At 43.4% G+C, this 57,671-nt stretch carries 51 protein-coding genes (1 of these 51 running past the window's edge); 36 read left to right on the forward strand and 15 right to left on the reverse strand.

Annotated elements, in window-relative coordinates; all coding sequences use genetic code 11:
- Nucleotides 1-1,967 precede the first annotated feature (1,967 nt).
- The 8 genes from ACUNWA_RS09500 to ACUNWA_RS09535 all read left to right on the forward strand — a co-directional run bounded on the left by ACUNWA_RS09500 (nucleotide 1,968) and on the right by ACUNWA_RS09535 (nucleotide 7,940).
- Nucleotides 1,968-2,522: a hypothetical protein gene (locus ACUNWA_RS09500; RefSeq protein ID WP_445591663.1), complete on the forward strand. Its 555-nt coding sequence runs from the start codon at nucleotides 1,968-1,970 to the stop codon at nucleotides 2,520-2,522.
- 3 nt (nucleotides 2,523-2,525) lie between these two features.
- Nucleotides 2,526-2,696 (forward strand): hypothetical protein, encoded by a 171-nt coding sequence (locus ACUNWA_RS09505; RefSeq protein ID WP_445591664.1) that lies wholly within the window; start codon nucleotides 2,526-2,528, stop codon nucleotides 2,694-2,696.
- Nucleotides 2,697-2,923: 227 nt separating this feature from the next.
- Nucleotides 2,924-3,934: a hypothetical protein gene (locus tag ACUNWA_RS09510; RefSeq protein WP_445591665.1), complete on the forward strand. Its 1,011-nt coding sequence runs from the start codon at nucleotides 2,924-2,926 to the stop codon at nucleotides 3,932-3,934.
- 165 nt (nucleotides 3,935-4,099) lie between these two features.
- The gene (locus ACUNWA_RS09515) at nucleotides 4,100-5,074 is read left to right on the forward strand and encodes a toll/interleukin-1 receptor domain-containing protein (RefSeq protein ID WP_445591666.1); all 975 of its coding nucleotides are present in this window, start codon (nucleotides 4,100-4,102) and stop codon (nucleotides 5,072-5,074) included.
- 152 nt (nucleotides 5,075-5,226) lie between these two features.
- Nucleotides 5,227-5,793 (forward strand): YdeI/OmpD-associated family protein, encoded by a 567-nt coding sequence (locus tag ACUNWA_RS09520; protein WP_445591667.1) that lies wholly within the window; start codon nucleotides 5,227-5,229, stop codon nucleotides 5,791-5,793.
- Between the two features lie 47 nt (nucleotides 5,794-5,840).
- On the forward strand, nucleotides 5,841-6,020 hold the full coding sequence (locus ACUNWA_RS09525; protein WP_445591668.1) for a hypothetical protein: 180 nt from the start codon (nucleotides 5,841-5,843) through the stop codon (nucleotides 6,018-6,020).
- 136 nt (nucleotides 6,021-6,156) lie between these two features.
- The gene (locus tag ACUNWA_RS09530; RefSeq protein ID WP_445591669.1) at nucleotides 6,157-7,128 is read left to right on the forward strand and encodes a TRM11 family SAM-dependent methyltransferase; all 972 of its coding nucleotides are present in this window, start codon (nucleotides 6,157-6,159) and stop codon (nucleotides 7,126-7,128) included.
- Nucleotides 7,129-7,304: 176 nt separating this feature from the next.
- Nucleotides 7,305-7,940 (forward strand): NUDIX hydrolase, encoded by a 636-nt coding sequence (locus ACUNWA_RS09535; protein WP_445591670.1) that lies wholly within the window; start codon nucleotides 7,305-7,307, stop codon nucleotides 7,938-7,940.
- On the opposite strand, the gene ACUNWA_RS09540 is transcribed toward ACUNWA_RS09535, so the two are convergent.
- Together ACUNWA_RS09540 and ACUNWA_RS09545 are read right to left on the reverse strand one after the other, a co-directional pair.
- Nucleotides 7,927-9,360, reverse strand: coding sequence for a transporter substrate-binding domain-containing protein (locus ACUNWA_RS09540; RefSeq protein WP_445591671.1), 1,434 nt, complete (start codon nucleotides 9,358-9,360; stop codon nucleotides 7,927-7,929). The genes ACUNWA_RS09535 and ACUNWA_RS09540 overlap by 14 nt on opposite strands.
- Nucleotides 9,361-9,379: 19 nt before the next feature.
- Nucleotides 9,380-11,356: a putative porin gene (locus ACUNWA_RS09545; RefSeq protein WP_445591672.1), complete on the reverse strand. Its 1,977-nt coding sequence runs from the start codon at nucleotides 11,354-11,356 to the stop codon at nucleotides 9,380-9,382.
- A gap of 407 nt (nucleotides 11,357-11,763) precedes the next feature.
- Here ACUNWA_RS09545 and ACUNWA_RS09550 point away from each other — a divergent pair, with 407 nt between their 5' ends.
- The 14 genes from ACUNWA_RS09550 (at nucleotide 11,764) to ACUNWA_RS09615 (ending at nucleotide 25,880) form a co-directional block, all read left to right on the forward strand.
- A complete protein-coding gene (locus ACUNWA_RS09550; protein ID WP_445591673.1) occupies nucleotides 11,764-14,181 on the forward strand; it encodes an ATP-binding protein in 2,418 nt (805 codons plus the stop codon).
- 41 nt (nucleotides 14,182-14,222) lie between these two features.
- On the forward strand, nucleotides 14,223-15,572 hold the full coding sequence (locus tag ACUNWA_RS09555; RefSeq protein WP_445591674.1) for a sigma-54-dependent transcriptional regulator: 1,350 nt from the start codon (nucleotides 14,223-14,225) through the stop codon (nucleotides 15,570-15,572).
- Between the two features lie 199 nt (nucleotides 15,573-15,771).
- On the forward strand, nucleotides 15,772-16,071 hold the full coding sequence (locus ACUNWA_RS09560; protein ID WP_445591675.1) for a hypothetical protein: 300 nt from the start codon (nucleotides 15,772-15,774) through the stop codon (nucleotides 16,069-16,071).
- Nucleotides 16,072-16,283: 212 nt separating this feature from the next.
- Nucleotides 16,284-16,811: an HdeD family acid-resistance protein gene (locus ACUNWA_RS09565; RefSeq protein WP_445591676.1), complete on the forward strand. Its 528-nt coding sequence runs from the start codon at nucleotides 16,284-16,286 to the stop codon at nucleotides 16,809-16,811.
- A 410-nt stretch (nucleotides 16,812-17,221) separates the two neighbouring features.
- Complete coding sequence (locus ACUNWA_RS09570; protein ID WP_445591677.1) at nucleotides 17,222-17,404, forward strand: hypothetical protein; 183 nt, start codon at nucleotides 17,222-17,224, stop codon at nucleotides 17,402-17,404.
- Nucleotides 17,405-17,438: 34 nt separating this feature from the next.
- Complete coding sequence (locus ACUNWA_RS09575; protein WP_445591678.1) at nucleotides 17,439-17,726, forward strand: YtxH domain-containing protein; 288 nt, start codon at nucleotides 17,439-17,441, stop codon at nucleotides 17,724-17,726.
- 26 nt (nucleotides 17,727-17,752) lie between these two features.
- Nucleotides 17,753-18,118, forward strand: a complete 366-nt coding sequence (locus tag ACUNWA_RS09580; protein WP_445591679.1) for a phage holin family protein — start codon at nucleotides 17,753-17,755, stop codon at nucleotides 18,116-18,118.
- Entirely contained in the window at nucleotides 18,115-18,345 is a 231-nt protein-coding gene (locus ACUNWA_RS09585) for a hypothetical protein (protein WP_445591680.1), read from the forward strand. The genes ACUNWA_RS09580 and ACUNWA_RS09585 overlap by 4 nt, the downstream gene beginning before the upstream one ends.
- Nucleotides 18,346-18,413: 68 nt before the next feature.
- Nucleotides 18,414-19,289 (forward strand): universal stress protein, encoded by an 876-nt coding sequence (locus ACUNWA_RS09590; RefSeq protein ID WP_445591681.1) that lies wholly within the window; start codon nucleotides 18,414-18,416, stop codon nucleotides 19,287-19,289.
- A gap of 36 nt (nucleotides 19,290-19,325) precedes the next feature.
- A complete protein-coding gene (locus ACUNWA_RS09595; protein ID WP_445591682.1) occupies nucleotides 19,326-19,817 on the forward strand; it encodes a Dps family protein in 492 nt (163 codons plus the stop codon).
- A 284-nt stretch (nucleotides 19,818-20,101) separates the two neighbouring features.
- Entirely contained in the window at nucleotides 20,102-21,934 is a 1,833-nt protein-coding gene (locus ACUNWA_RS09600; RefSeq protein WP_445591683.1) for a DNA topoisomerase IV subunit B, read from the forward strand.
- Nucleotides 21,935-21,985: 51 nt separating this feature from the next.
- Nucleotides 21,986-24,613: a DNA gyrase/topoisomerase IV subunit A gene (locus ACUNWA_RS09605; protein WP_445591684.1), complete on the forward strand. Its 2,628-nt coding sequence runs from the start codon at nucleotides 21,986-21,988 to the stop codon at nucleotides 24,611-24,613.
- Nucleotides 24,613-25,119 carry a shikimate kinase gene (locus ACUNWA_RS09610; RefSeq protein WP_445591685.1) on the forward strand — a complete coding sequence of 169 codons (507 nt, stop codon included), beginning with the start codon at nucleotides 24,613-24,615 and terminating at the stop codon, nucleotides 25,117-25,119. The genes ACUNWA_RS09605 and ACUNWA_RS09610 overlap by 1 nt, the downstream gene beginning before the upstream one ends.
- On the forward strand, nucleotides 25,116-25,880 hold the full coding sequence (locus ACUNWA_RS09615; RefSeq protein WP_445591686.1) for an MBL fold metallo-hydrolase: 765 nt from the start codon (nucleotides 25,116-25,118) through the stop codon (nucleotides 25,878-25,880). The genes ACUNWA_RS09610 and ACUNWA_RS09615 overlap by 4 nt, the downstream gene beginning before the upstream one ends.
- 265 nt (nucleotides 25,881-26,145) lie before the next feature.
- On the opposite strand, the gene ACUNWA_RS09620 is transcribed toward ACUNWA_RS09615, so the two are convergent.
- From ACUNWA_RS09620 to ACUNWA_RS09640, 5 genes are all read right to left on the reverse strand, one after another.
- Nucleotides 26,146-26,343, reverse strand: coding sequence for a cold-shock protein (locus ACUNWA_RS09620; protein ID WP_299582785.1), 198 nt, complete (start codon nucleotides 26,341-26,343; stop codon nucleotides 26,146-26,148).
- 14 nt (nucleotides 26,344-26,357) lie between these two features.
- A complete protein-coding gene (locus ACUNWA_RS09625) occupies nucleotides 26,358-26,702 on the reverse strand; it encodes an RNA recognition motif domain-containing protein (RefSeq protein ID WP_445591687.1) in 345 nt (114 codons plus the stop codon).
- A gap of 115 nt (nucleotides 26,703-26,817) precedes the next feature.
- Nucleotides 26,818-27,993 carry a diaminopimelate decarboxylase gene (gene lysA / locus ACUNWA_RS09630; protein ID WP_445591688.1) on the reverse strand — a complete coding sequence of 392 codons (1,176 nt, stop codon included), beginning with the start codon at nucleotides 27,991-27,993 and terminating at the stop codon, nucleotides 26,818-26,820.
- 2 nt (nucleotides 27,994-27,995) lie between these two features.
- Nucleotides 27,996-29,312, reverse strand: a complete 1,317-nt coding sequence (locus ACUNWA_RS09635; RefSeq protein ID WP_445591689.1) for an aspartate kinase — start codon at nucleotides 29,310-29,312, stop codon at nucleotides 27,996-27,998.
- Between the two features lie 421 nt (nucleotides 29,313-29,733).
- Nucleotides 29,734-30,450, reverse strand: coding sequence for a GntR family transcriptional regulator (locus ACUNWA_RS09640; protein ID WP_445591690.1), 717 nt, complete (start codon nucleotides 30,448-30,450; stop codon nucleotides 29,734-29,736).
- 185 nt (nucleotides 30,451-30,635) lie between these two features.
- Between ACUNWA_RS09640 and ACUNWA_RS09645 the strand changes: the two genes are divergently transcribed.
- The 11 genes from ACUNWA_RS09645 (at nucleotide 30,636) to ACUNWA_RS09695 (ending at nucleotide 44,912) form a co-directional block, all read left to right on the forward strand.
- Nucleotides 30,636-31,961: a dihydrolipoamide acetyltransferase family protein gene (locus ACUNWA_RS09645; RefSeq protein ID WP_445591691.1), complete on the forward strand. Its 1,326-nt coding sequence runs from the start codon at nucleotides 30,636-30,638 to the stop codon at nucleotides 31,959-31,961.
- A gap of 4 nt (nucleotides 31,962-31,965) precedes the next feature.
- Complete coding sequence (gene lpdA / locus ACUNWA_RS09650) at nucleotides 31,966-33,327, forward strand: dihydrolipoyl dehydrogenase (protein WP_445591692.1); 1,362 nt, start codon at nucleotides 31,966-31,968, stop codon at nucleotides 33,325-33,327.
- A gap of 34 nt (nucleotides 33,328-33,361) precedes the next feature.
- On the forward strand, nucleotides 33,362-33,754 hold the full coding sequence (locus tag ACUNWA_RS09655) for a four helix bundle protein (RefSeq protein WP_445591693.1): 393 nt from the start codon (nucleotides 33,362-33,364) through the stop codon (nucleotides 33,752-33,754).
- 43 nt (nucleotides 33,755-33,797) lie between these two features.
- Nucleotides 33,798-36,269: an alpha-ketoacid dehydrogenase subunit alpha/beta gene (locus ACUNWA_RS09660; protein ID WP_445591694.1), complete on the forward strand. Its 2,472-nt coding sequence runs from the start codon at nucleotides 33,798-33,800 to the stop codon at nucleotides 36,267-36,269.
- Between the two features lie 273 nt (nucleotides 36,270-36,542).
- Complete coding sequence (locus ACUNWA_RS09665; protein ID WP_445591695.1) at nucleotides 36,543-37,073, forward strand: hypothetical protein; 531 nt, start codon at nucleotides 36,543-36,545, stop codon at nucleotides 37,071-37,073.
- Between the two features lie 114 nt (nucleotides 37,074-37,187).
- Nucleotides 37,188-37,943: a hypothetical protein gene (locus tag ACUNWA_RS09670; RefSeq protein WP_445591696.1), complete on the forward strand. Its 756-nt coding sequence runs from the start codon at nucleotides 37,188-37,190 to the stop codon at nucleotides 37,941-37,943.
- Nucleotides 37,944-38,290: 347 nt separating this feature from the next.
- Complete coding sequence (locus ACUNWA_RS09675) at nucleotides 38,291-39,307, forward strand: adenosine deaminase (protein ID WP_445591697.1); 1,017 nt, start codon at nucleotides 38,291-38,293, stop codon at nucleotides 39,305-39,307.
- 113 nt (nucleotides 39,308-39,420) lie between these two features.
- Nucleotides 39,421-40,650, forward strand: coding sequence for a PHP domain-containing protein (locus ACUNWA_RS09680; protein WP_445591698.1), 1,230 nt, complete (start codon nucleotides 39,421-39,423; stop codon nucleotides 40,648-40,650).
- A gap of 101 nt (nucleotides 40,651-40,751) precedes the next feature.
- Nucleotides 40,752-42,719 (forward strand): SDR family NAD(P)-dependent oxidoreductase, encoded by a 1,968-nt coding sequence (locus ACUNWA_RS09685; protein ID WP_445591699.1) that lies wholly within the window; start codon nucleotides 40,752-40,754, stop codon nucleotides 42,717-42,719.
- 107 nt (nucleotides 42,720-42,826) lie between these two features.
- On the forward strand, nucleotides 42,827-44,098 hold the full coding sequence (locus ACUNWA_RS09690) for a zinc-binding dehydrogenase (RefSeq protein ID WP_445591700.1): 1,272 nt from the start codon (nucleotides 42,827-42,829) through the stop codon (nucleotides 44,096-44,098).
- A gap of 148 nt (nucleotides 44,099-44,246) precedes the next feature.
- Nucleotides 44,247-44,912 (forward strand): transaldolase family protein, encoded by a 666-nt coding sequence (locus ACUNWA_RS09695; protein ID WP_445591701.1) that lies wholly within the window; start codon nucleotides 44,247-44,249, stop codon nucleotides 44,910-44,912.
- A 237-nt stretch (nucleotides 44,913-45,149) separates the two neighbouring features.
- On the opposite strand, the gene ACUNWA_RS09700 is transcribed toward ACUNWA_RS09695, so the two are convergent.
- From ACUNWA_RS09700 to aroB, 3 genes are all read right to left on the reverse strand, one after another.
- The gene (locus ACUNWA_RS09700) at nucleotides 45,150-47,006 is read right to left on the reverse strand and encodes an alpha-1,3-galactosidase-related protein (RefSeq protein WP_445591702.1); all 1,857 of its coding nucleotides are present in this window, start codon (nucleotides 47,004-47,006) and stop codon (nucleotides 45,150-45,152) included.
- A gap of 251 nt (nucleotides 47,007-47,257) precedes the next feature.
- Complete coding sequence (locus tag ACUNWA_RS09705) at nucleotides 47,258-48,481, reverse strand: 3-phosphoshikimate 1-carboxyvinyltransferase (RefSeq protein ID WP_445591703.1); 1,224 nt, start codon at nucleotides 48,479-48,481, stop codon at nucleotides 47,258-47,260.
- Nucleotides 48,482-48,499: 18 nt separating this feature from the next.
- Nucleotides 48,500-49,564 (reverse strand): 3-dehydroquinate synthase, encoded by a 1,065-nt coding sequence (gene aroB, locus ACUNWA_RS09710; RefSeq protein WP_445591704.1) that lies wholly within the window; start codon nucleotides 49,562-49,564, stop codon nucleotides 48,500-48,502.
- A 190-nt stretch (nucleotides 49,565-49,754) separates the two neighbouring features.
- On the opposite strand from aroB, the gene ACUNWA_RS09715 reads away from it, so the two are divergent.
- The 3 genes from ACUNWA_RS09715 (at nucleotide 49,755) to ACUNWA_RS09725 (ending at nucleotide 52,777) form a co-directional block, all read left to right on the forward strand.
- Nucleotides 49,755-50,111, forward strand: coding sequence for a hypothetical protein (locus ACUNWA_RS09715; RefSeq protein ID WP_445591705.1), 357 nt, complete (start codon nucleotides 49,755-49,757; stop codon nucleotides 50,109-50,111).
- Nucleotides 50,112-50,161: 50 nt separating this feature from the next.
- Nucleotides 50,162-51,268 (forward strand): DNA-processing protein DprA, encoded by a 1,107-nt coding sequence (dprA, locus tag ACUNWA_RS09720; protein WP_445591706.1) that lies wholly within the window; start codon nucleotides 50,162-50,164, stop codon nucleotides 51,266-51,268.
- A 195-nt stretch (nucleotides 51,269-51,463) separates the two neighbouring features.
- On the forward strand, nucleotides 51,464-52,777 hold the full coding sequence (locus tag ACUNWA_RS09725; RefSeq protein ID WP_445591707.1) for a DEAD/DEAH box helicase: 1,314 nt from the start codon (nucleotides 51,464-51,466) through the stop codon (nucleotides 52,775-52,777).
- 35 nt (nucleotides 52,778-52,812) lie between these two features.
- Here ACUNWA_RS09725 and ACUNWA_RS09730 read toward each other — a convergent pair whose 3' ends face one another.
- The 5 genes from ACUNWA_RS09730 to ACUNWA_RS09750 all read right to left on the reverse strand — a co-directional run.
- Entirely contained in the window at nucleotides 52,813-54,594 is a 1,782-nt protein-coding gene (locus ACUNWA_RS09730) for a histidine kinase N-terminal 7TM domain-containing protein (RefSeq protein WP_445591708.1), read from the reverse strand.
- A 45-nt stretch (nucleotides 54,595-54,639) separates the two neighbouring features.
- On the reverse strand, nucleotides 54,640-55,203 hold the full coding sequence (locus ACUNWA_RS09735) for a manganese efflux pump MntP (protein WP_445591709.1): 564 nt from the start codon (nucleotides 55,201-55,203) through the stop codon (nucleotides 54,640-54,642).
- Nucleotides 55,204-55,236: 33 nt separating this feature from the next.
- Complete coding sequence (locus tag ACUNWA_RS09740) at nucleotides 55,237-56,577, reverse strand: 1-acyl-sn-glycerol-3-phosphate acyltransferase (RefSeq protein ID WP_445591774.1); 1,341 nt, start codon at nucleotides 56,575-56,577, stop codon at nucleotides 55,237-55,239.
- A 1-nt stretch (nucleotide 56,578) separates the two neighbouring features.
- A complete protein-coding gene (locus tag ACUNWA_RS09745; protein WP_445591710.1) occupies nucleotides 56,579-57,526 on the reverse strand; it encodes a bile acid:sodium symporter family protein in 948 nt (315 codons plus the stop codon).
- Between the two features lie 109 nt (nucleotides 57,527-57,635).
- Nucleotides 57,636-57,671, reverse strand: the end of a protein-coding gene (locus tag ACUNWA_RS09750) for an alkaline phosphatase (protein ID WP_445591711.1). 1,113 nt of this gene lie beyond the right edge of the window; the window shows 36 of its 1,149 coding nt (coding positions 1,114-1,149); its start codon lies beyond the right edge, outside the window; it ends in the stop codon at nucleotides 57,636-57,638.

The following is a 57,671-nucleotide window of genomic DNA, read 5'->3' on the forward strand; positions in this document are numbered from 1 at the left end:
TAGCGTAAGGAGCGTTTTATTAAACCTTAGTAGCGCCATTCAATTTTTCACCCAACAAACCTTATTACCTTATTCGAAGAGAATAGGAGTTATTATCAAACAGGAATTAAGCCGCAATCGGATTAAAAATAGATTCTCAGATATTCAGATGCTCAGATTTTCAGATTGTGCGTGCGTTTGTGCGTTCTTGATTTCGTGCCTACTGCCTTCTGCCTGTTTCCCTGATTCTCTTAACCCATCCGTCCCGGTTCCCGGGACACCTTCCTTCGAGAAGAGAAGGAAATCCAACCACTAGCGTAAGGAGCGTTTTATTAAACCTTAGTAGCGCCATTCAATTTTTCACCCAACAAACCTTATTACCTTATTCGAAAAGAGCAGGAGTTATTATCAAACACGAATTAAGCCGCAATCGGATTAAGAATTGATTCTCAGATATTCATGTCGTCAGTTGTTTGGATTATGCGTGCGTTCATGACTTCGTGCCTTCGTTGATCTGTCCTTTTGGCTTAATCCAAAAGAACCAAAAGATCAAGGCCGACGATGCTTTTGAACGAAAACGACGGATCAGTCACTCCCCGAAAACCAACTCCTCCCGTTGGTCGTCAAACAGGGTTTTCTTAGCTAGTCCCGGCGCGGCTTCCTTTCCTTGTTTTCTGTTTCAAAACCCTCGTAGGCCGTCCTTTTCACCTGGCGGTGAAGTGGAGGAAGTCGTCAAGCTTGTTTTTTGTGTAAAGTGTTCTCCTTTCAATCGAAGTCAGCCATTAATCCCTAACGTTGCCTCTGCTTTTCGTGTGCTTTTTCGTGTTAGTAGAGTCAAAAACTGCTCTTTCTCTCAACTTTAATTGGTAAATGTGTTTACCAGAGCGGTGAATGACCTTACCAGACAGGTAAATGTGTCTACCAGAGAGGTAAATGAGGCTACCATACAGGTAAACGTGTCTACCAGAGAGGTAAATGTGTTTACCAGAGAAGTAAATGACCTTACCAGAGGGGTTGACATGCCTGCCAATGAGGTTTTTGACCAAACCAAGCCATTTTGGGCCCTTTTTATAAAAAATAGGGCGAAAATGTTCAAAAAACGGTGTCAGTTGTACCTTTTTTTGCTGGAAATGGTCCAAAAATTGGTGTCAGCTTGAAGCCAAGCTGTCCTTTTGGCTTAATCCAAAAGAACCAAAAGATCAAGGCGGACGATGCTTTTGAACGAAAACGACGGCTCAGTCACTCCCCGAAAACCAACTCCTCCCGTTGGTCGTCAAACAGGGTTTTCTTAGCTAGTCCCGGCGCGAATTCCTTTCCTTGTTTTCTGTTTCAAAACCCTCGTAGGCCGTCCTTTTCACCTGGCGGTGAAGTTGGGGAGTTAGGTTTTGCTAGCTTCGGTCTTCGTTTGTTCGTACGTCCGTGTGTTTATCGGTTTGTGATGTTTGCCTTGCTATTGAGATAAGCAACACAGTTTAATGAACGCAACCCTTTTTACCCTGAAAGTACTCTTTTCGGAGGGCAAAGTACCTCTTCCTGAAACCAAAGGACCCTTTTTTATTACAAATGTACCTCTTTCTGGTGCCGAAGTACCCCTTTCTGTCGTAAGTGGACCTCTTTTTATGACAAAACGCCCTCTTTATTTTTTAACGGACCTGTTCCTGATGTTAAAGGAGGTGTTTTTCTGACATTTTGAGAGTTTCTCGAAGCGGTTGGGGGAGTTTTCCCAAAACAGTGTCAAGGGTAGGGGGGAGTGCGTGTTTTTTGTTTAGAACGAAAATAAAATACGCTTACCGACTCATACATTTTGTAAAGTTTTGTAACTTGATCAGCCAAACCTAATAAAGAAAAAACCAATGACAGTACTAACCAACGGACACCCTCCGCACACAATCCGCGTTTTAACCAGCAAAAACACATCCAACTAAAGCGAATATATCCACAAGACTGTGGATATACAAGTGTTAGGTGCAAGCTTAAAAAAAACGACAATGAGATACTTAGTTTTATTAGTAATAGTATTAATGACCTCGTGTGGAATAGGCGTTAAGAATAATTCAGAAACTGAACATATTTGTTGTGCTAATGTCGAGAAATATATTGGGTTTAGTTATGAATTTGCAGAAAAACAAATCTTAAAGGTTTTACCGAAAGACACAATTTTTGAAGCAGATGTTGTTCTAAATATTTCAAAGGAGAAATTTCCAAATTATTTTCCTTTAGACTCTGTGCTATGTTATTGTTTAGCAATATGCAAACAAGAAAAAATATCTTACGCGAGATTTTATAGAGATTATAAAGGCTACGAAATTGCTCAAGAATATAAAATTGGGAATTTTTCACAGGACAGCATACTTTCTAAATATTATGGAAATATAGATTGGATAACAAAGCATATGATTGCTTCATTTAAAATTGAAGTACTCGATGATAATTGGTTCAATAAAATCAGTTCTGACTTCTTGGCAACTCCAAATCCTCGCAGAATTTTAACCAAAAGTAATTCGGAGAATGCAGAAAGATTAATATTAAAAAAAGACCCATAAACTATGAATTTTGACTTGGCTGATAAATTAATAGAACTACTGAAAGTTAAAAAACTTGACGAGGCAATTGAGTTTTCTGAAAATGAATTAAAGAAAATTCCAATGTTTGTGCCTGCTCACGACTATGAATTAATTTACAGAGTTAACAAACACAAAAAAAAAGCCAGCACCTAACACGCGCTCATATAACATAGGCGGGTAGCGGGTTAGCGAAGGTTTAGTGCTTTTAATGAGCAACGGCAAGGTAGCTTTTTTAGAATAGTTATAGTTAAATGTAATCCTAAAATAGCTACCTTTCCTTTTTATAAAATTTAAAACATAAATCAACAAAGGCGCCTACGTTACATAGCGCCATCCGTTGTGTGCAATAATAAAAAGCGTGACTTACACAATTTTCAGCAATGAAAGAAATTGAGGATTATTACAAATTTCAAGAAGAAGAAAGACTGAAGGAATTAAGTAAAAATGAATCTCTAATAAATGATTTTATTACTTATTCTAAGAAAATGAATATTGAACTTGGAAAAGATGATTTTGACTATATTCAAACAATTGGAATTATTGTAAGACACCCGAATATCGTAGCCAAATTAAATTGCCAACTGACACCTGATAAAGAGGACTTGTTGAAAACGAGTGCGATTGAAAAGGATTTCAAAAAAGAACCTTTTGCGTCAGGTTATTATTTCTCAGACAAATTCGTAATTATGGCTCATCCTCACTTTAGAAGAGGATATCATGAAAGAAACAGCTATTCTCCAAGATTCGTTGATGTTTTTTGGAACTTTCATTCTGGTAAGATTGAAAAGTATATAGCGATTGACCCAGATGTTGTTAGGGTTAATGTTGACAACCTAATGTATATTGAACGTGATACGTGGTATGGAGCAAAATTTCAAAAATTAATTTCTGAAATTGAGGATGGTGTTGTTAAGTTAAGACCTCCACTTGATTTGGATTCATTAGATATTGAATTCTTTTTTGGAGCTACATATGCACTTGATATTCTATGGACTTCAAAAAATAGTGTCAAAACATTTCAATTAGAGGAATTCAAGACTGAAAAACAAACGATTTGTATTAATGGAGTTGATTATTTTCCAGTAAGATATGTTCATGCTGAATACGACATAAAGAAGAAAGTATTTAGACACTTTGATGGGGCAATCCATTATTATAATTGTGAAGAATACCACAATCGACGTGACTCTGATTTTAATTACAATTTTAAGAATGGCAAACACATAAAAACTAAGTCGCAAAAATTATTTAAAATTAATGGAGACCTATGTGTTGAAGATTGGGTTGAACTTACTAGTCAATTTCTATCTGGAAATCCTTTAATATATGAATATTTCGAAGGAAAGCTTCCTGATCGAATAAATGAATTAATTGAAAAAAGAAGAAATTAAAGCACACAACAAGCCATCATAAAGTAGCCCTAGCCTTGGCGGAATTTGGGAGTTTAGCTCCCGCGCGAGCTGAGGCAAAAACAAGAAAGCGAATATACCACACGCACATCGGGCCACTTCATATGGCCGAACCGTTGGCAACAAGCTAAAAAGACATAGAACGAAATGAAAATATTTATATCACACTCGTCCCAAAATGCAGATTATGGAAACTATTTAGTTGACTTACTAATCTCAATTGGTGTTAATAGTGGAGAAATAATTTTTACAAGCAATGACGCATATGGTATTCCAACTGGGAATAATATATTTCAATGGTTAAAGGAGAGAATTGTTGAAAAACCTTATGTAATCTACTTGCTTTCTCCGAGCTATTATAAAAGTGTTGCTTGTCTAAATGAAATGGGTGCGGCTTGGGTCGTCGAAAATGACCACGCTATGATATTTACACCAAATTTTAATTTACAAAGTCCAGAGTTTCTAAATGGAGCTATTGACCCTAGAGAAATTGGATTTTTCATAAATAATGAAAGCAGAATAATTTCGTTTATTGATTCGCTAAGAGAGTTTTTTAATGTGACTCAAAATAATGCTCTAATAAATCAAAAAGTAAAACATTTTTTGACTTCAATTGCAAATTTGAATGACCAACTTAATAATGAAATTCACCCTGTTCCAGTATCTTTAATTGAGCAGAAAGATACAGAGCAACCGAATAAAATTGTAGAAGAAACGCCGAAAAGAATAATAAAAAAGAATTCGTATAATTCACGTTTCTTCAAAGACCTTGAAAAAGGAAAATTAAAGGAAGAGGAAATTATTCTAGCTAAATATATAATTGACAGAAACCGATTTAAATTACTTGCTGGATGGCAACTATCAGAGGAAATTGAAAAAATAAAAGTTTGGGAAGATGTTAATGAATTAAATGACAAGCTTTCTAGCAATTATGAAAGCATTCTAACAAGACTTGAAGTAAAGAATCTTATTGAAGTATCCGCATTAACAAGTCATGGAAATCCAAAGGAATTTGAATTAATAAGTGAATTTTCGAATGAACTAATTGATTCAGAGGAAATGGTTACTGAATTATTTGAAAAAATAGCGACTGATAATAGAAAGGAAGAATTACCATTTTAATAAAAGCCAGTTGCCAACAATGTATAAAAATAATAGCCGAAATAGTAGTAAAATAAAGGGTTGTAGCCCGCTTCAATTTTCTTGTAACTTGACAGGAAAGTGCCGCGCAATCGACTACTATTCTTATACTCACCGTTAACCACCAATAAGCAATGCGTACACTAACAACGAAATATTTTACAGACAGAAAGGATTGGCGGAAATGGCTGGAAGCCCATTTTGAGACGGAAGACGCTGTTTGGTTGGAATACCCCTTAAAGAAGACGGGCCGAAAACGAATTCTGTACAATGACGCGGTGGAAGAAGCCTTGTGCTTTGGGTGGATTGACAGTACGGTTAAATCGCTGAACGAAGAGACCACGATTCAACGGTTTTGTAAGCGACGAAAGAACTCGTCGATTTCGCAACCCAACATGGAGCGCTTAAAATGGCTGTTTGAAAACCGGTTGATTCACGACTCCATTCGACATGAGGTATTAAAAGTAATTCAACAGGAATTCGTGTTTCCCGAAGACATTCTCGCTCAGTTAAAAGCCGAGCCGCTGGTGTGGGAAAATTATCAAAACTTTTCGGAACCCTATAAGCGAATTCGAGTGGCGTATATCAATAGTGCGCGGAAAAGGCCCGAAGAGTTTGAAAAGCGCCTGAACAATTTTATCGCCAAAACAAAAGACAATAAGCGGATTAAAGGCTTTGGCGGAATTGAGAAATACTATTGAAAAATAAATGATTTGCTTTTTTTTGAAACGCGTTAAAATTTAAAACCATGGATTACACTTGGATTGGTATCTTTGTCGTTTATATTGTGCTGACTCATTTAATTGCAAAATACATTGGCGCCAAGCGAAAAATAGGCTATGGAAAATCCGTTTTTTGGTCATTGGTACTCACGCCAATCGTAGGGCTGCCAATAGCCTTGATGAGCAAGCCCATTGATGCACCATAAACGGTACGAAATAAGCTGATGGGCGGCAGGCCTCCTGTTTTAACCCGTCAAGCCTTTCGGTCGCAGACAAGTGTCCGATCGTTTGATGAGCATCGTGCTGCAACTAAAAATTTAGCGCAACAAGTCGACATTACTTATGCCCAATCAGAGTTACATTTATTCGTTTAAATACGACATTCATAACAGTGAATTATGCAAGTTGGAATGTCGGCAGCTTTTCAACCGGGAAGAACAGAATAATTGGCTGTTTTCGAGTGTTGAAGTTGATCCGTCCATCAGCCCATTCATAAAAAGCCGGCTGGAGATTATTTCCTCGTCCGACGACTATTCCGTCTTGTTAAAAAACATCGAGAACGAAAATATTCAATGCGATGGGTTTAAGGCGGAGTACCTGATTCTGAATGGTGATTCAACTCAATATGCCGAGCGGCTTGAAAAGTTGCGGGATGTTGGCTTACGGATTGTAGGGGACCCCGATTACGTGACACCCTCGGTCATTTACGCGATCGCCCATTGTGAAAACACCTGGTACTTCGGGGTATTGGTTAAACACAATTCGGACTGGTTTAAACACAAGAATAAGCCGTGTTCGTTTAGCAGTGCGATCAATATGGACATTGCTAAAACGCTGGTTAGTATTGCTTCGAAGGGCGATCGGAGCAATCGCTTGTTGGATGCTTGCTGTGGCGTTGGTACGGTCATGTTGGAAGCCTGTATTTCCGGTTTCGAGATCGAAGGATGTGACATCAACTGGAAAGCGTGCAGAAACACCCGGGAAAATCTGGCACATTATAATTATAAAGCAAATGTATATCGCTCAGACATTAAGGATCTGGATAATCGGTACGACACGGCAATCGTTGACCTCCCCTACAATTTATACTCCTTCTCGAATGACGAAATCACCCTGAATATACTTGAATCAGCCGCGAAATTAACCGCTCGGGTAGTGATTGTATCTACTTCAGATATTAAAGCTTTAATAAGCGAATTGGGACTGAAAGTTTCAGATTGCTGCTCGGTTGGGAAAAAAGGAAAAAAGTTTGCAAGAAACATATGGGTTTGTGAAAAAAATAGTGCGAACGGAATCAAGAACGAAAAGCGATAAACCGTAATAGCACATAAAGGAGGCAGCGCAATTTGGGCGGCTCGTTAGTTCGGCAACCACCCCCGATTACTTCTTTATCTTCGGTTCAAAAAGCAGTGAATTGCCCCGTGTTAGCTTCCTGTAAAATGGTCTTTGTTTGATGCCGTTTTTGGCGCTAACTTTCTTATCTTGTAGTCATGGATTTCGATTTTGTACAATATATACAGCAGTTGCTTGAGCGCGATTTGCCGGGCGAGCAGGCGCACCGGAAACTACTTCCACCAGGCCGGAAACTACGGGCTGGTTTTAGGGAGGTTCCGGAGGTGAAGTACAGCAGTGTGTTGCTTTTGTTGTTTCCACACGAGGGGCGTATTTACACGTGCCTCACCCGTCGTAATCCGAACATGAAAGATCATCCCGGGCAGATTAGTTTTCCGGGAGGTAAAATTGAGGAGGGCGAAAGTCCGGAGCTCACGGCTATGCGCGAGGCTCAGGAAGAGGTGGGCATTTCGCCGCTGGATGTACGTATACTGGGCCGCTTGTCGGAGTTGTTTGTGCCGGTAAGCGGGTTTACCATTTTCCCGTATGTGGGCTGGCTCGACTACAAGCCCGATTTTGTGCTGAACCATGACGAAGCTGAAAAACTGATTTTACTGCCCATTCAGGATTTTGTGCAGGAAGAGCGGATTGAGCACACCGAGATGGATACCCTGCGTGGGCGACTGACGGTGCCTTGCTATCCGCACGAAGGCGAAATTATTTGGGGAGCCACCGCTATGATTTTAGCTGAGTTTTTGGAGCTGCTTCGCGAGGGAAGCCTTACTCTTCAATAATGTTTTTGTAATCGCGGTAAGTTTCCAGCACGCGGTTCACATAGTTGTAGGGTTCTTCGCCCCGGCAATAGCCCCAACGCACCACCGGGTCCTTGAAAAATTTCGAGGCCGACTTGTTTAGCAGATAGTAGTCTACATTATCGTCCCAAATCTCCGGATCTTTATTGTACTTTTTTGCCAGTCGCTGGGCATCTTTCACGTGGCCTAAGCCAACATTGTATGAGGCCAGCACAAACTTCACCCGTTCGGTCGAGTCGGGCACTGCCGACTTCAGGTTTTTGTCGAGCCACTGTAAAATACGCACGCCCACCCGGATGTTGTGCTTCGGTTCTTCAAATTCGTTCATGCGCACCAAGTCGGCCGATTCGGGCATGATTTGCATCAGTCCGTAAGCGCCGGCCCACGATTCGGCTTCGGGATCGAAACGCGATTCGCGGTAGATGATTGCTGCCAGAAAGCGCCAGTCGAGGCCCGATTGGTCGGCGGTTTCTTTGATCAGGTCGTCGAATGGCGAAATGTTACCTCCGCCAATGGAGTGATAACTGCTGTTGACCATGCCGCTCGAACGGCTGTTTTCAAAATACTTGTTGTAAAGAACGGCGTAGAGGGTCGTCTTTCGGAAGTTCCGAATCCAATTGTTGAGGTATTTCAGCCACTCGTCGGAGCCGTTGCGTACCGCCCAGGCAATGTTTTGCGGAAAGCTGACGGGCGTGTCAATGTCGAGGTTGGGGTAAAAGGTTTGATTGACCTTGGCTACATTCTCATCGCACACGGTATAGTCAATCTCTCCGTTGGCCACCATCGACACCAGTTGCTCCACCCCGTAAATCGAATCCTGAACGATGTTGATTTCTTCACCAATCTCATCCGAAAGGTTTACCAGGCGCCGGTAGTAAGAGGTGTTTTTCTGGACGTAGATGGTTTTGCCGGCCAGGTATAGCTGGTTGCGAATCAGTGAGTCGTTAATGGCTTTTGAGCTCAGGTTGCGCCAGTTCGGTGGTTTGCGCTGCACCAGTACCTGCCGTGTTTGCTCCAGCGGGCGTGTAAAGGCAATGGTCTCGTCGCGCTTTTTGGTGACGGTCAGGTTTTTGGCTACCAGGTCGTAGCGGCCGTTGTTTAGTCCTTCAAAGGTCTCTTCCAGGTTGTTGCTGACCGATATTTCCAGCTCAACGCCCATGTCTTTGGCGAGCTGTTTTAGCAGTTCATACTTGAAGCCCATGGGTTTTCCCCGGTAGATGAAGTAGTTGGTAGAGTTGTAGTCCACCACGGCTTTTAGCTGACCGGATTTCATGATGCGCGTGAGGTCGTTTTTGCGACTTAATGCGTCTTCTCGCTCGGCGCGTTTTTTGCCTGTACAAGAAAAAAGTAGAACGACTAAAAGAAACGAAACAAATTGAATGTATATATGGGTTTTACTCATGCATTGGGATAACTTCTAACTAATCGTAGAACGTCCAGGCTACTCCTAACCTGAAAGTCCGTCGATAAAGTGGATGCTTCGGTGCCGCCCAAAACCCGCCATCTAAAAACCCGGAAGCGGCATTCAGCCATTGAAAAAAGACCCGGGTTCGCTTCAGTTTTAGGTTGACATGTGCATCAACGAAGGGGAAGTTACCAATTTTTTCTTGATTTTGCCAATAGAAACGACCTGTTGCCGGGTCGTAGGCATCGGCGTAGAACTCTGTATTGTAGCGCACATCAGTGCCTATCTGGGTTTGTAAGACCTTGGAAATGATGGTCTTGTAGTTCAGGCTGAGGTATCCGCTGAAGTCGGGTAAATGGAGGTAATTTTCTTGGTTGCCTTTTTGCCATAAAACCTGTCCGCGTAGCAGCCAGTGCTTCGATTCGATGGTTTTATTCAGGTAAGCGGACAGCACCAACAGTTCCGATCCGCCTTGCGAGGGCAGGGCATCGGCATTGTTGTAAATGTAGTTTCCAATCAAGGCATAATTGGCACCCAGGGTTAGTTTATGTTTTTGTGAATTGATCTCCGCTTTGATAATCATTTCATTGATGTTGTCGAACCGGTTAGTCCAGGCGTAATGGTTTGAGCTGAACCGCTGCTCGAAATAGTCGGGGACGATGGTGTTCAGCTCACCTGAAATTCGCAAGCTGGTGGTGTCACTTCCTATTCGAATGGGTTTGTAAATGAATGCATTCAGCTCGGTTTGTCCCGAGCGATAGCCGGTCAGGTAGAATTTTCCTTCGGCGCCCCATTTCCAAAAAACGCCTTCGTCGCGCGATATTCCTCCGCCAACAAAGGTATTACTGTGTTTGTATTTTCGTTGCAAGGTGTCCACCGGCATATTGATCCGGATGAGGTCGTGCCCGATATACGCTCGCTTGGTGAAGGAGAATTTCCGATCGGGTGCTTCATAAAACCTCAGCTGAAAAGTATTGGTAAAACGGTTGTAACCAATGGTGTCGCCTGTTAATGTGGAGTCGATATACGTATATCGGTAAAATTCCCTGTTCGAAACTTCATCCTCATCGTTGTAGGTTTTTTGGTTGCCCGAATATTCTACCTGATAGAAAAAACCAGTTCGGGGAATAAATTCATCCACAATATTTCCTATGGTGTCTTCTACTTCAATGGTTTTCCCCATCCGGTATTCGGTGTTCCAAAAGAAAGTATTGTTGCGGAGTGATGAATTGGCCTGATCCAGGTTGACGATGTAAATGTCGGTTTCCGAAAATTCATTTAAGTCCACATCATCTTCAGCCAGTCCACCGTTTTCCTGATTTTTGATCCGGTTGAACAGTAGGTTGAAATGCGATACCCATTTGTCGGATTCGTAGCTGGAGTATAACCCAACGGTGTGGAATTTATTTTCCTGGTACTCGTATTGCCCGGTTGCCTTCGATTGATCGAAAAAGAAGGTGAAATTAAAGTCTTTGTTTACGTTTTGAGAATGAAAGGCATTGAATCGGGTTTCATTCTGAATGTTTTTGTTTCCACTCTGGGTGTAGTCCAGCAAGGTGTAGGGGGTTGTTGTGTTGAAATAGCGGATATCCGTCGGGAACTTGGCATAAAGGTCGAAGTTCCGGTAGAAATAAAAATCCGAATCTCCCTCGCGCTTAAAAAAGTTATTCGACAGGTAAGCCCCGCCTAAATTCCCCGTAAAGGTATTACCGATACTCTCCTTGTAAATGGGGTTGTACAGGTTGAAAAAATTCAGCACGGTATCCACTTCGAAGGCTTCTCGTAGCGCGCCGTTGTTTTTTAGTTGCCAACTATGGATGAAAGAAGGGATATTTTCGGCGTGGTCGTGCTCGTCAACATCCAGACTGTCATTGGGCTGTTGCTGCTGGCTGTCCATGCTGTAACCCCCAAAGTTCTGGATTTCCCGCTGGGCGAATAAAAGGCTTACTCCGCTCAGTAAAATGAATATGGTTAATTGTATCTTCTGAAACATGTGGGGCAAAGATAATTAAAAGTCAAAGTTTGACTGAGTTTTGTCCTTAAAAAAGTTTAAGGCAGTCATTTGGGCTCGAAAAGATGGCTGTATGCTTAGTCATTTTGTCTTATTGGAAGCAGGCGGCGGTGGAGCTTATTGTTTGTTTTCGCATTGAACCAGCAGGGACGCATTAAGCTATTTAAAATTGATTAATCAGTCAGCTTGTATGGGTTAAGTAAATATTGTTGAAGAGTAATAATCACTTGGATGTTATGGTTGGCTTATGAAAAATTGATAACTTCAAAACTTTGGTTCGAGCATTTTGTCTCTATGTTCAATGACGGCCTAACGTACATCGGGTTAAGGCTAGCGACCGAGAGATCTGGAGCCGAAACCATAAGTCGATCTATAAGCACGCCACATTCATGAAAAAGAAACTGGGGAAACAAATCGAAGAAATTGCCGGAATTATTAGTCACCTTGATCATCGTGATATCGATGTTGAATCATTGATGGAGCTGGACGAATTGCTTGAATTACTGAGTAATAAAGTGAAGTCGTCCAAGCTTGGTTATCCGCTGACTAGCCCGTCTTTAACCTTGGAGTCGGTTCGGCACGAAGCAATCTTTATCTTCGATCGCAACTACAAAGTCTCTAAATATACGGGTATTTTCGATCACCTTTTTTATCCTGCCAAAAGTGGTTCGTTACATTTGTCCGATCTGTTAAAAATTGAACAGCAGGAGGTTTTTGAGCAAAAGGTTAATCGTTTGCTAACGAATAAGGAGAATCAGGAATTTGAAACCATTATTCATTCTACCCAGGGGATTCCCTTGGCGGCAAGCATCAGTCTGGAACTGCTTTCGGAGAAAGGAGGCGACGAGCTCATTATGGCTGGCGTCAATTTTTCGAACACGACCATGACTGACATTAAGAATTACCAGCAGATTGTGATTGAAAATTTGCCGGATATTGATGTTTTTCTGTTTGATTCGGACTATCGCTATGTGCTGGCCGGTGGCCGCGAAAAAGAACGCTTTGGCTTGTCGAACAGCTATTTTGCCGGGAAAACCCTTTTTGAAGCCTTCGATGAAAAAATTCATAAGCGTCTGTTTCCTTTTTACCGGAAAGCGCTAAGCGGTGAAATGGCTGATGGCGAAATCCGGATTGAAGATCAGATTTACTACATCTGGGTTACACCGGTAATGAATTTCAATAGCGAGGTGGTTGGTGGAACGGCCATCGTTCAGAATGTTACAAAAGATAAGGAAGTGGAGATGCGCCTGAAAAAAGCCAAGGATGATGCGCAAAATGCCGATCAGGCCAAATCCGTTTTCCTGGCCAATATGAGTCACGAAATTCGGACTCCGCTGAATGCCATCATCGGATTTGCCGAGCAGCTGGAGAACACGGAGCTCTCAAAGAAACAGGAGAATTTTATTCATTTTATCAGCGATTCTTCCGAGCATTTACTTTCGCTGGTCAACGAAATTCTGATCTTGTTTAAACTAGGCATGGGCAAAATCTATATCGACAAAACCCCCTTTAACCTGACCGAGGTGTTGAATGTGATTTACAATTCATTCATCATTAAAGCCAATGAGAAGAAGTTGCGTTTGTCGGTGCAAGTTGATCCGAAAATTCCGGAGACGTTGATTGGCGACCCCTTTCGCTTGCGGCAGATTGTTATAAATTTGATGTCGAATGCCTTGAAGTATACGGATGAGGGGATGGTTGAGCTGCGTTGCGTCATCGTTGAATCAGAAAACGAGGCTGTTCGCTTGCGGTTCGACGTGGAAGATTCGGGCATGGGAATCTCGCCGGAATTGCAGCCAGTTATTTTTGAGGAATTTACACAGTCGTCTGCTAATTTGGATAAAAAGCGCAAAGGGGCAGGCTTGGGACTAACCATTTGCAAGAAATTGATAGAGCTGATGGATGGTCAGATTCAGGTGACAAGTGAATTGGGAGTTGGAAGTCTGTTTTCCGTGACTTTGCCCTTTCAGAAAGCAACGGCGCAGGAAAAGGCGGAACGCGAAAGCCATTATTCGCTGCGTGATAACTTGTTGGATGGAAAAAAGATTCTGTTTGCCGATGATGATGAATACAACCTCTTGTTGGCCAAAGCAGTTTTGTCTAACTGGAATGCTGATTTTAAGCTGGCGCGGAATGGAGAAGAAGCACTGAACTTACTTCGGATTGCTGAGTATGATATGATATTACTCGATATTCACATGCCGCGAATGAATGGAGTGGAGGTGGTGAGCGAAATCAAGAAAAGTGACCAAAACCCAAACTACCGGACCAAAGTGTTGGCGGTGACAGCCAATGTGCTGAAAAGCGACATTAAACTGTACATGAGTCATGGGTTTGATGGCTATGTGCTCAAACCTTTCAAGGAGCGCGAATTGTATAATAAGATTTGCAATGTGCTGCAGTTGACCCAAAGCTCCGCCCAGCCAGACCAATCTGCCGTGCTGGAACGATCTTCGGGTAGTTCAGTGGATGAGTTTAGTCTCGAAAATCTTTGGATAACATCCAATGGCGATGATGCGTTTTTTAATAAAATGATTGATACATTTGTAAGTAATACAAGGAGCTTTATCGCCGGATTTGAGGATGATCTGAACCATGAAGATTGGAACAGTTTGGGTGAAAAAGCTCACCGAGCCATTCCTTCATTTAAGTTTTTTGGATTGAATATGCTGGTTGAACAATTGGAAAAACTAGAAGATCTGGCTTTGCGCGATAAGGTTTACACTGAGCTTCCCGGAAAAACCAGCCATGTGATGAGCAGGATGCACGAAGTTTTGGAGCAAGCCCAACGTGCTTACCGGAAATAGAAACAAAAATGAACAGTCAGGAATTATATAACTGTAGCCCTATGAGTAAAATATTAATCATTGATGATGATACCTTTATTTGCGAAATACTGAAAAAGCAGTTAACAAGTCACGGGTACAAAGTGGATACGGCCTTTTCAGGAAAGAGCGGAATGGAAGCTGTCCGAAGCACTCCGTTTGACTTGGTCCTTTGTGATTTCCGGCTGCCGGATACCGATGGATTGGAATTGCTACAACGAATAAAGGCCATAAGTCAATCCACCATCGTGATTATTATTACGGCTTACGCCGATGTCCGTCAGGCGGTGAAGTTGATGAAAATGGGAGCCGAGGACTACATTACCAAGCCATTACAGCACGAGGAGATCCTGGCTCTTATCAAGCAAAAGCTATCCAGGGAAATTACTGAAAAACCACGAGTGAAGGATCATATTTATACGGATGGTGACTTTGTGATGGGTAAAAGTGAAAACATGCGCTCGGTGATTAATTTATCGCGACGTGTGGCGCCTACCAACATGTCGGTTCTTATTCAGGGGGAGACCGGAACCGGCAAAGAGTACGTTGCCCGGTTTATTCATCAGCATAGCAAGCGAAACAATAAGCCTTTTGTGGCGCTCGACTGTGGGGCTATTCCAAAGGATTTGGCCAACAGCGAGCTTTTTGGTCACATCAAAGGGTCGTTTACCGGGGCTGTTCGCGACAAAGAAGGTGTTTTTCATCAAGCCAATGGTGGTACCCTTTTTCTGGATGAGATCGGGAATTTGAGTTACGATATTCAGGTGCGCTTGCTACGTGTTTTGCAGGAGCGCACGGTTTCTCGGGTGGGGGAAAATAAGACACAGAAAGTTGATGTCCGAATTATTACAGCTACCAACGATGATTTGCTGGATGAAGTGGGACAGAATAATTTCAGAGAAGATTTGTATCACCGGGTCAATGAATTTAAAATCAATCTGCCATCGCTTCGTGAACGTAAAGAGGACATTTTGTTGTTTGCCAATCATTTTTTGCAGACGTCTAATGAAGAGTTAGGCTTGCAGATCGAAGGGATTCATAGCGAGGTTGAAGTGGTGTTGCAAAAATATCCCTGGCATGGAAATCTTCGCGAGCTTAAAAATGTAATTAAGCGGGCTACGCTGCTGGCGTCTGGCACTGAAATTACCAAGGACTGTCTTCCGCGGGATATCGTTTATCCCACCGAATCGGAGGTGAATAGTGAATCGGTTGAAATCGGAGAGTCTAAATTGAAAGATGCCTCGTCCGAATTTGAGAAACAACTCATCTTACGAACGATTGAGGAAGCTGGCTTTAATAAGTCGAAAGCGGCCCGTCTGCTGAAAATTGATCGGAAAACACTTTACAATAAAATCAAACAATACGGTATTTAGCATTGAAGGAGGCCATGACTTTTTTGGAATAGATATTGGACATTCGGGGCATTGAGGAGGATACAAAATGTGGCCGTCAAATGTTTTAAAGAAAATAGCGATTGTTGATGATACCCCTGATTGCTTTGGGCTGGAGGGGGGTAGCCTGAAAAAGGGAACGTTAAAAAAGCAGGTTCAATTTTTTTCAAAAGCTTCGGGTTTGCTTGGTTATCTAGAGCAACTCAAGCAGGATGGAAAGCTTGATGAGTTTCCGGATTATGTGTTGATAGATATGCATTTATCAGATATGGATGCACTTACCTTTCTGACCCGGTTTGAGCAACTTGTTGTAAACATCGAAACACCCGAAGTTTTTATTTTATCCAGTTCCGGAAGTAAGAAGAGTCGCGATTTGGCTATGCAGTATTCGTTTGTGAGTGCCTATCTTAAAAAACCAGTTCCACCCGATTTTATTGAGGTACTAATTGCTGGTAGGAGTGTAGACGATTCCCCTCATTAGTTTGTGGATGTTTTTGCACACTGGCAACTCAGAACAATTCATCCGGATGCAAATCCAAAAATTTCTGGAAATCGCACATTAAATTGGTTTGTTGAGGATGTGTTCGTGGAATATGTTTTGTAATTTGCAATAAGACAGGGGACTAGCGAGGTAGGTGTTGGCGTGGCTCATTCCTGTTAATTGGCGAGAATAATCTTTAAATACTTATCAAAATGAAAATACAAGTTGCAGACAAACGTTCATTTAGCTATGTGAGAGCTGTGGTCATGATGCTCCTGGGATTAGCACTTTTGTTTTATCCTGGCTTCACCTTGCTGTCTATAACCCGGTTTGTAGCTGTTTTGCTGCTTGTTAAAGGAGCTATGTCTGGTCTTGTTTTGTTCTTATCTAAAAATCGACAGGGGAGTTCTTCATTTGTGTTCGAACTGCTTTTCGATGTCGGTGTAGGACTCCTCATCCTATACAATCCGGGAGGGACCATTTCTTTTTTCGTTATTGTTATGGCGATATGGGCTTTGCTTGGTGGATTGCTTATGGCTTTTTCATTTACAAGTTTGCGCAAAGCGGGCATAAACAATTGGGGCTTATTTCTGAGTAGTGTTATTGCGCTTTCTTTCGGACTGGTGCTCATCTTTGAGCCCTTGCGTAGCGGACTTGCCTTGGCTACTGTTATCGGAGTGTTTGCCTTGGTTTACGGGTTTGTCAGCCTCTTGTCAGTTCTTTCACCAAAAAGCGCATAGTTTTACTTTGGTCTTTTCTCTGTCTTTTGGCTTGATCCACACTGATTAGTTTATTTCGTTTTGCTGTTTTTTACATGATGCCAGAAAGTCTGGTTCTTTCTGTGTAGAGGGAGCAATGGGTTTATAGAACTTCTCCGTGAGCTGGGTTTTGATTAAGCAAATGAGCTTTCTTGAACGGTCGTAAATGACTTAGCTTCTACCTGGCCTAATCTCTTGCTTCCCATGTCGCTTAAGGCTTGATAAGGTTTCTCCACAAGTTGTGGAACATATTCTACTGCTGCTAAAGTTTATTTCTCGTTGGTGCTCTTGTAACGTGCAGGTATTCAGTGTTTGTTGTCTTATGGGTGTTGTTGGTTTGTTTTGGAATGGTTTTTTCAATTATTGAGGTAAATGTTGAAAAAACGAAGACCATGAAAAATCTAAAGAAGCGAATTGAGAATATGAATCTTTATCTGAATTCAAAGTCTTATTCAGCTACAGAGAAAATGACGATTCGGGGAGCAGAGAGCTCCATGAGCTCTGGGCGAATGACAAGTACACTCAATAAGTCGAAGAATACACGGACGTCTGATAAAAGGAAGACGTCTATCTAAATATCTTAATTATTAACCATAAAAAATAGAAATCATGAGTAAAGGAACACGTAATGCCCTGTTGGGATTTGTTGCCGGTGCTGCCGCTGGTGCTTTAGCCGGAGTTTTATTAGCCCCTGAAAAAGGTGAAAAAACAAGAAAAAAAATACAGAAAAATGTGAAGAGGGTTTCTGAAGATATGACGGAAACCATCGGTGAAAAAGTTGACCATTTGAAAGAACAAGTTGGTGAAATGATTGACCAGGTCAAAGAAAAAACAAACCAAGTAGAAGAGAAAGTCAAAAAAGAAGCCAAAGCGCAGGCCAACGCCAGCGAAAAGTAAGCTAATAACTTAATTTTCTAAATCCTATGAGCAAAAACCTATCAGACAATGTCAGTGAACTCAGTGACGTTACAAAGAAGTACGTTCAGACACGTATCGAATTAGTCAAGTTATCGGTGTTAAGCCGAGTGACCCAAGTTACAAGTTATTTAATTGGCACCTTGGTGCTGATTACCGGAGGAGCAATGATTTTATTTTTTGTGTTCGCGGCATTTGTTGCTTGGTACGGACAAGTTTATCATGATTATCTGACAGGTTTACTGCTTGTAATCGGAGTACTTGCAGTGCTCACTATTTTGTTTGTTTTGCTGAAAAAACAGATTGTCACGTCCATCGTTCTGAGGAAATATTCATCCCTGTTGTTTGAAGATGAAAAGGAGGATGAATTATGAAGGGTATCAGAAATATGCGTGAATTGAAGCTCAAACGACAAAATTTGCGTTACAAGTCGCGCTATCTCGAAGAAAAGCTAAAGGACCATTCAGAAGAAACCGTGCAGGCGTTTACGAGCTATGTGAAAAACATAGCGTTTGAAACAGGGATGAAAATTGCGCTGCAATTGTTTTTTCGGAATCGCAAAGATAAGAAGTCAACGGAGTCGGAATCAGCCACTGAATAACCGAATACGGGAAAACTCAAAACAAAAGTGATAACCTACAACCAATACAATTCTTAAAAATTAGAGTCATGAAAACAAATTTATTACTACTAGACACCCAGAAGAATATGGAGAACCTCATCTTTTCGGGGTTTAACTTAAGTAATCAACAACATCGAAAGCTAAAAATTATCTATGTGTTGGACTTTAATTGGATGGGAAGTGGTGCTTTTGTTGAGCCTACGGGCTCCAATATTGATGCAAGCCTTCGGGTTGCTGAAAAAACATTGAGAAAAGACTTTGAGCAAGCCAAGTCGGAAATGCAACGAATTGTGGCTAAATACCTGGAGCTGCATCCGCAAAATATACCCTATGAATTGGATGTGGTTGAAGATAGTCGATTGACAGTTGTTAACAATACCATTAAGGAAGATCAGGATGTTTTGTTGTTGTTGAGCAACTACAACAGTTATTCGGGCTTGGACACCGGCGCTATTAATTACCCCAATATTATTGATAAAGTAGCTTGTCCGGTTTTGATTTTACCCGACGACACCCCGTCAGTAAGCATCAATAGTTACCTGTATGCAACCGCTTTTCATTCCGAAGATTTTAAAGCCATGCGATATTTAAAGACACTTAAAGCGGATTCGAGCACTTGTACTCTGACTGTTTTTCGTAATATGGAATCAACGGATTTTGAATCGATATTGATGTGGACCGGATTTAAAACCATGACCAAAGAGAGTATTGATGGTTTTAAGCTGCATTTTGCGCATGCACATGAAAAAAATGTTCGCGAAGGATTGAAGAAGTACCTGGAAGAGGAGAACCCGGATGTGCTTGTCATTATGAAAGAGACAAAAGGATTTCTAGCGGACTTGTTCTCGTCTTCGGAAACGCATTATGTGCTCACCCACTTTAACAGACCTGTGTTGGTTTTTCGAGAAGAAAACCTGAAATAATAAATAAAGAACAAAAAATAGAGAAAGAATAATAGAATGGAAACCAAAGAAAAAACATTTGTAAGATTAGGATTTAATCAAAAAGATACGTCTGAATTAATTGAGCAGATTAATTTACTAATGTCCAGTTATCATGTGCACTATCAAAAACTTCGCAATTTTCACTGGAATGTAACAGGGAAGGACTTTTTTGACCTACACGAAAAGTTTGAAGAATTGTATGACTTCTCGAAGGTGAATATTGATGATTTGGCCGAGCGGGTGAGGGTGTTTGGAGCCCGACCAACGGCTACCTTGCACGAATACCTGAAGGTGTCTAAAATTTCGGAACCCGAAGGAATACCAGGTCCGGATGAGATGGTTGCCGAAATTTTGAGTGACTTCGAAATTTTGTTGTCGCAAATGATTAATGTGCTTGAAACCGCCAATGATTTAGGCGATGTGTCAACTATCGACTTGGTTAACTCAATGGTTAAGCAAACGGAGAAATACTATTGGATGTTCACTTCCTGGACGGAAGAGAAATAGGTTTGGTAGACCACTATATACAGAAAGCTGTTGATTTTTCAACAGCTTTTTTGTTGCCTCTAAGCCGCTGTTGTCGGCATTTTTTATTCGTTAAGTCCTAATTAAGAGTGAAAGTAAATAACGATGAATTAATTACTTTTCAGGAAAGGATGGAGGTTTATGACTATTTTTACAAACTTAGCCTCCCAAGGAAGTTTTCAACGATTGGTTGTTAATTATTGACAAAATAGTGAAACTTCGAGGGTGTTTTGTTTTCTTTATATTTGTGACAAATAGTAATTAATATGACTCCTAATTACGATGAAGGTTCGATAAGAACACTTGATTGGCAGGAACATATCCGGAAGCGTCCCGGAATGTATATCGGAAAACTTGGAGATGGAACTGCCTCTGATGATGGAATTTACGTGCTTCTGAAAGAAGTTATGGATAACTCTGTTGATGAGTTTATGATGGGCTTCGGAAAGAAGATTGAAGTTCATGTTTCGAACGAGTTGGTAAGTGTACGCGACTTTGGGCGTGGAATTCCTTTGGGAAAGCTTCTCGATGTTGCTTCGAAAATGAATACCGGTGCCAAGTACGACTCGGAAGTCTTTAAAAAGTCCGTTGGGCTGAATGGAGTTGGAATAAAAGCGGTAAATGCCTTGTCTAACAGCTTTGTCATCAAAGCTTTTCGGGAAGGGCAGGTAAAAGAGATTGCGTTCTCCAGAGGTCAGGTTGTTGAGGAAAAAGACTTGGGGACAACCGATGAACCCAATGGTACCATGGTTTCTTTTGTGCCAGATGCAGATATCTTCCGAAGCTATCGCTTCCACAATGACTATGTGGAAAATATGATGAAGAATTATTCCTTCCTCAATGCCGGCTTGACGATTTGGTGCAATGGAGATCGGTTTCAATCCAAAAACGGACTGAAAGATCTTCTGGAAGAAAACCTTGATGCCGAACCGCTTTATCCGGTTATTCATCTTAAAGGGGAGGATATTGAGGCGGCTCTTACGCACGGTAACCAATATGGAGAGGACTACTATGCGTTTGTGAATGGACAGCATACGACCCAAGGAGGAACTCATTTGGTCGCTTTTCGCGAGGCCATTGTTAAAACGGTTCGCGATTTTTATAAAAAGGATTTTGATCCCTCAGATATTCGGGCTTCCATTATCGCTGCAATTAGCATCAAAGTAGAAGAGCCTGTTTTTGAATCACAAACCAAAACAAAATTGGGATCGCGGGACATTGGTCCCGAGGGCCCCAGTGTGCGTAATCATGTGGTGAGCTTTCTTCAGAAGGAATTGGATAATTACCTACACAAAAACCAGGAGGTAGCAGAGGTATTGCTTCGGAGAATCCAGGAGTCGGAGCGTGAGCGTAAAGCCATTTCCGGTGTTAAGAAATTAGCGAAACAGCGCGCCAAGAAATCGAGTCTGCATAACAAGAAACTACGCGATTGCCGCATTCATTACAACAGCAATAAAGAACGTAAAGGCGACTCATCTATTTTTATAACCGAGGGAGATTCGGCCAGTGGTTCCATTACCAAGTCGCGCGATGTGAATACCCAAGCTGTATTCAGTTTGCGAGGAAAGCCTTTGAATACCTATGGGATGACCAAAAAGGTGGTGTACGAAAATGAAGAGTTTAACTTGTTGCAAGCTGCTCTCAACATTGAAGAGGGCATGGAAGATTTGCGTTACAACAAGGTTATTATCGCTACCGATGCCGATGTGGACGGCATGCACATTCGTTTGCTACTGATCACGTTCTTCTTGCAATTCTTTCCGGAGTTGGTTAAAAAAGGACACCTGTATATTTTTCAAACCCCTTTGTTTCGTGTTCGGAATAAGCAGAAAACCTTTTATTGCTATTCCGATGAAGAACGTCTGGCTGCAGTAAAAGCAGTTGGCGCCAAACCTGAGATTACCCGATTCAAAGGGTTGGGGGAAATATCACCTGATGAATTCAAAAAATTTATTGGCCCGGATATTCGTTTAGAGCCGGTTCAAATGAAAAAACACGAATCCGTTTCACAAATGCTCGAATTCTACATGGGCAAAAACACCCCGAACCGTCAGGAATTTATCATCGAAAATCTTTATGTGGAGAAAGATGAAGTCTGACTTGTCAGCGTGATTCATTGAACCTGAAGTTTTACCTATAATAAAATCGTTGTGGCAGAAGAGGAAAAAAATATAGATAGTCAACAGACTGAACAAGGTGATGGCATTACCTATTTATCAGGAATGTACCAGGATTGGTTTCTCGATTATGCATCCTATGTTATTTTAGAGCGCGCAGTACCTTATGTCAATGACGGACTAAAGCCCGTTCAGCGACGGATTTTGCACGCCATGCGTGAAATGGATGATGGACGGTACAATAAAGTGGCTAACATCATTGGGCAAACCATGCAGTATCACCCGCACGGCGATGCTTCAATCGGCGATGCCTTGGTTCAGCTGGGGCAGAAAGATTTGTTGGTCGATAGTCAAGGGAACTGGGGAAACATTTTGACTGGTGATGGTGCTGCTGCTCCGCGTTATATTGAGGCGCGCTTGTCGAAGTTTGCCCTTGATGTGGTTTTCAACCCGAAAACAACCAACTGGAAATTGTCATACGATGGCCGAAAGAGAGAACCCGTAACGTTACCTGTTAAGTTCCCTTTGCTCTTGGCTCAGGGTGTTGAGGGAATCGCAGTGGGACTGGCTTCGAAAATCCTCCCCCACAACTTTAACGAACTAATTGAAGCCTCTATAGCCTATTTGAGAGGGGAGGGATTTGAGATTCTTCCTGATTTTCCAACCGGAGGCTCGGCTGATTTTTCGCGCTACAACGATGGACTTCGGGGTGGTGCCGTAAAAGTACGGGCGAAAATTGAGAAGGTGGATAATAAAACCCTGGCTATTACCGAGCTGCCTTTTGGGAAGACTACTTCAAGCTTGATTGAATCGATCATCAAGGCTAACGATAAAAATAAAATCAAGGTAAAACGCATTGATGATAACACCTCGGACCGAGTGGAGATTTTGGTTCATCTTGGAGCGGGGGTTTCTTCGGATAAAACGATTGATGCCCTTTATGCTTTTACCGATTGTGAGATTTCTATTTCGCCCAATGCTTGCATCATTCTGGATGATAAGCCTCTGTTTATTGGAGTGAGTGATATTCTGAAACGCAATACCAATCAAACGCTAAATCTGCTCAAGCTCGAGCTGGAGATCCGTAAATCAGAATTGGAAGAGGCCTGGCATTTTGCTTCGTTGGAGAAGATCTTTATTGAAGAGCGCATTTATAAGGATAAAGAGTTTGAGCAGTCCGAAAATATGGATCAGGCTGTTGCTCATATCGACAAACGATTGGAACCCTGGAAACCTCAATTGATGCGGGAGATTACTCGTGATGATATCTTGAGGTTGATGGAAATCCGCATGGCTCGGATTCTGAAATTCAATACTGATAAGGCGAACAATCATATTCAGTCGATTGAGGATGAGATTGAAGAGATCAAGCGCAAAATCGAAAATATTGTATCTTTTACCATTGAATATTTCCTACGCATAAAGGAGAAGTATGGTAAAGCACGCGAGCGTAAAACGGAAATTCGAAGTTTTGAGAGTATTGAAGCCAGCAAGGTAGTGGTTGCCAACGAAAAACTTTATTTCGATCGCGAAGAGGGTTTTGTGGGGACTAGTCTCCGCAAGGCCGAATATATCTGCGATTGTTCGGATATGGACGATATTATTGTTTTCCGAAAAGATGGGACTTATTTCGTTAGCAAAGTCTCAGAGAAAGCCTTTATTGGAAAAAATGTCCATCACATTGCGGTATTTAAGAAGAATGATAAACGGACAATTTACAATGTGGTCTATCGTGATGGACGTCAGGGATCGTTTTATATGAAGCGTTTTGCGGTGACCGGAATGACCCGCGATAAGGAATATGATGTGACCAAAGGAACAGCGGGCTCACGAATCTGGTATTTCAGTGCCAATCCTAATGGTGAAGCCGAAGTACTGAAAGTTACCCTAAAGCATAAAGCACGCCTGAAGAAGCTCAACTTTGAAGTTGACTTTGGCGAGTTGGCAATCAAAGGGCGTGGAGCTATGGGGAATATCCTGACTAAAAATGATGTTCATAAAATCAGTTTGAAAGAGAAAGGGGTTTCTACCCTTGGAGGACGAAAAATTTGGTTTGACCCGGATGTTCTGAGGATTAATTCCGATTCACGCGGGAAATTCCTCGGAGAGTTCCAGGGAGAGGATAAAATTCTTGTTCTCTATAAAAACGGAGATTACCAACTGTATAACTTCGATCTGTCGAACCATTTTGATCCGGACATCTTAGTAATTGAGAAATTTGATAATAGCAAGGTTCTGTCGGTTGTGTATTACGATGCCGAGCAGGAGTATTACTACGTCAAGCGGTTTGAAATTGATGAAATCATGGGACGGCGCATCAGCTTCATCGGCGATCATCCCGATAGTAAGTTGGTCAGTTTGACCTGGGTGCACTACCCTCGTTTAGAGATTGAGTTTGGCGGGAAAAATTCAACCCGTGAAAATGAAATTATTGAAGTCGCTGAGTTTATAGGCGTTAAATCGCATAAAGCGCGAGGGAAGCGCCTTACGAACTACGAAGTTGAAAACATTACGGAGATTGAGCCGGTTGTTAAGGATGAAGATGACAAGCCGGAGTCGGAGGAAGAGCCGGACGAAACATCGGAGGACATTCCTTTTGAAGTGAAACACTCAAAAGAAGAGGATGAAGAGGACGATAAGAATCAAATGTCACTATTTTAATGAAGGTATTTTTGATTGGATATATGGGGTGTGGAAAATCGACTATGGGAAGAAATCTTTCGGATCAACTGAAGATTCCTTTTGTCGATTTGGATAAATATATAGAACAGAAGTATTTTAAGGCAATTCCGCAGATTTTTTCGGAGGAAGGCGAAGCTGAATTCCGAAAGAAAGAGCAAATAGCTTTGAAGGAAGTGGCCGAGTTTGAAGAGGTCATTGTGGCTACCGGAGGTGGTGCTCCCTGTTTTTTTAATAATATGGAAGTGATGAACCAAGCCGGCTTGTGTGTGTTTTTGGATGTAGCAACGGAGGAGCTTGCTGACCGATTGATTCACTCCAAAACGGAACGCCCCTTAATTAAAGGCAAGTCGCGTGACGAACTGGTGACCTTTATTGAAGAGTCCCTGTCTGGTCGTCGTCCGTTTTATGAAAAGGCAAAATGTATATTACGAGGAGATCAGATTTTGCCTGAACAAGTTATTGCTCAAATAAAAAATAGATTGTGAGTCGAATAGAGATTTGCGCTTTGGCGTCGGGAAGCAATGGGAATTGCTATTATGTGGGAAATGAGACTGAGGCGTTGTTGGTTGATGCCGGGTTGTCGGCCAGGCAGCTTCAACTGCGCTTGGCTGAAAAACAAATCAATCCATCAAAGTTGAAAGCCATTTTAATTACCCATGAACACAGCGATCACTGTCGTGGTGCACGTGTATTGGGTAAGCGTTTGGGGCTTCCGGTGTACCTTACCAAGAAAACATTTTTAGCTATGCGCAAGGCCGTTCAGCCCGATACGCCCCGATGGTTTGAAGCTAATCAGGAGTTTCAGCTAGGTGAGTTTACCGTTTTTCCTTTTGCCAAGCAGCACGATGCTGTTGATGCTTGTTCTTTTCGTATTTCTTATGCTGGAAAGCACGTTGGGGTGATGACGGACATTGGTGAAGCCTGCGAACGTGTGCAAGCTGAGTTTTCCCGTTGCCATGCGGTCTTTCTGGAAAGTAATTATGATGAAGGCATGCTGATGAATGGACCATACCCGTATTTTCTGAAACAGCGAGTGGCATCAACGCAGGGGCATTTGTCCAACGAGCAGGCTTGTATGTTGCTGAAAGAGCATGCCGGAGAACAATTGCATACCATTTTACTTAGTCATCTTTCGGGGGAGAATAATACGCCTGAGAAAGCCGCTGAGACTTTTGACGCTTATCGTCAGAATTATCGTATTGAATTAACCTCAAGGCATGCGTCTACCGACCTTATAGTCATCTAGCACTCTCGGTGCTAATAAAGGATTGCGATTGCCTCTTATTTTAAAGGGGCTAATTCTTGTTATATCTTATTCTGTGGTGAGTTCCGTTATCACGGATCAATAATTGAACATGTTTGGATAAGCGGATAATCAATTACCGCCATAAACCTGGCAAGTAGGCACAAAAAAAAGCCTGACCGAAGCCAGGCTTTTAATAATACAAGTAGTGATAAATATCGTTAATTGAAGGAGCTGACTTCGGAAAGTACCCGCTCCAATCTCAGAATTAGTCTACTTTAGTTACGTTCGTTGCAATTGGACCTTTGTTTCCTTGGCCAATTTCAAATTCAACGGTCTCGTCAGTGTCAAGACCAGCGTAGGCGTCAGCTAAACCAGAACGGTGAACAAAGATGTCTTTGTTGTCCTCGGTTAGGATAAATCCAAAACCTTTGGTTGCGTCATACCATTTTACAGTACCTTTCATAATCAACCTCCTAATTAGTAGTTTGATCCGAAATTGTTGTCTCTACGGCCATAACCGCTGCCACCGCCACGGTTGTTGCCACCACGGAAGCCACCGCCACCACGGTTGTTGTCTCTCTTTTTCTCGATAGACTCATTAACAACCATAGAACGTCCTTCGACTTCTGCGCCGTTTAATTCTTCAATAGCTTTTTTTGCTTCTTCAGCATCAGCCATTTCAACGAATCCAAAACCTTTACTTCTTCCAGTAAATTTGTCAGTGATCAACTTAACAGATGTCAATTCACCATACTCCTCAAAGATTTCACGCATGTCATCTTCAGTGATAGCGTAATTGAGGTTTCCTACAAAAATGTTCATAATCAGTATTAAAATAAAAATGTGAGTGGCAAATGTAGACTAATTTTGCTTTAAAAAAAATTAAATGGGGAAAATAAATCAAATATTCGCTTATTTCTTTTTGTTGATAATCAATCTAGAAGAGAGATTCGTGCTTCAGAAGTTGATCCGAATGGAACGCTTTGACCATGTCGCGCAAGTTATAGCCTGAAGCCATTGCTTCTCCATAGGCCCCTGCAGAATGGATGGCAAGCAAATCGCCCCGTTTCGATTCTGGTAGTTGAATGCCTTTTGCGAAGACATCTGTGCTTTCACAAATTGGTCCAACAACATCATAGGTTTGAAGAGCTAATTGGGAGCTTAGATTACTGATTTTGTGTTCTGCCTGATACAGCATCGGGCGGATTAGCTCAGTCATTCCTGCATCAGTAATCAGAAATTTGGTTTTAAGTCCTTCTTTTACGTAAAGCACTTTGGTAATCAGGTGTCCACACTGCCCAACAACCGAACGTCCCAACTCGACATGCAGTTCTTGTCCTGACTTTAAGTTCAGATGATCATTGAACGCCTTGAAATAGGCAGTAAAATCTGAAAAGGGATTTTGCTCCGGCTGTTCGTAGTCGATGCCCAATCCGCCACCAACATTGATATGCTGAAGGTTTAAACCTTGCTTTTCGAACCAGGCAGCAATGGTGTTGACTTTTTCGCTCAGCTCCTTGAATACATTAATATCTGTAATTTGAGATCCTATGTGGAAATGAATTCCCGTCAGTTTGATGTTTGGTAAATGTTTTAACAAACGGCTGAGCTTGTCAAAATCCCAGTGGTTAATTCCGAATTTGTTCTCATCCAGACCAGTGGTAATGTATTTGTGCGTCTTCGGATCGACATTCGGGTTGATCCGAATCGCAACTGGAGCCACTCGTTGCATTTTGGACGCCAGCTCATTGATGACCTCCAGCTCGGGAAGTGATTCACAGTTGAAGCTAAAAATATTATTTGTTAGAGCGGTGTTTATTTCCTTGTCGGTTTTTCCCACTCCGGCAAAAGCTATTTTAGAACCGGGCAAACGCAGCTGAACAGCTTTGCTGATTTCGTTTCCACTTACGCAGTCAGCTCCAAAGCCAAAGTCGAAGATCGTCCGCAGGATGTCATCGTTGGCATTGGCTTTTACAGCATAATGCACGTGAATCCCATAGCGCTCGCTTTCTTCCTTAATTTTCGATAGCGTTTGACGCAGCAGGTCTAAATCGTAATAATAAAAAGGCGTCTCAAGCTTTTGGAGCTGACTGGTAATTTGTGGTTTAATCATATTTAGTTTTCCAGCAGGTTGTCGCTAATGGCCTGCAATGTTTTTTGTTTGTATGTTGTTGGAACGAGTACCGAAATATTGTGACGACTTCCACCGTAAGAAATCATACGGATTGGAATTCCTTCCAGCGCATCAAATACTTTGGCGGCAAATCCGCGTTCCTCGCCAATAATATCCCCAACAATACAGATAATGGTTTGGTTCTCATCAACCTGAACTTCGCCGTATTCCTTTAGCTCCTTGATGATGTCTTTCAGTTTGCTGGTGTTGTCAACAGTAAGTGAAACAGCAACCTCAGACGTTGATATCATGTCGATTGGAGTCTTGAAAAACTCAAAGATTTCGAAGACACTTTTCAAAAAGCCATAAGCCATAAGCATACGGTCAGAGCGAATCTTGATTGCTGTAATGCCATCTTTAGCTGCTACGGCTTTAATTCCGCTGCCGCTTGTTTCAGATGTAATTAGTGTGCCGCTGTCCGTTGGGTTCATGGTGTTTTTCAAACGAACCGGAATATTGTGCAGCTTAGCAGGCAATACGGTTTGAGGATGTAAGATCTTGGCCCCAAAATAGGCTAACTCAGCAGTTTCGTTAAACGACAACTGCTCAATCTTTGTCGTGTTGTCCACATAACGGGGGTCGTTGTTGTGAAACCCGTCGATGTCGGTCCAGATTTGGATCTCATCGGCATAAAGGGCCGCGCCAATCAAGGAAGCGGTATAGTCAGAGCCGCCTCGCTGTAGGTTGTCGATCTCGTCTTTGTCGTTTCGGCAGATAAAACCCTGGGTAATGTAGTAGTCGGCTTCACCAACTTCTTCCAGTATTTTTTCAATGTTCGTGGTAATCGCGTTCAGGTCGGCTGACTTGTCAGCATCAATGCGCATGAAGTCAAGGGCCGGCAAGAGTTTGGTGTTGTAGCCATTCTCGAGCATCAGTTGGGTAAACAGAGCTGTGGAAATTAGCTCTCCTTGAGCCAGAATCGTTTGTTCGTTCGTCAGATCAAAAGCTCCGCTTGCTTGTTGGCGAATAGTGTCGAAGCTTTTTTTGATGATTTCCAGGCCTTCTTTTTTTCGTGCTTCTTCCTTAAATAGATTGGAAACGACTTCTTTATATTGTTTTTCGAGCTTGCCAATTTGAGCTCGTGCGACGTCTTTATTTTTCTTGTGTAGATAATCGGCAATTTCAACTAAAGCGTTGGTTGTACCTGACATCGCAGATAGAACAACCAGTTTTTTTTCACCATCAGTAATTAGATTCATTACGGCGTTCATGTTTTCAACGCTTCCAACTGATGTTCCTCCAAATTTTAAAACCTTCATAGTCTGATTTTTATTCATTAAAAGTTTTGTGTTTTGAAACACAAAGATTAAAATTTTTTTACTCTTTTTTTATACTTTGGATGAAAGTAGTGAATATACATGCACGAAAAAGGAATAAATATTGAAATTCGGATTTTATGCAATAAGGTGATCGAAGGCATGGTGGGATTCGTTTGTTGATTATGAGGGGGTTGGTGGGTATCTGTGTTTGTTTTTATTTCACATATAATTAATTTACGACCAAAATTGGCCAATTGTTTAGGTGTTGTAAAATAGTTAAGATTTTATAAAATTGTCATTAACTTTGTAATCAAAGACTTTTTGGTGGATATCCAGTCTCTTCTCAAGAGATTTATGTGCAGCTAGGGGTGGATGCACGGATGTCCACCTTTTCTTTTTATAAAGCTTTCCCGTTTCGAAATTAGAAATTTCCGAAAATCGCGTGTTTCTCTGAGTTGAAGTAGATGGTTGAATAAATGTGAAAACCCTCGCGGTTGGTCGACAATTTTCGTTCTACATAAAGTACCGGCTCCCCTTTTTTAATATTCAGTAGCTGGCTTATCATATCGTCTGCTTTTATGGCTTTTAGCTTTTGCTCTCCTCCCTTAATTTCAATCTGGTAGTGGCCTCTCAGAATGTCGAAGAGTGATTTGTTTTCAAAAGTACGGCTGGTAAAGCGCGGTAGGTTGATGTTTGGAATGTGATTGATGTCATAAAACACGGCTTGCTCGTTCACGAAGCGGAGTCGCTCCATGTAAATGCAGCCAAAATCTTTTTCCGCCTCCGAAAGCTCATAGTTGAAAGAAGTGGGCCAGGCTTTGATGGTTGGTTTTTGCAATATTTGCGTTTGTAGGTACTGTTTGCCAATAACAGATGACGTTCCTGAAATCGATAGAATACCAATATCCTGAGGGGGCTTTTGTACAATACTTCCTTTTCCTTGCTTCTTGTAAATAAAACCATCCTGAACCAGCGCTTCCAGGGCATGTCGTACCGTTGGCCGGGTCGTGTTGTGGACAGCACACAGCTCATTCTCCGATGGTAATAGACTGCCTTCCTCGTAAACACCCGAGAGGATGTGTTTGCGAAGGATCTCGTATAGTTTTCTGTACTGTGGAATTCGGGTTTCTTGCACCATAGCTTGTTAAATGAAGATCAAAATTAAGAAAAATATCCAAATTTTAATTTCTGACTTGTAAATACAAGTTGTATAGTGTAAGTTTACAAGCCGGATTTTGTTATTGCTGCGTAATGAGTTGATTATGGCCTTCTTTGCGGCAGCTTTAAATTAAACTTATGTATTAACAAGTGAAATAAACGTATATGGCTATTCCAGTAATTATGCCTCGCCAGGGGCAATCTGTTGAGACTTGCATCATCGGAGAGTGGTACAAGCAGGTCGGAGATCAGGTAAAAACAGGAGATCTTTTGTTTTCCTATGAAACCGACAAGGCTTCGTTTGAAGAAGAAGCCAAAGAAGAGGGCGAATTATTGGCCATCTTTTATGAGGAGGGTGATGAGGTTCCCGTTTTGACCAATGTGGCCGTTTTGGGAAAAAGTGGCGAAAGTGTAGACGAGTTTCGTCCGGGAGGTGAAGAGACTGCTGAAGCTTCCGAAGAAAAGGAGGCTGCTCCCACCGTTGAAACGGCTCACGTAAAAGAAGAAAAAGCAATTGTTTTAAGTGAGCAACCTGAAGGTAAAGTGAAGATTTCGCCGCGTGCCAAAGTGATGGCCGAGAAACTAGGCGTTTCTTACGAGCAGCTTAAAGGTTCAGGTCCTTATGGGCGAATTATCGCACAGGATATTGAGGTAGCTGCAGAAACCTTACCGAAACTAACACCATTGGCTCAGGAAAAAGCGAAAGCCGAAGGATTAACGCCAGCTGCAGAAACAACAGGGCTAGGCGGTCGTGCAGCAGCTGAGAATCTGATTTCGTACAATCCGGTTTATGGTGATGACTTTGAAGTGAAGAAGCTGACCAATATGCGCAAGCTGATTGCTAAAGCCATGCATCAGTCGTTGCAGAATTCAGCCCAGCTTACGCACCACATGAGTGCCGATGCCCGTCAGATCCTGGCGCTGCGCAAAGCCTTCAAAAAGAAACTGGAAGAAGGAGAAGTTTCCCAAAATATCACCATCAACGATTTGGTTTGCTTCGCGGTGGTCAAAGCCTTGAAGAAATACCCACAGGTGAATACGCATTTCATTGGCGACAGCATGCGCTGGTTTAAAAAAGTGCATCTGGGGCTGGCCGTTGACACGGAGCGTGGTTTGATGGTTCCGGCGATTAAAAATGCAGACGACCTGTCCATCGAAGGACTTTCTTCGCAATTAACAACCGTTGCTGGGCAATGCCGTAAAGGCAATGTCGAGCCTGACTTGTTGAAGCCCGAAGCAGCTAGTTTTACCGTCTCTAACCTGGGGAATTATGGTGTTGAACTATTTACACCTGTTATTAACCTGCCGCAAACCGCTATTTTGGGTGTCTGCACCATTGTGCCCCGTCCAAAAGATTTAGGTGATGGCGTGTATGGTTTTGTACCTATGATGGGGCTTTCGTTGACCTACGATCACCAGGCATTGGATGGAGGCGAAGCCACACTTTTCCTGAAAGAAATTAAAGAGCAAATTGAAAACCTCACGATCTGAGAACATGAGTAATAAATTCGATATAGCGATTTTAGGCGGTGGTCCCGCCGGATACGTTGCAGCCGAGCGCGCCGGAGCAAAAGGTATGCGCGTTGTAATTTTTGACAAAAGAGCGTTGGGGGGGGTGTGTCTTAATGAAGGGTGCATCCCGACCAAAACGCTTTTGAATTCGGCTAAAGTTCTGGAGTATGCCCACGAAGCGGGGAAATATGGAATCACGATTGATTCAAACATCTCCATTGATTTTGGCAAAATCATGAAGCGCAAAGATAAAGTCGTGCGCAAACTGGTTTCCGGCGTTGGACTCAAGATGAAACACGCCAAAGCCGAAGTGGTGATGGCCAAAGCGGTCATCAAGGAAAAGCGAGGCGATGTAATCACGATTTCGGCTGATGGTAAAGACTACCAGGCAACACGCCTTTTGATCTGTTCCGGATCGGAAGCGGCTGTTCCTCCCATTCCAGGATTGGATAAAGATGTGATAACCACCAACCGCGAAATTTTGAAATTGAAAACCTTACCCAAAAGTTTGGTGATCATTGGTGGTGGGGTGATCGGAACAGAGTTTGCCGATTTTTTCAATGCCATGGGAAGCCAGGTGACCGTCATTGAAATGTTGCCGGAAATTCTGACGGGTGTTGATGAAGATATTGCTGCTTTTGTGCGCAAGGAATTTGCCAAGCGCGGTATCGATTATCATCTGAGTGCGAAAGTGACCGAGCTGAAAGGAAAGGAAGTTATCTTTGAGAAAGATGGACAGGAACAATCGATCACGGGTGATGAGGTGCTGTTGTCGGTTGGTCGCAAAGCTAATGTAGCTGGAATTGGATTGGAGAACATCGGCGTGGAGTTGACTCGTGGAGGAATTAAAATTGACCAACACTGTCGGACCAATATCCCTAATGTGTATGCTGCAGGCGATGTCACGGGCTTCTCGTTGTTGGCACATACGGCCAGTCGCGAAGGGGAAGTAGCCATTAACCACATGCTGGGGCGCAAAGATGTGATGCGTTACAACGCCATTCCTGGGGTTGTTTATACACACCCCGAGATTGCCGGTGTTGGCTTAACCGAATCGGCCGCCAAAGCCAAAGGAATAGAGGTGGACGTTCGCCAGTTGCCCATGGCTTATGCCGGACGTTTCGTTGCCGAGAATGAAGGGAAAGATGGTTTCTGTAAAGTGATTGTTGGCAAAAAGTACAAAGAAATTCTGGGAATTCATCTGGTGGGAGGAGCCTGCTCCGAAATGATATGGGGAGCCTGCGCCTTGATTGAAGCTCAATTGCGCGTTCAGGAGGTGGAAGAAATAGTATTCCCACACCCAACCGTCAGCGAAATCATTAAGGAAACGATTTTTCAATTTTAAATAGTTTAAAGTTTAGTGTTTCGAGTTTAAAGTTATGGCGACGATTGAACGATTTGAGGATATAAAAGCCTGGCAGCGCGCCCGTGAATTGTGTAAGCAGATTCATGCTTTCACATTGCAGGCTGAGTTCTCGAAGGACTTTCGTTTAGTGAGCCAGATTAAAGCCTCCTCTGGTTCAGTTAAGGACAACATTGCTGAAGGGTTTGAATGGGAAGGGAATCGGGAGTTTATATCATTCTTGTCCATCTCAAAAGGATCTTCAGCGGAGGTTAAATCTCAACTTTATCGAGCATTAGACAACAAATACATAAATCAATCTGAGTTTGATGTTGCTTATCAGGAAGCGGAAGAAATTGGCCGAATGATTTCGGGACTCATGAGTTATCTGAGCAATTCTGAAATCAAAGGCAGAAAGTTCCGTAAGTGAGCAACTCGAAACTCAAAACTCGTAACTTAAAAACTAATAAGATATGCCTAAAGTACAATTTATTAATCCACAAGATGTCCGGAAAGCGGGTGAAGTAAGCTTCCAGCCGATTCCTGTCAACCAATACAGCAAAAGTATTGAAGAGGAGAAAGCCAATTTCTCCAAAGAAGATTTTCTACGCATTTATCACGACATGGTAGTTATTCGTGAGTTTGAAACCATGCTCAACGAAATTAAAATCAAAAGTGAATACAACGGAGTTGCCTACAACCATCCGGGACCTGCTCACTTGTCCATCGGGCAGGAGGCAGCTGCTGTGGGGATGGCATACACCTTAGGTGTTGAGGATTTTATCTTCGGATCACACCGCTCGCATGGTGAGATTCTGGCTAAAGGCTTATCCGCTATTCATAAGTTGAGCGACAAACAATTGATCGACGTGATGGAAAATCATTTCGATGGAAAAACATTCGCTCCAGTGCAAGCGAACTTCAAAGGAACAACCAAGGAATTGGCGATCCGCTTCCTGATTTATGGAACATTGGCGGAGATTTTTGCCCGTGAAACCGGTTTTAACCGTGGGTTGGGAGGATCGATGCACGCCTTCTTCACGCCATTTGGTGTTTATCCGAACAACGCGATTGTGGGTGGTTCGGGCGACATTGCTGTAGGAGCTGCGCTTTTCAAAAAAGTGAATCGCAAAGAGGGTATTGTTGTTGCCAATATTGGTGATGCCTCGATGGCTTGTGGCCCCGTTTGGGAAGGCTTGACCTTTGCCACCATGGATCAGTTTAACGAGTTGTGGGAAGGCGATATGAAAGGTGGCCTGCCGCTGATCATCAACATCATGAATAACCAATACGGCATGGGTGGACAAACCTGTGGCGAAACAATGGGCTACAATATTGCTGCCCGCATTGGTGCCGGCCTGAATGCCGACCAGTTGCATGCCGAGCGTGTGGATGGTTATAATCCGCTGGCCGTAATTGATGCTTACACGCGTAAACGCGAAATCCTGAAAGAAAAGCGCGGACCGGTTTTATTGGATGTGTTGACTTACCGTTTCAGCGGGCACTCGCCATCTGACGCGTCTTCGTATCGGTCAAAAGAAGAGATTGAAGCCTGGCAAGCGGTGGATTCCATCATTTGGTTTGGCCAGGAATTAGTTAACGCGGGTGTTGTTACCGAGGATGAATTGAATAGCACGAAAACCAACACCACCGATTTGATTACCTGGGGCTTGAGATTGGCCATTGATGATGCTGTTTCGCCACTGATGGACCTGGGTAAAGAGCCGGAGCTGATTGGTGAAATGATGTTTTCCGATTCGCCGGCCGATAGTATGGAGCCAGGACGTGAGCCCGAAGTGAACCATCCGATGGAAGAAAACCCACGGGTGAAGCAACTGAAAAATAAAGAGCGTTTTGCCTTCGATAAAGATGGTAAGCCGTTCTCTAAGATTAAGCAATATGGTTTGCGCGATGGCTTGTTCGAAGCCATTGTTGACCGTTTCTATAAAGACCCAACACTGATTGCCTATGGTGAAGAAAACCGTGACTGGGGTGGTGCCTTTGCTGTTTACCGCGGACTGACCGAGGCTTTGCCTTATCACCGGTTGTTTAACTCGCCCATCTCTGAAGCCTCCATTGTGGGTACAGCTATTGGCTATGCCATGTGTGGTGGCCGGGTGATTCCTGAAATCATGTATTGCGATTTCCTGGGTCGTTCAGGTGATGAAGTGTTTAATCAACTGCCCAAGTGGCAGGCTATGAGTGGTAACGTGATTAAGATGCCGGTGGTGTTGCGTGTTTCTGTTGGTTCAAAATATGGTGCCCAGCACTCGCAAGACTGGACCGCACTACCAGCTCATATTCCGGGTTTGAAAGTGGTTTTCCCAGCTACGCCATACGATGCCAAAGGCTTGATGAATACCGCCCTGCAAGGGACTGATCCGGTGATCTTTTTCGAGAGTCAGCGGATTTACGACATTGGAGAGCAGTTTCATGAAGGTGGCGTGCCCGAAGGATATTACGAAATTCCATTTGGAGAGCCAGATGTGAAGCGCGAAGGAAAAGATGTGACCATCCTGAGTATTGGTGCTACGCTTTATCGGGCGTTGGAAGCTGCCGGTGAGCTGCAGGAGAAATATGATATGAGTGCTGAAGTGATTGATGCCCGTTCGTTGGTGCCATTCAATTACGAACCGGTACTGGCGTCGCTGAAAAAGACCGGACGACTGGTGATTACAGGCGATGCAACGGCTCGCGGTTCGTTTATGAAAGAAATGGCTTCGACCATTACCGAGCTGGCTTTCGACGAGTTAGATGCTCCGCCAGTAGTGGTGGGCTCGCGCAATTGGATTACACCGGCCTACGAGCTGGAAGATGCTTTCTTCCCTCAAGTGGACTGGATCATCGATGCCATCCATGAAAAAATTGTGCCGCTAAAAGGACACGTGGTGAAAAGTAACTTTACAACATCGGAACAAATCCGAAGAAATAAATTAGGCATTTAATCTACTAGATAGTCTCAGATAATTATCTTCCCATGATAATTCTAGAAGTCTCATGCGCTCAATGGCATGAGACTTTTTTTTGGGGGCTACTGATTGGTGAAATTGTTTTGCCCCCCAGATACCTGCCCGTCACCTAATTTTTCTCACCTCTTTTTGTAATCAAAGCTACTCGGGTTATCAATGATTTTTCTAAATTCATTGTCGAAATAGACACTTAAAAATCGATGGGCTATCATCTGATGTCTAACGTTTATGATCTAAACTCTAAAAACGATGAATGAATTAGTAGTAGGCACGCGAGTTTCGCACCCCGTATATGGCGAAGGAATTATCGCCCGTTCTCATTTAACGATTTATGAAATCTTTTTTGAACGCGGGGGGAAATCGGAAATGAGTAAGTATAATGAGGATTTGGAAGTGCTTGAAGCCCCGGAGACGGAGCCCCGCACTGGCCTGTCGCTCGATGAAATAGAGGAGGTGATCTCCTTTGTGATGGACAAGTATCAAGGCATTACCCACACGGTAAAGATGGCTGAAAAGTGGCAGGACGGATCCCTTGAGCTGAAGCCGGGAAACCCGGACTTGCAGTCGAAAGAAATTCCAATTGATGCCTTTTTCCATAAGATTGTGATGCTGCGCGATCGCCTGCGGGTGTTGGAGCAAAATATCAACAGCCACGCCAAGCTTGATGATGCCGACAAAGTACACTTGCAGCAGTATATTACCCGCGCTTATGGCAGCCTGACCAGCTTCAATGTTTTGTTTGCCGACAAGCAGGACTACTTCAAAGGACAGGGAAAATGAGACCTCGCTTGCAGGCTGCTGATGGTGTCGTAGGCGAAAGGCTTCGTTTATAGTATTGTGCAATGGGTGCGGTTTTATTAACTTGAGGTTTCATTGACTTCAATAAATAAACTTATGGCTAATTTTCAACCGACTACCGAACAGTTGGATACTTTGCTGGCTATTCCGATCAATCAACTCAGGCGTCCGGCAATGCCCGTGTCGATTTACCTGCAGGAAGCGAACGATTTGTATGTGTGGAGTCAGGATGATCGGGCTAAGCTGCTGGAAGTAGGCTTAACGCTAATGATCTTCGATGAGCTAATGGTTGGATTTCATTTGTTGAAGTATTATCAGGGCAGATGGAAGAAGGAGCAGAAGCAAGTGGAGCCGCAGCTTGAAGTACTTCAGGAGAAACAGCAGCAGGCGCGGCAATTGCAGCAGGATGTGGCCAGTAGTTTTCGCTTCGCTTTCAGACAGGAGCCTGAATTGTTGAAAACGCTGAGGTTGTTGTTGAAAACGCTGAGGTTGTTGTTGAAAAGAGCGCCCTATGCCGCTTTGTATCAATCGTTGAACGATTTGGCCGTCTTGGGTGAGTCGCATCCTGATTTGCTTTTGTCCACGGGCTTTAACCTGGATGCGCTGGGGCAGCTCCGCCAGTTGGCGGCTGAACTTCCGGAGTGGCATGCTTCGGCTGTCAAAAAAACAAGTAACTCAAAAGAACTTCGTGATCGGGCTTATCACTACCTGAAAGCCAGGGTAGACGAGTTGCGTGCTTGTGGTAAATATGTGTTTCGTCAGGTCCCTTCGCGGCAAGTGGGCTATGTGAGCCAGTTTATGAAACGTAAGTCTCAGGCTCAAAAACAAGCAGGAACTCAGAAGAAAGAATAAGTCAACGTTGGAGATAAGCCGGTCGAATCAGCTCGTTGCAATAGCCCTGCTTGTTTTTTAGGTAGGAAGAATGGTTCTGCATAGTAATATCAGTATTCTGCATTAAGTAAAATACATTCTGCAATTTAATTTTTGCATTCTGCACGACGATTTTCGCATTCTGCATCGTTTTTTTACTTGCAAGGGGCTTGACTTTCTTTACCTGCGGACTAAATATGGAGGCAGCAGAAGGCTGGGGAGGATCAGTCGCTTAAGCTCCCAGGAGTGCGTTTTGCGAAAACCTTTTTGTTTTTTGCCAGTTATTATCAAAAGAATCGGAACTTTGTACGAAATATAAAATCGGGCACATGACAACATTAAATACATTTATAGAAGGCTTACCTAAAACAGAACTTCACTTGCACATTGAAGGGACACTCGAACCCGAATTGCTTTTCAAATTGGCTGAGCGGAATCACATGGCATTGAAGTACGCATCGGTGGAGGAATTGAAGCAGGCTTACAATTTTTCGAACCTGCAGGAATTTCTGGATTTGTATTACGAAGGAGCCAACGTATTGCATGAAGAACAGGATTTTTACGACCTCACCTGGGCTTACCTGTTGAAATGCAAAGCGCAGAACGTAGTGCACACCGAAATCTTTTTTGATCCGCAAACGCACACCGATCGGGGGATCCTATTCGCTACCGTTATCAATGGCATCAACCGGGCTTTGCAGAATGCACGGGGGGAGCTAGGCATTAGTAGCCAGTTGATTATGTGTTTTCTGCGCCATCTCGACGAAGCTTCGGCTTTCGAGACGCTGGAAGAAGCGCTCGACTACAAAGATCTGATTGTGGGCGTGGGACTCGACTCTTCGGAGAAAGGGAATCCGCCAGCCAAGTTTGAACGGGTATTTGCCAAAGCCCGCGAGGAAGGTTTCCTGACCGTTGCTCATGCCGGCGAAGAAGGACCGGCAGCTAACGTGAAAGATGCCTTGGATTTGTTGAAGGTGACCCGTGTTGATCATGGGATTTCATCGATCAATGATCCTGCTCTGGTAGCCGAACTCGCTCAAAAGCAAATCCCGTTAACGGTATGTCCGCTTTCGAACCTCGCCTTAAAGGCTGTGGATAAATTGCAGAACCATCCGCTGAGAAAACTGATGGATCAGGGTGTTTTGGTGACCATCAATTCTGATGATCCGGCTTATTTTGGGGGTTATATGAACGAAAACTACTTGGCTTCGGCCGAAGCGTTGGGCTTGACTAAGGCCGATTTGTGCCAGCTGGCCAAAAATGGCATTGTTGCCAGTTTGCTTTCTGAACCGGAAAAAGAAATGCATATCGCTGCTGTTGAGCAGTATTGCAGCGAAAGAGCTTAAGCATCAGCTTATTTATTAGTTCCCAGCTGGCCATACAGGATACCCAAGGATAGCTTTTCGTTGCTGTTTGTCTTTATTTGTAGAGCAATTCAAAAAATGTAAATAAGCGACTTATGAGCGAATCAATTTTTAAACAATATCCTGAAGAGCGAAAGCTGTTAGCCGAAACAGTAGATGTGGATCAAAACATCCTTCAGGTAAACGGACATTTTCATACGCCTTATTCTTTCAGTGCTTTTTCTGAAATTATTCAGGTTTTTGAAATGGCTGAGAAAGAAGGTGTGAAGGTTTTGGGAATCAATGATTTTTATACCACGGATGGCTACGATGAATTCAATCAGCGGGCGAAGCAATTCAATATTTTCCCTTTATTCAATATTGAATTTATGGCTTTGCAGAAAGATTTGCAATCGCAAGGTGTTCGCGTGAATGATCCGAATAATCCGGGGCGGACTTATTTCAGCGGTAAAGGCTTGAAGTTTCCGGTTCGGCTAAATGCTGAAATGGTGGAGCGCTTGCTGCGCGTGCAGAATGAAAGCAACCGCCAAACCAGCGAGATGATTGATAAGCTGAATGATTGGCTGAAGGAATTGGGCGAAGATCTTGTTTTCTCGTTCGATACGATGAAAGAAAAATACGCTAAAAACCTACTACGTGAGCGGCACATTGCCAAAGCGTTGCGCGAGGCTGCTGCTAAAAAATATACTTCCGAAGACGATCAGAAAGCATTTTTTGAAAAAGTATTTGAAGGAAAGACACCCAAGTCGTCCATGTCAGACTTTGCCGGGCTGGAAAATGAAATTCGCGGTAACTTACTGAAGTTAGGTGGGAAAGCATTCGTTCCCGAAGATGATAAAGCATTTTTGAGTCTGGAGCAGGTAATCGAATTAATTATTCAGGCAGGAGGAATCCCTTGTTACCCGGTTTTGCTGGACAATCAAAAAGGGGAATTTACCGATTTTGAAGGCGATTACGATAAACTGTATAAAAGCCTGGTGGATAAAAAAGTGTATTCGCTGGAGCTGATTCCGGGACGAAACAAGCCGGAGATTCTGGAGGAGTTTGTCAACTTCTTCAACGAGAAAGGCTTTGTCATTACTTTCGGAACCGAGCATAACACACCGGCTCTGGATCCCATTACGGTTTATGGTGGCGATAGCAATCCGCTAAGCGATAACCTGAAGAAGATTGGTTACGAAGGAGCTTGTATTATTGCTGCGCATCAATACTTGCTGGCTAAGGGCAAAGAAGGGTTCCTGGATGCCTATGGAAATGCCAGACTTGGGCAGCGGGATGAGTTTATTGCTATTGGGCATGCCGCCATCAATCACTTTGTACACTAAAATAAAATAGTGCAGTTTTCAGTAGCAGCTGTTAGCACGTTTAGTCGCTAACAGCATACATCGGCTGAAAACTGGAATTTGAAACTTGGAATTTGAACGAAATGGAACAAGGAATAAAAGATCTTATCGAAGTATCGCAGTTTTATGGACAGCAAAAGGATTATGTGCTGGCCGGCGGTGGCAATACTTCCTATAAAAACGAAAAATACCTGTGGGTGAAAGCCAGCGGGTTTGCTTTGGCTACAATTGAAGAAGCTGGTTTTGCTAAACTCGACCGCGAACAGTTAGCCGAAATAGATACCAAAACCTACTCGGACGATCCGCTGAAACGGGAAGCCGAAATTGTAACCGACCTGATGAGAAGTCGGGTGGAACCTGAAAAAGGGCAGCGCCCCTCGGTGGAAACGTCTTTTCACAACCTGATTGACTTTTCGCTGGTGGTGCACACCCACTCAACCAAAGTCAATGGGCTGATGTGTAGTCAGCAGGCTGCAGAGAAAACCGCCGAGTTGTTTGGCGACAGCGTGCTTTACATCCCTTACGAAGATCCGGGCTATATTTTGTTTAAGGTGGTTGAAAAAGCCGTTTTAAATTACCGGAGTGAAAAAGGGCAGGAGCCTGCTATCATCTTTTTGCAAAACCATGGCGTATTTGTAGGAGGAAACACGGTTGAGGAAATTCATCAGGCATACCAATATATTGAAGAAAAACTGGATGCCGTTTATGGATCGGAACCCTTAAACGAAGCTCTGGAAATTTCAGCAGAGGCCGACAAAATCGTTCCTGCTATTCGGATGATGGTTTCCGGCGAAGGGCTGAAAACGGTTCGCCTGGTGAACAGTTCGCTGCTCAATAAATATCTGAAGAAAGAAAATCAGCAAGCCATTGCTGCGCCTTTTACGCCTGATGGAATTGTCTATGCCAACGCGGATTATTTGTATGTTGATTTTGACGGCGATGTGGCGGTTTTTCTGAATACAGCAAAAGAAGAAATTATAAAATATACAGCCGAAAAAGGTAAAGCACCAAAAGTGCTGTTTGCTTCCGGACTTGGCGTGTTGGTTATGGCCGATCATGCGGAAGGAGCTGAGGTTTTAGTTGATGTGGTGACTGATCATTGCCGGATAGCGCAGTTGGTGGAGTCGTTTGGCGGACAGCATCCCATGACTCACGAGCAGGTCGCTTTTATCGAAAGTTGGGAAGTGGAGCAGTATCGTTCTAAAATATCTTTGGGCGGAACAGCCGGGCGTGCCGATCGTAAGGTTATTATTGTAACGGGTGGAGCGCAGGGCTTTGGTGCTGGTATTGTGGAGCACCTGATGGCGCATGGCGCCAATGTGGTGATTGCCGATTTGAATGCCGAAAAAGGGCAGGCCTTTGCCAATGAATTGAATGCTGTTCAACGGAAAAATAAAGCCCTCTTTGTGTCGGCTGATGTCTCCAAGGCCGAATCGGTTGAAAACCTGGTTCGCCAAACGGTGATCAACTTTGGTGGTTTGGATACCTTTGTCAGCAATGCAGGTATTTTACGCGCTGGAGGCCTCGATGAAATGACGCCGGAAACTTTTGAGTTAATGACCAAAGTGAATTATTCGGCCTACTTTATTTGCTCCAAATATGCTTCGGCGGTGATGAAGCTGCAAAATCAATTCAAAGCCGATCATTTTGCCGACATCATCCAAATCAATTCCAAATCGGGATTGAAAGGAAGCAACAAAAACTTCGCTTATGCCGGAGGGAAATTCGGAGGCATTGGTCTCACCCAGTCGTTTGCACTTGAGCTGATGCCCTTTAATATTAAGGTGAACTCCATTTGTCCCGGGAACTTTTTCGATGGGCCGCTGTGGGCCGATCCTGAGAATGGCTTGTTTGTGCAGTACTTGCGAGCCGGTAAAGTGCCCGGCGCGAAAACGCTGGAGGATGTGAAACATTTTTACGAGGCGCAAGTTCCTGCCGGGCGTGGTTGTACGCCACTTGATGTGATGCGCGCCATTTTTTATGTGATGGAGCAGGAATATGAAACCGGGCAGGCCGTGCCAGTAACAGGTGGGCAGAATATGTTGAACTAAGATGTCCCTTTTTATTGCATCAGCCTGAACGTGTTTCAGGAATGTTCAACTTGCAGATTTCGAAACAACTTCGAAATGACAGGATTATAAAAACGAAAGAGTAAAATATGAAAACAAAAGCAGTTCGATTATACGGTAAAAAAAATTTGCGATTGGAAGAGTTTGAACTTCCCGCAATCAAAGAGGATGAGATTTTAGCTAAAGTAGTTTCTGACAGCATTTGTATGTCATCATACAAAGCGGCAACACAAGGAACCGACCACAAGCGGATTCCCAACGATGTGGCTGAAAAGCCAATTATGATTGGACACGAATTTGCGGGCGAACTGGTGGAAGTGGGAGCCAAATGGCAGCATAAATTCAAAGCCGGACAGAAATACTCCATTCAACCAGCTATTTACTACAACGATGGTCCGGTTGGCGTGTTGAGTGCGCCGGGCTACTCGTATCAATACATTGGGGGCGATGCCACTTATGTTATCATTCCTAAAGATGTGTTGGAGCAGGATTGTTTGCTGGCCTACGAAGGTCCGGGTTATTATCCGGCATCGCTGGCTGAGCCGCTAAGCTGTGTCATTGGTGCTATGCATGCCAACTACCATACAACTCCTGGATCGTATAAGCACGATATGGAAATTGTGGATGGCGGAAAAATGGCTATCCTGGCAGGTGTGGGCCCCATGGGCTTGGCAGCAATCAACTATGTGATTATGCGCGAAGACCGGAAGCCGTCGTTGATGGTGGTGACGGATATTGATCAGGCACGACTGGACCGGGCAGCTTCTATCTATACGCCATCATGGGCAAAATCAAAAGGTATTGAACTGATTTATTTGAATACAAGCGGCGAGGATCCGGTTGCCAAGTTACGCGGACTGACTGAAGATGAAGGATACAACGATGTGTTTGTATTTGCGCCTGTTCCTCCGGTCATTGAACAAGGCGATGCTATCTTGGCTAACGATGGTTGTTTGAATTTCTTTGCCGGCCCAAGCAATGGGGACTTTAGTGCGAAGATGAATTTTTACAATGTGCATTATGCGTCCACTCATATTGTTGGAACTTCAGGAGGAAATAATGATGATATGGTTGAATCACTGGAAATGTTTGGCAAAGGATTGGATCCTGCCGGCTTGGTTACGCATGTGGGCGGACTAAACGCGGTGATTGATACCACGCTGGATCTTCCAAACATTCCCGGAGGAAAGAAGTTGATTTATACTCATAAAGATATCGAGCTAACAGCGATCAGCGAATTTAAAGAAAAAGGAAAATCTGATCCGCTGTTCGCCAAATTGCACGAGATATGTGAACGAAATAACGAACTTTGGTCCGTTGAAGCAGAAGCCTACTTGCTGGAAAATGCAAAAGACATTTAATGTCGAATAGGGGGCGGTAACTGGTTATCGCAGGAAATAAACGGACAGGTATTTGAAGAATTATTAATAAACGAACTAACGCAGGAATCTATTGAGAGATGTAACTCTTTCAGTGGATCTTGCGTTTTTTTTGGTAAAAAGAGAACTTATGATTTATATGGCAGACACAGCCGATCTTTCGGCTTTAAAGGCGTTGTATGATTTTTTTCCGTTGGAGGGGGTAACAACGAATCCAACAATCTTGAAACAGTCGGGAATGAAATTGTCGCAGGTTGTTGACGATATTGCAAAGATTGTTGGCGATGGAACCTTGCATGTTCAGATGATGAGTACCAACTCGGATGACATTGTCCGGGAAGCTAAAAAATACAAATCGTATTTTGGCTTGGGTGATAATTATCATGCTAAAATTCCGGTGTTCCCCGAGGGGTTTAAAGCGATGCGTATTTTGAAAGACAGTGGGATTCGGGTAACGGCTACAGCCATCTTTACTCAACAGCAAGCATTGGTTGCTGCCAAAGCGGGAGCTGACTTTGTGGCTCCTTACGTGAGCCGTTTGGATAATATCTCGTCACACGGCATAGAGGTGGTGCGCGATATTGTCAGAAACATGGTTGAATACAAGTTGGACACCAAGGTGCTGGCCGCAAGTTTTAAAACGGTTGACCAGATTCATCGGGTAAGTATGAATGGTTCTCATTCTGCTACCATTGGTCCTGACCTGTTGATGCAATTGATTACGCACCCGATGACGGATATTAGTGTCAATCAGTTTTTGAAAGATGGAGCCGAGTTTTACGACATTGCGTTTTAGTCAAAGGCTGAATTCGGAAACAAGAACAACGGAATGCTTTCGCAAGCAATAATCGATTTAGAAGGGACTTTTTAGTCCCTTTTTTTAGCTGCTGAAATTAGTTTTTGAGGACGATGAATAAAGCTGATTGTTTGATCGCCTCCGCTGGTACCAATTTTTAATCGGTGCCAGCGGAGGCGAATTAAAGCTGTCTTTTCATAAAAAAGGGACAAGTAACAAATTCGCGCCAGTGGCTGTCTAATCATTGTTGATAGTCACTGAATTGGGGGCCGACAGCTCTGTTCGGATAGCTTTGCTCCAATCTACTTTCTTTTCAAAATGATTGTTACTGATGAGAATGTTGTTCACTTTCTCAAAAAAGAACGGGTGTGTATTCCAGTGGAACGGCTCAAACTCGGTATTGTATTCAATGGTGTTGTTTCGGAAGATAAGGCCATCGGTAGATTTGGCATATAAAATTGGCTGGTCGAACATATCGAAGGTGTTGTTTTCGATGACGATCCCTGAGTGGAAAAATTGTTGTTGGTCTTTCAGGTTCGGGATTTCAGGATAAATGGAGATGACCGCATTGGTAAACTGGTAGTTGGCGGTAAGCGCATTGACAAAGCGATTATTCCTGATCAGCACATTTTTACAAGCGCCGGTTTCGAACCAGCCATTGCAGTCGCCACAAAGCAAAATAGCGGTTCCGTGTGTATGGTCGAACAGGTTGTTTTCGCAAACCACTTTTCGGGGGGTGCTGAATAGTGAGCCCCGGGCGCGGTTGTTCCGGATGATGTTATCTGAAAAGATCACTTCGGGTGTGCAGCTCAGGTTTTCAATGCCGTAACTGCCTGCTTCTGAAATCTGTTCCGGAAGGGCATGGGCAAAGACAATTTGAAATTCTTTGGCTCCAAATTCCGTGGGCTTGTCAACAGCCTGAATCGTTTGGATGGTATTGGTGTGTTGATCGACCAGTTCCATTTTGCCGGATTCCACAAATTGGACGCTGTCGCCCGGCTCTCCCCATTTAAATCCCCACGATTGAGAATGCATGTAGCGCCCTTGTAAGGTGTGGTCGTCAATGCGCTTGGTTACTTTCAAATAAGTTCCGTGTACGTTGATGGCATCATCGGCCATTCCTTCGTATAAACCGTTTTTTGAAATGATAATCCCTTTGCAGCCTGAGAAATGCGTGGCATCAGCCTGAGTGGTGAAAACGCGTTCGTCATCATCGCCTCTCAGGCGTACGCTGAAACCATCCAGCGTAATGTTTTCGCTCATTTGGGCGATCAACCCCATGCCTTCGGCATAGTGAACGGTTACCTTGTTGAAGCTTGTATTGGAACATTCGCTCACAAAAATACCAGGCGTAGGACGATGGTAGGAGCGAAGCACATAACGTTCGTCGGGGGAGGTGTGGTTGAGCTGTTTCCAGCCTTTAATGCTTAGGGTGTTGGGCGACTGCTCGGTAACCGATGCCGGATTGAACCCAACATCGGCTCGTTGGTAGGCAAGCCGTTTATCGGCCCGAAAAGGCATGCAAACGTAGGGCGTAAACTCGTAACTTTCACCTTCCACCACCAGTTTGTTGTTTTCAATGCGGTAGTTTCCCTTCGGATAAATTTCAGCGATAACTTCATCGGCCTCCTTATTGACGGCAGTAACTTTTAATTGGCGCAGTGCCGGAACTTCAAAGTCAATATGCACATTTTTCAGCATGACATTGGTGTTGTTCAATAAGGCGAAAGGGATCATCCTCCCATGGAAAATGAAATCAGAACCTTGCCCGTCCAAAACAATGTTTTTCAGGTCTTCAAACGCAAATCCAACTTTCTTCGGATTGTCTTGGTCGTGATTGGAGATATAGTACTCGCGTGTAAACGCGCCATCCTCGTAAAAATCGTACCGCCCTTTAGGAAAAGTAACGGTTAGTAGCGAAGTGTCTTTTCGGGCTTGCAGATGTTCAATTAATTTTACAGCAGCAGCTGATGCGTTTTCCTTGGAGTCGGGTTGGGCTCCAAACGTGTCGAAAGAGATTGTCTTTGTGGGTTGTGAGCAACCGTAGCATAAAAAGAGTAAAGTTGTTAGTAGTAGGATAGTCGTTTGTTTCATAGCAGTTAATCGGATTTTTTATAAATGTAGATTGAATTTCGTAAAAATCTCCTGCTAAAATAAGCAAACTATTGTGATGGTTCTACATCGGGGAATGATGAAATATGTTCTCAGTCTTACAGCCCGGGTTTATTTTTAGTAGGTTGTTTCACTAGCGTAGGAGCGGAATTGGCAGCGTTGGTATTATCAAGGCACATCCAGCTTAAAATAAAACGCCGGCTACAATGGATAGTAGTCGGCGTTTTATTTTTTTATTGAACTTCAAACCCCACCTGCTTCAAATGTTCGTAATATTCAGGGTACGATTTGGAGATAACCATCGGGTCATCAATGGCGATGGTTTGGAGCATGGCTGCCGGGGCAAAAGCTAGTGCCATGCGGTGATCGTGGTAAGTGGCGATGCACGGAACAGCTTCTTTTTCCAGCGGAAACGTGCCATCCCACTTGAGTTCGCCATGCTTGGGTTCGGTAATTTGTGCGCCAAACTTAGCCAGCTCATTTTGCAGAGCGGCAATGCGGTCGGTTTCCTTAATTTTCAAGGTCTTCAAACCGGTAAAGTGAAAAGGGACTTTTTTGAGAACACATAACATGGCCATGGTTTGTGCTACATCGGGGTTCTCAATAAAATTAAGCTGCAAGTACTTGGGTTGAATGTTGGCCGATTTGGTTAGAATGACGCCATCGGCAGTGGCTTTGCTGTCAACCCCAAACTCTTTAAACCAAGCGGCGATTTGACAATCGCCTTGCAAGCTCATTAAGCGCAGGTTTTTGAGTTCAATTTCAGCTTCATCAGCCAACGCGGCCAGTTGGTACCAATACGAAGCACCGGTCCAGTCAGCTTCAACGGTGAATTCACGGGCATGGTAAGGTTGTTCGTCAACGCGTATCTCCTGACCTTTCCAAACGGAACGCACCCCGAATTGCTTCATTAACTTCAGTGTTAACTCAATGTAGGGACGTGAGGTAATCTTATTTTTCAGCTTGAGTGTCAAGCCTCCCTCAATACAGGGCGCAATCATTAGTAGGGCCGAGATATACTGACTGCTAATGCTGCCATCCAACTCCAGTACTTTCCCTTTCAGGTGCGAACCCCATATTTTAAGGGGTGGGTAGCCTTCGTTTTCCAGGTATTCAATTTTAGCGCCCAGCTCATTCAGGGCATCAACCAAAATATGAATGGGACGTTGTTTCATCCGGTCGGAACCGGTTATCGTCCACTCGCCAACAATCTGTGAAAGGAAAGCCGTTAGAAAACGCATGGCTGTTCCGGCATGGCCCACGTCAAACCGATTGGTATTTGACATCAGTACTTGTTGCATCACTTCAATATCGTCGCTCATTGAGAGGTTTTTCAGTGAATACGGGCTGTAACTCAGGGCATGAATAATCAGTGCGCGGTTGGCAATGCTTTTTGACGATGGAAGGTTGATGCTTCCTTTGATATTTTTGTCAGACTTTGAAAGACGGTAATTCATGATTATGGTATTCGGAATTTAGAGTTGTCGGTATGCGTCAAGGGCTTCAATGATCAGTTCTTTGGAGCAATCCTGATTGATCTCAACCTGCCCGATGGCTGAAATCAGGGTGAAATTAATGCGGCTGCCTTCATTCTTCTTGTCATGGGTCATCAGCTCGTAAAGTTCATCGTAGGCCGATGGCTCGATCTCAAATTTACCATAGGTTTGAATTAACCACTGGTTAATTTCGTTCAGCTTAGCCTGGTCAAAGCCACATGCTTTGGCCGACAGGAACAATTCGACAATCATGCCATACACCACGGCAAATCCGTGTTGGATTGGTCGCCCGGCATGCAGCGCATAGCTCTCAAAGGCATGGCCAACAGTATGTCCAAAGTTAAGTGCTTTGCGAATGTTTTTCTCCGTCAGGTCATTCTGAACATGCCAGTCCTTAACAGCTACTGAGTGTGCGATAATGTCAGCCAGCAGCTCGTAATTGACGTTTTCGAGGTCATAGGCCAGCAGTTCTTCCCAGTGTGCCGGGTTTTTAATCAGCCCGTGTTTCAGCATCTCGGCATAGCCCGACAAAAAGTTGGCGTGATCGATCGTCTTCAGGAAATTAGTGTTGATAATCACTGTGTCGGGTTCATTGAATACCCCTATTTCATTTTTCAACCCATTGAAGTTGATGCCGGTTTTACCGCCCAACGACGCGTCAACCTGAGCCAGCAGAGTGGTAGGGATATTCACAAAGGCCATTCCTCGCTTGAAGGTTGAGGCTACAAAACCACCCAGATCTGTCAACAGACCACCTCCAATGTTTATGAGTAATGAATTGCGATCGGCACCGTTTTTTGAGAGGAACTCCCACACTTGTTCCACCGAGCGAATAGACTTATTGGGTTCGCCTCCCGATATGCTTTTGCACAGGATGCCATAGTCTTGAATAAGCGGACCGATAAGTGGCAAGCAAAGTCGCTCGGGGGTTTCCTCAGTCAGTAAAAAAACTTTACCGGCCGGGAACCGTTGGACGATTTTTTCGAGTTCGCTCCCAACCTGTTGGGAAAAGATAATATTTGAGTGTATTTTTGATGGTGCCATTTGTCTGTACGTTTGGAAACGGCAAAGTTAAACTATTTTTTCAGCCCTTTAAAATTGGTAGTAAAAAGGTAGAATATTTACGATTCATTAAAAAAACATGGAAATTTCAAATCAAAAGCGATCGCGAAAAATTAAACAAGTTTTCTATATGGGAGGCCTTCTCCTATTGATGCCAATTTTCTTTTTTTTTATGAAAGATATGGATTTAGCTGCGCTGATTAGTGGCGGGGTCTTGGTAGTTTTTGTTTTCGGTTTTCAGTTTATTGGCTTGAATTATGTCCATTATCTTTCGAAAGGTGATTTACTCCAAATTCGCTATTATCCAATTGTTTCATTTTTTGGTAAAGAATACAGCTCCATTGAATTTCACAAGAATAGGCTGTTCAAAGCAGAAATAAAACGCTCTTTTCTATTTCAGGATTTACATCTTGAAATCAGAACCAAAGATGGTATTGCCGAATTTCCTGAGGTGAGTTTAATCGCGATGAGTCCGGTTGATATTCTGGCAATTGAGCAGGATTTAGACGAAATAGGTCATTCCAAATAGCACTTGCGAGTTTGGGGACGATTGCGTAAATTGATCAGAAATCCCCGTTCATGAGTGATTCCGAACAATTAAAGTATCAGATAGCATTATCCTTGATTCCGGGGATAGGTTGTGCCAATGCCAAGCGTCTAATAACTTCACTGGGGGACATTCGTGAGATTTTCACGGCCAGTAAAAAGCAACTTCTGAAGGTTCCGAACATCGGGGAAATTACGGCACTTAAAATCATGGGGAGTGGCATATTGGCAAGGGCTGAGGCTGAAATTTCCTTTATTGAAAAAAATCAGATTCAGTGTGCATTTTATTGGGATGATCACTATCCTGTTAGGCTGAAGCGCTGTGTTGACGCTCCTTTGGTATTGTATTGGAAGGGACCTGTTGATTTCAATGCAGAGAAAATAGTGGCCATAGTCGGAACGCGCAATGCTACGGCTTATGGGCGCGGCTTTTGTGACGATCTGATCAAGGAGATGGGGCTGCGTGGAAATTATACGGTGGTGAGTGGCTTGGCTTATGGCATTGATGTGGCTGCCCATAAAGCATGTTTGAAGTATGGTGTTCCCACGCTTGGTGTTTTGGCTCACGGACTGGAGCGTATCTATCCCTCCTTACATCGATCGGTCGCCGATCGTATGCTAACAAGTGGAGGTTTGGTAACTGATTTTGTGAGTGAGGTGAAAATTGACCGGACCAATTTCCTACGTCGAAACCGCATTATTGCTGGATTGGCCGACGCTGCGATCATTGTTGAATCAGCAAAAAAGGGAGGATCGCTGGTAACTGCCGATATTGCAGATTCCTACAACCGCGATGTGTTTGCCCTGCCCGGACGCCGTAACGATCCTTATTCCCAAGGGTGCAATCAGCTCATTAAGTCGAATAAGGCGCTTATGATTGAAAACATCGATGACCTGGAATATGCGATGGTCTGGCTGGAGCAAGCAAAACGGCCAAGCAAAATACAAAAGCAATTGTTTGTTGAGTTGAATGAGGAGGAACAAAAGCTGGTAGATGTTTTGGATGGGCAGGAGGTGTATATCGATCAGCTGTGTTCGAACGTGAACATGCCCATGGGGAAAGTGTCATCTATTTTGCTCGCCCTCGAATTTAAAGGCTTGGTTATTAGTCTGCCAGGTAAAATGTATAAACTAAGCTGAATAAGAGGAGTTAGCCGGAAGCGGATTGTTTCGTCGGCATATTTACCGGTTCGCCCTGTTCTACTCATTTTGATAATTTTTCACCCAACTTTTTTTCGAACAATTCTTATCGTCCTGTCTTCGGTGCTGATTCGCTGCATGTTTGTCGAAACGGATGTTAGAATTTTGAAATTTTTAAGCGTATCTTTGCGCCCTATGACAAGTTTCAGCGAATTAAAGGTTAATAAATCGATATTGAAGGTGTTGGGTGAGTTAGGTTTTGAAAAACCGACACCCATCCAGGAGAAAGCAATCCCAGTTATCCGTTCAGGAGCAGATGTGGTTGGAGTAGCACAAACGGGAACAGGAAAAACAGCCGCCTACCTGTTGCCTATTTTTATGAAATTGGTGAAAGCTGAAGGTGACGATCCAAGGGTGTTAATACTAGTGCCTACCCGTGAGTTGGCCATTCAGGTGGGGGAAGATATCGAGGAGCTGACACGCTACAGCAATATTCGACATGCTGCTGTTTATGGTGGTATCGGTTGGACCAAGCACGCGGCTTTAATTGAGCCTGGAATTGATATTTTAGTCGCTACTCCCGGACGTCTGCGCGACTTGTACCATGCTGGTGCGGTTTCGTTGAAAAAGATCAAAACCTTGGTGATTGATGAAGCCGACCGCATGCTCGACATGGGCTTCATGCCGCAAATTCGGCAGCTGCTGGAAATCATTCCGGTAAAGCGTCAAAACCTTTTGTTCTCTGCAACTTTTGATGAAAAAGTAGAGCTGATGACGGAAGAGTTTCTGGATTTCCCGGAACGTGTTGAAGTGTCACCATCGGCGACTCCGGCTCAGTTGATTAAGCAATCTTATTACAAGGTGCCGAACTTTAAAACCAAACTGAATTTGGTGCGGCATTGGCTAACGGATGAAGAAGCTTTTAGTCGGGTGCTCATCTTTGTTCGGACTAAGGAGCATGCCGAGAATGTATTTAAAGTAATCAAACGTAAAACCGAAGGCGAGAAGCGGATTTTGCATTCGAATAAAGGCCAGAATGCACGCATGAATGCCATTCAGGCGTTTAAGGATGGTGAACTGCGGATCTTGATTTCGACTGATGTTTCAGCTCGTGGGCTGGATGTTTCGCTCATTACGCATGTGATTAACTTTGATCTCCCTCAGCGCTATGAGGATTACGTACACCGCATTGGACGAACGGCGCGAGCCAATAATCACGGCGAAGCGATTTCACTGATCGATCCGGCAGAAGAGTTTCACTTGAAGCAGATTGAAGAAGTGATCCGGATGCCGATTGAAGAAATGCCGTTGCCAGAGGATTTGGTGATAGAACCTACCGGCAAATCAGAATTTCAGGAGCAGATGCGCGAAGTTGACCGGCAGAAAAAGATGGATGATCCCGATTATCAGGGAGCATTTCATGAGAAAAAGAAAAGACCAATCAGAAATATAAAGCCGGCAGAACGGGCGAAGCTGAAGCGTAAGAGTAAAGGGAAGCGTCGTCGCTAGGTTCTTCTGTGTAAAAGAAGCGTGAATGAGCATTGCTATTCCTGCAGAAGGGTGAAATAAAAAACACAGCCCTCACCCGGAATGGCATTGCTGACGACACCCACTTCACCACCCAATTTTTCGATAATACGTTTTACAATTGAAAGTCCCAGTCCAGTGCCCTCGATGTGGGCTTGGTTGAAGCGTTCGTATTTTTTGAATAGCTTTTTCTGCTTGTTGGGGGGCAGTCCATTGCCATTATCTTTAATCCAGTAACGAATTTTCTTTTCGCTATAAAACTGGGTAGATCCCAGCTCAATAACTGGAGGCTTACCGCCATACTTAATCGCATTACTCAGAAAATTGACCCAGACTTCCTCGATCCAGGGACCATAGCCATAGGCCGATGGCCAATCGTTGGGTTTGATGATTTGTGCTCCAGAGGTTTTAATCATATCTGCTAAGCGTCTTTCGCTTTCTTCGAAAATGCTTAGCATATCTATTTGTTCCGATTTTACATCCTGCTGCCTGACACTGGCCAGGGTTAGTAGTTCCTTTATGACATGAAAAGACTTGTTGGCCGAAAGCTGGATCAGCTCGATCACTTCTTTCAGGTTGGCGTAATTCTGATGTTCAACTTCATAATGAAGTAAGTCGGTTGATGTGACAATTGCTCCAATAACGTTATTTAGGTCGTGGGCAACGGTATGGTCAAATGCATCCAGATCGGCAATCAACTTTTCTTTTTCTTCAATTTCCTTCTTGAGCTGCTGGTTGGTTTGGTTAATTTTTTGCTCGTAGATCGTTTTCTCAGTAATATCGCGCAAAGTAATTAGTCGGCCTGAGAAATTGTTTTTTTTGTCGTATAAGGGTGTGAGCCGAAGATCAAAGAAGATCGTTTCACCATTAATTTCCACATCCAGTTCAATTGGGGCAATGAGCTCTTTGGGGCTTAACTGCTCTATCAGTGATTTTATCTTGGGAAACGCAGTGATCAGTGATTTTCCTAGGATGTCTGTGCTTTTTTGTTGTGTCAGCCTCAGAAACGAGGGATTTACATCAACGATTCGTGTGTGTTGGTCAACAACAGCAATCCCATCAGGAAGCATATCCAAAAACTTGTTGCGGGCAATAGGAACGAGGTCATAAGTTCCATAGCGAATATTGATATAGGTGAGCACAAGACCTGAAAAGACAAAAAAGATTGGAGTCCAGTCGAATCCGGGAACAGGACTGACATTGAAAATGTACATCAGGTTTCCAACAACCGGGAAAACGCAGGCCGATATTAGTAAAGTAATTTGTGTCTGAAAATTTTCAGAGAACTCAAAGGTCAATGGAATTATGTTGATAATGCTTAAGATCAGCAGGGTGTAGCAAAATACAAAAACCAGCCAGAAAAAGATGCCATATTCATAGCTCGTTGTATTGAATTTTGGATTAATGCTGTAGGATGTCCAATGCAGGAAGTGGTACTCGTTGGTCAATACCAATAGTAGAAAAAGGGAGGCCAGCGCCAGTAGCCCGATTTTTAGTTTTTGTGTTAGTTTTGAGGAAAAGTGAAGGCTAAAGAAATAGAAGAATACGGGTGTGAAAACAATGCCAAAGTATGAGAGTTTAGACCAGAATATTTTCAAATCAAGGGTGGTTGATGCATATTCGAGACCATAAAAAAAAGCCCAGACCGCAGAGCAAAGCTGCATGAGTGACAGGTAGAGTAGTCCAGGAGACTTTTTGTATTTGAGAAGATAAATACTGATAAAAAGTCCAACAATTCCTGATAAAACAAGAACAAGTAAAAGGGGCGTAATAAGATATGGACCAACTTCGTGTTTCATTGGAAATATATGATGAGTGAATATACAAAACTTAATAAGATTATTTTAAAGAAGGAAGAGGTGTTCTAATAAAATTTTTGAACCGATAGATAATAAGATAAGTCCGCCGAGTAGTTCTGCATAGTGTGTAATATGTGGTCCGGTTTTCTTTCCAATCAGGATTCCGGTCATAGAGGCGAAGTAGGTGGTCGAGCCAATAATGAGAATGGCAATCAGCAGTTTGGAAAAGAGATTGGCAACACTAAAGCCAACAGCCATAGCGTCCATGCTTGTTGCCAGGCCCAGGAAAAATGCCACTCGCAGGTTCAGCGGGTTTTTAATGCTTTTGGTTTCTTCGTTTGAAAAGCTGTCGTAAATCATTTTCAAGCCAATTCCGGTCAAAATAATAAAGGAAACCCAATGGTCAACAGGGGCGATGAATTGACGGATGCTATTTTGCAGTCCCCAGCCTGCCAAAGGCATAATGGCTTGAACGATGGCCAGAATAATTGCAAGTCGGGAAGCTTGAAAAAATTGAATCTTGGGCAGGCTAAGACCACTGATTACCGATACCGCAAATGAATCAAGCGATAAGCCAATGGCAAGAATAAAAAGCGTCAAGTAATCCATTTGTTTTCAAAATCGGCCCAAAAGTATAAAAAATCAGTCGTTAATCAACCGAAATAGTTGCCCTTTGAGTTTTGTCTTCCGATCCAGTAGTCGGGTTGCCTGATCTTGGTTTTTGCGGGCGAAAAAGAAAAAGCGGTAGTTGTCAATTAAGTCTTGAAGGTATTGCATGGCCTTGTAAGCTATTTTCCCAAGGAGCCAAAACCCCAATAAGAGGCAAATAGTCAGGACTAAGTTGTGGGTGTTCAGGTAGAAAATAAAACTTAAGATAAGGCCAATAATTGGGTAAATAATCAAGCCGGCAACAAATTGAATGGAGCCATAGAATAGCTGGTCTTTTACCTTACGTTGGATAAAATGGCGTGGGATAAAAAAGGGAATCAGGTGGAGGATAAAACCAAGAATAAATAGAGGAAGCAGCAGGAGTGCTCCGAGGCTTTTTCCCAGTAGGAAGCCAATCGATAGCTTCTTTTTACTTGCCTGTTTGTTTTTGATGTTGAGCTGCTGTAGCGTGTTTCGGTAGTTGGTCAGTTGGCTATGAAGTGAGCTAAACAGCTCGGGCTGTTCAGTTTCTTTCGCTTCTAACAGGCCAATTAGTTTCTGGTCGCTGTAAAACCGATTCTTCATCCGGTTGCTATCTTCCTTTTGCTTTTTGGCATAATCAGCTCCAACCAAATCCCGCATTAGCTCATAATTGTCGTAATGCTCCTTGCTTTTGATGTTGATCGTGAGGGCTTCAACGCGTTTGGAGATCTCATCGCGTAAGGCCATGTTGGCTTTATGTCCATCCTTCCTGAAGTCATCTTCATAGTCTTTAACGACAATCGGTTTGCCGTAATGAACAATTAACTCACGGTTCAAATGCCAATAATGACTGTAATAGATACCTACCGGGATAATATGAAGGTTTAGCTTGAAGTTGTTCTTTTCTTCAGCTAAAAATGCAATGCGGGGAATCGCTTTTTTATGAGCAAGCATTTGTCTTTTTCCCGAATGAGCTGCTTCAGGGAAAAGAGCTAATTCCTTTTTGTTTTCCAGAATGTCAATTGCCTGAGCAAAGATCTTCTTATTCTTTCCCAAATTTTCTTTGCCATCGCGGAAGCGGTAAACAGGCATGATTTTCAGGAAACGAAGGATGGGGCGTGTGGCTTTCAGTTTGAAAATATCGGCACGGGCCAGCCAAACGGGTTGGGTGCGGCTGGTGCACAAAACGGCCAGTGGATCCATCAGGGCATTTTGATGGTTTGGAGCAAAAATAATGGGTGTGCTGGGGGGAATATTGGATGCCCCAATAACGGTAATTCGTTTGTGTACGAGCCACATAGCGGTGCGTACAATTTGTTTGACAAAAGCGTAAGCGAAAGACCAGTTCTTCATATTAGGCAAGCATTGGTTTTTTGGACCATAAACTGGCAACAGTCAGGCCACTAAGAATATGCCAAATACCCCACCAAGCTGCAACTACAGCCATGCCTCCCAGCTCAAGTTCGGGCGGAAATATTTTCGGATTGAACATGAGCGTCAGAGCCAGCCCTGAGTTTTGAATACCTGTTTCGATGGTGATGGCCCGGCGATCAATTCGAGGACGCTTCATGAGCGTGCTAAAGAGAAATCCGGTTCCTAAGGCCAAGGCATTATGCATTAGAACAATGAAAAATACCAGGTGCACAAACCGCATAAAATGATCAAAATTGGCGGAAAGCATGGCAATAACCATGACAACAAAGAAGGCCAAAGACACTATTTTTAGGGGTGTGATAATTTTTTTTGTGGTCTCCGGAAATCTAGAGGCAAAGAAAATGCCCAGAATAACCGGGACTCCAAGCAATATGAAGACCGTTTCAAACATCTGAAGCTGATCAATCTGTAGTGGGCGAAGCAAGGCTTGTGCCGATTGGTTGTTGTAGAATCTGACATACATGTTTCCCCACACAGCAAAGTTGAGCGGGGTCATAAAGGTGGCGCTGAGGGTGGCAAATGCGGTGAGGCTAACGGACAAGGCGGCATTGGCTTTGGCCATTGAACTCATGAAGTTGGAAATATTTCCGCCTGGGCAGGAGGCGACCAAAATCATTCCCAGCGCGATTGTTGGTGCCGGTTTTAGGCTGATGACCAGCAAAAAGGTAAGAAAGGGGAGAAGTAAAAATTGGGAAATAATGCCGGTGATGGCTGATTTTGGGTTTTGGATGATGTCTCTGAAATCTTGAATTTTTATGCTCAGAGCAACGCCGAACATGATGAATGCCAGTGCTATGTTTAAGAAGAGTAAACCTGATGGTGAAAAGTTCAACCGCACATGGTCCAATACATCCAACGAGGTGTTCATAAGCTTCAATTTTAAGTAGCGAGGGCTAAAAGTAAAAAACTATTGAAAGAAAGCCGGTTTCCTTCAATAGTTTTTTACTTAAGCTGGCCTTTTCAGGCGTGCTGGTTTTCTATAGTCCGAGTAATTTCATCATCTTTTTCGGAAT

The sequence above is a fragment of the Sunxiuqinia sp. sy24 genome, assembly GCF_052677165.1.

Bases quoted from the DNA above. Each gene is read 5' to 3' on its own strand.
- ACUNWA_RS09670 (WP_445591696.1), top strand. From the start codon at position 37,188: ATGGCTAATTTTCAACCGACTACCGAACAGTTGGATACTTTGCTGGCT.
- ACUNWA_RS09725 (WP_445591707.1), top strand. From the start codon at position 51,464: ATGACAAGTTTCAGCGAATTAAAGGTTAATAAATCGATATTGAAGGTG.
- ACUNWA_RS09610 (WP_445591685.1), top strand. From the start codon at position 24,613: ATGAAGGTATTTTTGATTGGATATATGGGGTGTGGAAAATCGACTATG.
- ACUNWA_RS09595 (WP_445591682.1), top strand. From the start codon at position 19,326: ATGGAAACCAAAGAAAAAACATTTGTAAGATTAGGATTTAATCAAAAA.
- ACUNWA_RS09550 (WP_445591673.1), top strand. From the start codon at position 11,764: ATGAAAAAGAAACTGGGGAAACAAATCGAAGAAATTGCCGGAATTATT.
- ACUNWA_RS09570 (WP_445591677.1), top strand. From the start codon at position 17,222: ATGAAAAATCTAAAGAAGCGAATTGAGAATATGAATCTTTATCTGAAT.
- ACUNWA_RS09685 (WP_445591699.1), top strand. From the start codon at position 40,752: ATGGAACAAGGAATAAAAGATCTTATCGAAGTATCGCAGTTTTATGGA.
- ACUNWA_RS09735 (WP_445591709.1), bottom strand. From the start codon at position 55,203: ATGGATTACTTGACGCTTTTTATTCTTGCCATTGGCTTATCGCTTGAT.
- ACUNWA_RS09540 (WP_445591671.1), bottom strand. From the start codon at position 9,360: ATGAGTAAAACCCATATATACATTCAATTTGTTTCGTTTCTTTTAGTC.
- ACUNWA_RS09645 (WP_445591691.1), top strand. From the start codon at position 30,636: ATGGCTATTCCAGTAATTATGCCTCGCCAGGGGCAATCTGTTGAGACT.
- ACUNWA_RS09505 (WP_445591664.1), top strand. From the start codon at position 2,526: ATGAATTTTGACTTGGCTGATAAATTAATAGAACTACTGAAAGTTAAA.
- dprA (WP_445591706.1), top strand. From the start codon at position 50,162: ATGAGTGATTCCGAACAATTAAAGTATCAGATAGCATTATCCTTGATT.
- ACUNWA_RS09625 (WP_445591687.1), bottom strand. From the start codon at position 26,702: ATGAACATTTTTGTAGGAAACCTCAATTACGCTATCACTGAAGATGAC.
- ACUNWA_RS09730 (WP_445591708.1), bottom strand. From the start codon at position 54,594: ATGAAACACGAAGTTGGTCCATATCTTATTACGCCCCTTTTACTTGTT.
- ACUNWA_RS09660 (WP_445591694.1), top strand. From the start codon at position 33,798: ATGCCTAAAGTACAATTTATTAATCCACAAGATGTCCGGAAAGCGGGT.
- ACUNWA_RS09705 (WP_445591703.1), bottom strand. From the start codon at position 48,481: ATGAATTACCGTCTTTCAAAGTCTGACAAAAATATCAAAGGAAGCATC.
- ACUNWA_RS09675 (WP_445591697.1), top strand. From the start codon at position 38,291: ATGACAACATTAAATACATTTATAGAAGGCTTACCTAAAACAGAACTT.
- ACUNWA_RS09665 (WP_445591695.1), top strand. From the start codon at position 36,543: ATGAATGAATTAGTAGTAGGCACGCGAGTTTCGCACCCCGTATATGGC.
- aroB (WP_445591704.1), bottom strand. From the start codon at position 49,564: ATGGCACCATCAAAAATACACTCAAATATTATCTTTTCCCAACAGGTT.
- ACUNWA_RS09745 (WP_445591710.1), bottom strand. From the start codon at position 57,526: ATGAACACCTCGTTGGATGTATTGGACCATGTGCGGTTGAACTTTTCA.
- lysA (WP_445591688.1), bottom strand. From the start codon at position 27,993: ATGATTAAACCACAAATTACCAGTCAGCTCCAAAAGCTTGAGACGCCT.
- ACUNWA_RS09715 (WP_445591705.1), top strand. From the start codon at position 49,755: ATGAAAGATATGGATTTAGCTGCGCTGATTAGTGGCGGGGTCTTGGTA.
- ACUNWA_RS09700 (WP_445591702.1), bottom strand. From the start codon at position 47,006: ATGAAACAAACGACTATCCTACTACTAACAACTTTACTCTTTTTATGC.
- ACUNWA_RS09575 (WP_445591678.1), top strand. From the start codon at position 17,439: ATGAGTAAAGGAACACGTAATGCCCTGTTGGGATTTGTTGCCGGTGCT.
- ACUNWA_RS09535 (WP_445591670.1), top strand. From the start codon at position 7,305: ATGGATTTCGATTTTGTACAATATATACAGCAGTTGCTTGAGCGCGAT.
- ACUNWA_RS09510 (WP_445591665.1), top strand. From the start codon at position 2,924: ATGAAAGAAATTGAGGATTATTACAAATTTCAAGAAGAAGAAAGACTG.
- ACUNWA_RS09530 (WP_445591669.1), top strand. From the start codon at position 6,157: ATGCCCAATCAGAGTTACATTTATTCGTTTAAATACGACATTCATAAC.
- lpdA (WP_445591692.1), top strand. From the start codon at position 31,966: ATGAGTAATAAATTCGATATAGCGATTTTAGGCGGTGGTCCCGCCGGA.
- ACUNWA_RS09565 (WP_445591676.1), top strand. From the start codon at position 16,284: ATGAAAATACAAGTTGCAGACAAACGTTCATTTAGCTATGTGAGAGCT.
- ACUNWA_RS09520 (WP_445591667.1), top strand. From the start codon at position 5,227: ATGCGTACACTAACAACGAAATATTTTACAGACAGAAAGGATTGGCGG.
- ACUNWA_RS09635 (WP_445591689.1), bottom strand. From the start codon at position 29,312: ATGAAGGTTTTAAAATTTGGAGGAACATCAGTTGGAAGCGTTGAAAAC.
- ACUNWA_RS09620 (WP_299582785.1), bottom strand. From the start codon at position 26,343: ATGAAAGGTACTGTAAAATGGTATGACGCAACCAAAGGTTTTGGATTT.
- ACUNWA_RS09655 (WP_445591693.1), top strand. From the start codon at position 33,362: ATGGCGACGATTGAACGATTTGAGGATATAAAAGCCTGGCAGCGCGCC.
- ACUNWA_RS09640 (WP_445591690.1), bottom strand. From the start codon at position 30,450: ATGGTGCAAGAAACCCGAATTCCACAGTACAGAAAACTATACGAGATC.
- ACUNWA_RS09695 (WP_445591701.1), top strand. From the start codon at position 44,247: ATGATTTATATGGCAGACACAGCCGATCTTTCGGCTTTAAAGGCGTTG.
- ACUNWA_RS09740 (WP_445591774.1), bottom strand. From the start codon at position 56,577: ATGAAGAACTGGTCTTTCGCTTACGCTTTTGTCAAACAAATTGTACGC.
- ACUNWA_RS09600 (WP_445591683.1), top strand. From the start codon at position 20,102: ATGACTCCTAATTACGATGAAGGTTCGATAAGAACACTTGATTGGCAG.
- ACUNWA_RS09515 (WP_445591666.1), top strand. From the start codon at position 4,100: ATGAAAATATTTATATCACACTCGTCCCAAAATGCAGATTATGGAAAC.
- ACUNWA_RS09580 (WP_445591679.1), top strand. From the start codon at position 17,753: ATGAGCAAAAACCTATCAGACAATGTCAGTGAACTCAGTGACGTTACA.
- ACUNWA_RS09690 (WP_445591700.1), top strand. From the start codon at position 42,827: ATGAAAACAAAAGCAGTTCGATTATACGGTAAAAAAAATTTGCGATTG.
- ACUNWA_RS09525 (WP_445591668.1), top strand. From the start codon at position 5,841: ATGGATTACACTTGGATTGGTATCTTTGTCGTTTATATTGTGCTGACT.
- ACUNWA_RS09555 (WP_445591674.1), top strand. From the start codon at position 14,223: ATGAGTAAAATATTAATCATTGATGATGATACCTTTATTTGCGAAATA.
- ACUNWA_RS09500 (WP_445591663.1), top strand. From the start codon at position 1,968: ATGAGATACTTAGTTTTATTAGTAATAGTATTAATGACCTCGTGTGGA.
- ACUNWA_RS09680 (WP_445591698.1), top strand. From the start codon at position 39,421: ATGAGCGAATCAATTTTTAAACAATATCCTGAAGAGCGAAAGCTGTTA.
- ACUNWA_RS09585 (WP_445591680.1), top strand. From the start codon at position 18,115: ATGAAGGGTATCAGAAATATGCGTGAATTGAAGCTCAAACGACAAAAT.
- ACUNWA_RS09590 (WP_445591681.1), top strand. From the start codon at position 18,414: ATGAAAACAAATTTATTACTACTAGACACCCAGAAGAATATGGAGAAC.
- ACUNWA_RS09545 (WP_445591672.1), bottom strand. From the start codon at position 11,356: ATGTTTCAGAAGATACAATTAACCATATTCATTTTACTGAGCGGAGTA.